The sequence below is a fragment of the Brevundimonas sp. GW456-12-10-14-LB3 genome, assembly GCF_059424365.1.
Map to the genome: position 1 here is coordinate 1 of NZ_JBWKZJ010000026.1, position 42,297 is coordinate 42,297.

32 protein-coding genes are annotated in these 42,297 nt (G+C 67.0%); 18 read left to right on the forward strand and 14 right to left on the reverse strand.

What is annotated here, in order from left to right; translation table 11 throughout:
• Window positions 1–119 precede the first annotated feature (119 nt).
• A complete protein-coding gene (locus AC07XS_RS11080; protein WP_182714457.1) occupies window positions 120–3,494 on the forward strand; it encodes a PAS-domain containing protein in 3,375 nt (1,124 codons plus the stop codon).
• Window positions 3,495–3,509: 15 nt separating this feature from the next.
• On the opposite strand, the gene AC07XS_RS11085 is transcribed toward AC07XS_RS11080, so the two are convergent.
• The 5 genes from AC07XS_RS11085 to kdsA form a co-directional block, all read right to left on the reverse strand.
• Complete coding sequence (locus AC07XS_RS11085) at window positions 3,510–3,968, reverse strand: NfeD family protein (protein ID WP_182714456.1); 459 nt, start codon at window positions 3,966–3,968, stop codon at window positions 3,510–3,512.
• Between the two features lie 14 nt (window positions 3,969–3,982).
• Window positions 3,983–4,966 carry an SPFH domain-containing protein gene (locus AC07XS_RS11090; RefSeq protein ID WP_054765777.1) on the reverse strand — a complete coding sequence of 328 codons (984 nt, stop codon included), beginning with the start codon at window positions 4,964–4,966 and terminating at the stop codon, window positions 3,983–3,985.
• Between the two features lie 77 nt (window positions 4,967–5,043).
• Window positions 5,044–6,141, reverse strand: a complete 1,098-nt coding sequence (locus tag AC07XS_RS11095; protein ID WP_182714455.1) for a DUF3089 domain-containing protein — start codon at window positions 6,139–6,141, stop codon at window positions 5,044–5,046.
• The gene (gene rfaD, locus AC07XS_RS11100) at window positions 6,138–7,139 is read right to left on the reverse strand and encodes an ADP-glyceromanno-heptose 6-epimerase (protein ID WP_287105804.1); all 1,002 of its coding nucleotides are present in this window, start codon (window positions 7,137–7,139) and stop codon (window positions 6,138–6,140) included. Before rfaD ends, AC07XS_RS11095 begins: the two co-directional genes overlap by 4 nt.
• 1 nt (window position 7,140) lies before the next feature.
• The gene (gene kdsA, locus AC07XS_RS11105; protein WP_224764268.1) at window positions 7,141–8,010 is read right to left on the reverse strand and encodes a 3-deoxy-8-phosphooctulonate synthase; all 870 of its coding nucleotides are present in this window, start codon (window positions 8,008–8,010) and stop codon (window positions 7,141–7,143) included.
• A gap of 100 nt (window positions 8,011–8,110) precedes the next feature.
• Here kdsA and AC07XS_RS11110 point away from each other — a divergent pair, with 100 nt between their 5' ends.
• The 3 genes from AC07XS_RS11110 to sseA are packed head-to-tail and all read left to right on the forward strand — an operon-like array spanning window position 8,111 to window position 11,669.
• Window positions 8,111–9,562, forward strand: a complete 1,452-nt coding sequence (locus AC07XS_RS11110; protein ID WP_182714454.1) for a cryptochrome/photolyase family protein — start codon at window positions 8,111–8,113, stop codon at window positions 9,560–9,562.
• Window positions 9,563–9,584: 22 nt separating this feature from the next.
• Window positions 9,585–10,805, forward strand: coding sequence for an SAM-dependent methyltransferase (locus tag AC07XS_RS11115; RefSeq protein WP_182714453.1), 1,221 nt, complete (start codon window positions 9,585–9,587; stop codon window positions 10,803–10,805).
• Between the two features lie 15 nt (window positions 10,806–10,820).
• Window positions 10,821–11,669 carry a 3-mercaptopyruvate sulfurtransferase gene (sseA, locus tag AC07XS_RS11120; RefSeq protein ID WP_182714452.1) on the forward strand — a complete coding sequence of 283 codons (849 nt, stop codon included), beginning with the start codon at window positions 10,821–10,823 and terminating at the stop codon, window positions 11,667–11,669.
• Window positions 11,670–11,675: 6 nt separating this feature from the next.
• Here sseA and AC07XS_RS11125 read toward each other — a convergent pair whose 3' ends face one another.
• Window positions 11,676–13,004 (reverse strand): dicarboxylate/amino acid:cation symporter, encoded by a 1,329-nt coding sequence (locus AC07XS_RS11125; RefSeq protein WP_182714451.1) that lies wholly within the window; start codon window positions 13,002–13,004, stop codon window positions 11,676–11,678.
• A 33-nt stretch (window positions 13,005–13,037) separates the two neighbouring features.
• Window positions 13,038–14,132 (reverse strand): amino acid ABC transporter substrate-binding protein, encoded by a 1,095-nt coding sequence (locus tag AC07XS_RS11130; RefSeq protein ID WP_321208081.1) that lies wholly within the window; start codon window positions 14,130–14,132, stop codon window positions 13,038–13,040.
• Window positions 14,133–14,209: 77 nt separating this feature from the next.
• Here AC07XS_RS11130 and metC point away from each other — a divergent pair, with 77 nt between their 5' ends.
• From metC to rpiA, 5 genes are all read left to right on the forward strand, one after another.
• On the forward strand, window positions 14,210–15,388 hold the full coding sequence (gene metC, locus AC07XS_RS11135) for a cystathionine beta-lyase (RefSeq protein ID WP_182714450.1): 1,179 nt from the start codon (window positions 14,210–14,212) through the stop codon (window positions 15,386–15,388).
• A 22-nt stretch (window positions 15,389–15,410) separates the two neighbouring features.
• Window positions 15,411–16,760: an O-antigen ligase family protein gene (locus AC07XS_RS11140; protein WP_321208080.1), complete on the forward strand. Its 1,350-nt coding sequence runs from the start codon at window positions 15,411–15,413 to the stop codon at window positions 16,758–16,760.
• Entirely contained in the window at window positions 16,735–18,798 is a 2,064-nt protein-coding gene (locus AC07XS_RS11145) for a DNA topoisomerase IV subunit B (RefSeq protein WP_182714449.1), read from the forward strand. Before AC07XS_RS11140 ends, AC07XS_RS11145 begins: the two co-directional genes overlap by 26 nt.
• An 81-nt stretch (window positions 18,799–18,879) precedes the next feature.
• Window positions 18,880–20,241: a bifunctional UDP-N-acetylglucosamine diphosphorylase/glucosamine-1-phosphate N-acetyltransferase GlmU gene (gene glmU, locus AC07XS_RS11150; protein WP_182714448.1), complete on the forward strand. Its 1,362-nt coding sequence runs from the start codon at window positions 18,880–18,882 to the stop codon at window positions 20,239–20,241.
• Window positions 20,238–20,921 (forward strand): ribose-5-phosphate isomerase RpiA, encoded by a 684-nt coding sequence (rpiA, locus tag AC07XS_RS11155; protein ID WP_182714447.1) that lies wholly within the window; start codon window positions 20,238–20,240, stop codon window positions 20,919–20,921. Before glmU ends, rpiA begins: the two co-directional genes overlap by 4 nt.
• Before the next feature lie 5 nt (window positions 20,922–20,926).
• On the opposite strand, the gene AC07XS_RS11160 is transcribed toward rpiA, so the two are convergent.
• A complete protein-coding gene (locus tag AC07XS_RS11160) occupies window positions 20,927–21,868 on the reverse strand; it encodes a hypothetical protein (protein WP_224764271.1) in 942 nt (313 codons plus the stop codon).
• A gap of 197 nt (window positions 21,869–22,065) precedes the next feature.
• On the opposite strand from AC07XS_RS11160, the gene gor reads away from it, so the two are divergent.
• Complete coding sequence (gene gor / locus AC07XS_RS11165; RefSeq protein ID WP_182714445.1) at window positions 22,066–23,448, forward strand: glutathione-disulfide reductase; 1,383 nt, start codon at window positions 22,066–22,068, stop codon at window positions 23,446–23,448.
• A gap of 25 nt (window positions 23,449–23,473) precedes the next feature.
• On the opposite strand, the gene AC07XS_RS11170 is transcribed toward gor, so the two are convergent.
• The gene (locus AC07XS_RS11170; protein ID WP_494732671.1) at window positions 23,474–25,063 is read right to left on the reverse strand and encodes a carboxylesterase/lipase family protein; all 1,590 of its coding nucleotides are present in this window, start codon (window positions 25,061–25,063) and stop codon (window positions 23,474–23,476) included.
• 114 nt (window positions 25,064–25,177) lie between these two features.
• On the opposite strand from AC07XS_RS11170, the gene AC07XS_RS11175 reads away from it, so the two are divergent.
• Both AC07XS_RS11175 and AC07XS_RS11180 read left to right on the forward strand, forming a co-directional pair.
• Window positions 25,178–26,683, forward strand: a complete 1,506-nt coding sequence (locus AC07XS_RS11175) for a sensor histidine kinase (RefSeq protein ID WP_321208078.1) — start codon at window positions 25,178–25,180, stop codon at window positions 26,681–26,683.
• A complete protein-coding gene (locus tag AC07XS_RS11180) occupies window positions 26,680–27,057 on the forward strand; it encodes a response regulator (protein ID WP_182714444.1) in 378 nt (125 codons plus the stop codon). The genes AC07XS_RS11175 and AC07XS_RS11180 overlap by 4 nt, the downstream gene beginning before the upstream one ends.
• 8 nt (window positions 27,058–27,065) lie before the next feature.
• Here AC07XS_RS11180 and AC07XS_RS11185 read toward each other — a convergent pair whose 3' ends face one another.
• From AC07XS_RS11185 to AC07XS_RS11200, 4 genes are read right to left on the reverse strand one after another with little or no spacing between them, the layout of a single operon-like run.
• Entirely contained in the window at window positions 27,066–30,470 is a 3,405-nt protein-coding gene (locus tag AC07XS_RS11185) for a class I SAM-dependent DNA methyltransferase (RefSeq protein ID WP_182714443.1), read from the reverse strand.
• Between the two features lie 55 nt (window positions 30,471–30,525).
• Complete coding sequence (hutI, locus tag AC07XS_RS11190) at window positions 30,526–31,737, reverse strand: imidazolonepropionase (RefSeq protein WP_182714442.1); 1,212 nt, start codon at window positions 31,735–31,737, stop codon at window positions 30,526–30,528.
• Window positions 31,734–32,468, reverse strand: a complete 735-nt coding sequence (gene hutC / locus AC07XS_RS11195; RefSeq protein ID WP_182714441.1) for a histidine utilization transcriptional repressor HutC — start codon at window positions 32,466–32,468, stop codon at window positions 31,734–31,736. The genes hutI and hutC overlap by 4 nt, the downstream gene beginning before the upstream one ends.
• Window positions 32,465–33,841 (reverse strand): formimidoylglutamate deiminase, encoded by a 1,377-nt coding sequence (locus AC07XS_RS11200; protein WP_182714440.1) that lies wholly within the window; start codon window positions 33,839–33,841, stop codon window positions 32,465–32,467. The genes hutC and AC07XS_RS11200 overlap by 4 nt, the downstream gene beginning before the upstream one ends.
• Before the next feature lie 74 nt (window positions 33,842–33,915).
• On the opposite strand from AC07XS_RS11200, the gene hutG reads away from it, so the two are divergent.
• The 3 genes from hutG to hutH are packed head-to-tail and all read left to right on the forward strand — an operon-like array spanning window position 33,916 to window position 37,927.
• Window positions 33,916–34,737 carry an N-formylglutamate deformylase gene (hutG, locus tag AC07XS_RS11205; RefSeq protein WP_182714439.1) on the forward strand — a complete coding sequence of 274 codons (822 nt, stop codon included), beginning with the start codon at window positions 33,916–33,918 and terminating at the stop codon, window positions 34,735–34,737.
• On the forward strand, window positions 34,734–36,395 hold the full coding sequence (gene hutU, locus AC07XS_RS11210; protein WP_182714438.1) for a urocanate hydratase: 1,662 nt from the start codon (window positions 34,734–34,736) through the stop codon (window positions 36,393–36,395). Before hutG ends, hutU begins: the two co-directional genes overlap by 4 nt.
• A 2-nt stretch (window positions 36,396–36,397) precedes the next feature.
• Window positions 36,398–37,927, forward strand: coding sequence for a histidine ammonia-lyase (hutH, locus tag AC07XS_RS11215; RefSeq protein WP_182714437.1), 1,530 nt, complete (start codon window positions 36,398–36,400; stop codon window positions 37,925–37,927).
• Between the two features lie 18 nt (window positions 37,928–37,945).
• Here the strand turns inward: hutH and AC07XS_RS11220 are convergent, their stop codons facing one another.
• Window positions 37,946–39,769, reverse strand: a complete 1,824-nt coding sequence (locus AC07XS_RS11220) for a PPC domain-containing protein (protein ID WP_182714436.1) — start codon at window positions 39,767–39,769, stop codon at window positions 37,946–37,948.
• A 100-nt stretch (window positions 39,770–39,869) separates the two neighbouring features.
• Here AC07XS_RS11220 and folD point away from each other — a divergent pair, with 100 nt between their 5' ends.
• The 3 genes from folD to AC07XS_RS11235 form a co-directional block, all read left to right on the forward strand.
• A complete protein-coding gene (gene folD / locus AC07XS_RS11225) occupies window positions 39,870–40,793 on the forward strand; it encodes a bifunctional methylenetetrahydrofolate dehydrogenase/methenyltetrahydrofolate cyclohydrolase FolD (RefSeq protein WP_182714435.1) in 924 nt (307 codons plus the stop codon).
• A gap of 62 nt (window positions 40,794–40,855) precedes the next feature.
• On the forward strand, window positions 40,856–41,530 hold the full coding sequence (locus AC07XS_RS11230; protein ID WP_054765800.1) for a LemA family protein: 675 nt from the start codon (window positions 40,856–40,858) through the stop codon (window positions 41,528–41,530).
• A 7-nt stretch (window positions 41,531–41,537) separates the two neighbouring features.
• Window positions 41,538–42,297 (forward strand): TPM domain-containing protein (locus AC07XS_RS11235; protein ID WP_182714434.1); only part of this gene is annotated, 760 nt, incomplete at its 3' end.

Consider the following 42,297-nt stretch of genomic DNA (forward strand, 5'->3'; position numbering starts at 1 on the left):
GGACAGCCCACCGCGAGATGGTCAAATAGCTGTCGCCGGTGACTGCACCACCTTCGCCAACTATCACGACGCCCCGCCTTTCCCTTGTGAAAGCCCCCCTGCCCGGTTCAGATGCCCCCATGTTCAGCCTGATGATCCTCGGCCTGGTCGTCGCCTATATGGCGGTGCTGTTCGGCGTGGCTTGGCACCAGGAGCGGCCGGGCGCGCGCGGGCGCGGCCTGGGGCCGTCGGTCTACGCCCTGTCTCTGGCCATCTACTGCACCTCCTGGACCTATTACGGCGCGGTGGGCACCGCGGCCCGTGAGGGGTGGGAGTATCTGCCCATCTACATCGGCCCGGTGCTGGGGCTGACGGTGCTGTTTCCTCTGTGGCGCCGGATCGCCGCCGCCGCCCGGCGCGAGAACGTCGGCTCGATGGCGGATTTTGTGGCGTCCCGCTATGGCAAGAGCCAGACCCTGGGCGCGGTCGTAACCCTGGTCGCCATACTGGGCTCCCTGCCCTATATTGCGCTGCAGCTGAAATCCCTGTCCATGGCGGGGGCCCTGTTGACGGCGGGGACGCCGGTGGCCGGTTCCGAGAGCCTGACCGTTCTGGTGCTGGCGGGGGTGCTGGCGGGGTTCGCCATATTGTTCGGGGCGCGGCGGCCGGATCTGACCGAACATAATCGAGGCCTGATCCAGGCCATCGGGTTAGAATCCCTGGTCAAGCTGGGCGCTCTGCTTCTGGTCGCGGCCTTCGCTCTGTGGTTGCTGATTCAGAACGGATCGGGCGCGACAATCCGACAGGGGCTGGGCGCCCTTGCCGCCCCGCCTGAGCCGACGCCCCGATTCCTGGCCATCGCCCTGATCGCCACCCTGGCCATCTTCTGCCTGCCGCGTCAGTTTCACGTCGCCTTCGTCGAAGGCGCCGACCCCAGCCATGTGCGTCGGGCCCGCTGGATTTTTCCGGCCTATCTGGTGCTGACCAGCCTGGCGGTGCTGCCGTTGGTGGCCGCCGGCGCCCTGTTCGCACCCTCGACCAACCCCGACCTGCTGGTTCTGGCCCTGCCGTTCGGGCGGGGCGAGACGTGGCTGACCGCCGTCGTCTTCGTCGGGGGGTTTTCCGCCGCCACGGCCATGGTCATCGTCGAGGCCGTGGCCCTGTCGGCCATGGTTTCCAACAGCCTGATCCTGCCCTTCCTGGCGCGAGACCGATGGCGGTTGCGCGGCGACGCCTCGGACATGTCGGGCATCATATTGCAGGTGCGACGGGGGGCCATTGTGGCGGTGCTGCTGCTGGCCTGGCTTTACTATCAGGCGACCGATCAGTCGCGGGGGCTGGCGGCCATGGGGCTGGTGTCCTTCGCCGCCATGGCGCAACTGGCGCCCGCCCTGTTCGGCGCCGTATTGTGGCGCGGCGGTCACGCACACGGCGCCCTGGCGGGCGTCACCGTCGGGATCACGGTCTGGATCGCCATGCTGGCCCTGCCCCAGCTGGCGCCGGCCGCGCCCTGGCATCTGCATGTCATGTTGGGGGTTAAGGACCCGCTGGCGTTGGGCGTCTTCGTCAGCCTGGGGCTGAACCTGGCCGCCTATGTCGGGGTGTCGCGGTTCGCCCAGCCGCGGCTGATCGACCGAGTCCAGGCGCGGGCCTTCGTCGATCGTCTGGGGCCCGACTGGCTCGAGGCGCGGCCGTCGCCGGCCGGCGCCTCGGTCGGCGATCTGCGCGCCCTCGTCGCCCGCTTCATCGGGGACGAACGCGCCGAGCGGGCCTTTGCGGCCTGGAGCGCCGAAACCGATGTCCGGTTGCGAGACGCCGATCCGGCCAATGCGGGATTGGCGAGGGCGGCGGAGCGGATGCTGGCCGGCGCCATCGGGGCGGCCTCGGCTCGGCGGGTGATCGCCGCCGCCCTGGCCGGCGGCGGCCGCGCGCCCGAGGATGTGGTGCGGATGCTGGACGAGGCGTCCCAGGCCGTCCAATTCAGTCGGGACCTGCTTCAGACGACCCTGGACAATATCGACCAGGGCGTGATCGTCGTGGACGAAGACCTGCGCATAACGGCCTGGAATCGCCGATATGTGTCTATGTTCGATCTCCCGGCCGGCTTCGTTCACGTCGGCTTGCCGATCGCCAGCATCTATCGACTGAACGCCGAACGCGGTGAAAGCCCCAACGACATTGACACCTGGGTGGAGCGGCGGCTGGAAGCCTTGAGCCGGCGCATTCCCCATGACCATGAACGGCTTCAGCCGGACGGGCGGGTGCTGCGTTCGTCCGGGGCGCCGATTCCCGGCGGCGGCTATGTGACCAGCTATACGGACATCACCGCCCTGCGGCGGGCGGCCAGCCAGTTGGAAGAGGCCAACGAAAGGCTGGAAGCTCGGGTCGCCGACCGGACGGCTCGGCTCGAGGAAGCGCGGCGCGCGGCGGAGGAGGCGACGGCCTCCAAGACCCGCTTCCTGGCCGCCGCCAGCCACGACCTGTTGCAGCCTTTGCATGCCGCGCGGCTGTTCATCGCCGCCCTCAAGGAAGAGCCGGCCGTCTCGGGACCGGAGGCGGGGCCGGCCGGCCGCACCCTGGCCCTGAATGCGGACCGGGCCATAGACAGCGCGCACCGGCTTCTGACCGCTCTTTTGAACCTGTCGAAGCTGGAGGCCGGCGGGGTGAAGGCGGCCGTGACACAGGTGTCGCTGGACGGACTGTTCGACGAGCTGGAGCGCGAATATCTGCCGGTGGCGGAGGCCAAGGGGCTGCGGCTGACTCTGGTGCGGAGCGGTCTGTGGGTGCAGTCGGACCGGGATCTGCTGCGGTCGATGCTTCAGAACCTGATCGCCAACGCTATTCGGTATACGGACACCGGACGGGTGCTGGTCGGGGCGCGGCGCAAGGGCGAGACCGTGCAGATCCTGGTGTGCGACACCGGTCGAGGCATCCCCGACGCCGATCGTGAGACCGTTTTCGGGGAGTTCGTCCGCCTGCCCGGAGCGCCGGTCGATGAACCGGGCGCGGGGCTGGGTCTGGCCATCGTGCGGCGATTGTCCAGCCTGCTGGATCATCCGCTGACGCTGACGTCCCGCGTCGGGGCCGGGACCGCCTTCCGCATCACGGCGCCGCGCCGTCACGCCGATCGTCCGCCTGAGCCGGCGCCGCTGAAGGAGGCGCGGCTGCCTCTGTCGGGTTTGCGGGTGCTCTGCGTCGACAATGAGCCGGTGATCCTGGACGCCTTGACGGCCCTGCTGACACGCTGGGGCGCCCGTCCGGTGACAGCGTCCAGCCTTGAGGCCGCAAAGGCCGCGACGGGGCCGTTCGACGCCGCCCTGATCGATCTGCATCTTGGCGAAGGGCCGGAAGGATTCGCAGTGATCGACTGGCTGAGGCCGTTGGGGGTGCGGCGGATCGCCCTGGTCACGGCCGATACGCGCGACGGCTTGAACGATCAGGCGACCGCCGCCGGGGCGGTGCTGCTGCCCAAACCCATCAAGCCCGCGGCGCTGAAAGCCTTTCTGTCCAGCTGAAGCGCCGGCTTGGATTCAGACGGCCGAGCGCACGGTCAGCACCGATCCGCTGACGCCCTTGACCACCACGTCCTGCCCCGGTTCGGGCGCTTCGCCCTCGATCACGGCAGCCCATTCGGCGCCGGATACGAACACCCGCCCGCGGCCGGCGACGAAGGCCTCCACGACCCGGGCGCGCTGATCAAGCAGACGACTGTCCCGATCGTTGATGTCCTGGCCGGGCGGATTGGCTTTCTGCACCAGACGCCGCGACAGAATGGTGGCGATCACAGTCAGAACGGCGAAGACGGCGACCTCGCCCGGCAGGCCCAGACGCAGACCCACCGCCGTCATCACCGCCACCAGTCCCGCCGAGACCGCAGGCCACAGCAGCCATTCGGTCGAGAACATCGCCTCCACCGCCAGAAGGAGCACGCCCACGCCCAGCCAGATCCAGAACGGCTGGGCGGCGTAGAGATCGGCCACAAGGGTCATGTCGCGCGCTCCGATCAGGCGGTCGGCGGAACCGACGAACGACGTGCGGTCGTCGTTGGCCGAGCAGGCTGCGGCGCGTCCTGCTGCTGAGCCTTGGCCAAGCCGACCATCTCGCCGATGCCGGCGATCGTGCCGACGAGGGCGCCCATTTCCGCCGGAACGATGACGGTCCGCTGCTGAGGGCTGCGGGCCAGGTCGGCGAAGGCCTCGACGTATTTCTGGGCGACGAAATAGTTGATGGCGTTGACGTCCCCTCGGGCGATGGCTTCCGACACCATGGCGGTGGCGCGGGCTTCCGCCTCGGCTTCCCGCTCGCGCGCCTCGGCGTCGCGGAAGGCGGCCTCCTTGCGGCCTTCGGCCTCCAGAATGGCTGCCTGTTTGGCGCCCTCGGCGCGGGCGATGGCGGCCTGTTTCTCGCCGTCGGCTTCGGTCACCACAGCGCGGCGTTCGCGCTCGGCCTTCATCTGACGGGCCATGGCGTTGGTGACGTCGGTCGGCGGGGTCAGGTCCTTGATCTCGATCCTGTTGACCTTGACGCCCCAGGGCTCGGTCGCCGCGTCGATGACGTGCAGCAGGCGGGTGTTGATGCTGTCGCGCTGGCTCAACACCTCGTCCAGCTCCATTGAGCCGACCACAGTTCGCAGATTGGTCATGCACAGTTGAGCGATGGCGTAGGTCAGGTCGTCGACCCGATAGGCGGCGCGGGCGGCGTCCATCACCTGGATGAAGACGATGCCATCCACCCGGACCATGGCGTTGTCCTTGGTGATGACTTCCTGAGTCGGTACGTCAAGAACCTGCTCCATCATGTTCATCCGCTTGCCGATTCGTTCCACGAACGGGGTCAGAAAGCCAATGCCGGGGCTCAAGGTCTTGGTGTATTTTCCGAACCGTTCGACTGTGAATTCGCGCCCTTGGGGCACGATCTTGATCACGCTGAACAGCAGCGAGACGGCGAGGAACAGCAGAACGCCGGCGAAGATGGTGAGCACGTCCATGGGGGTCCTCCTTGAGAACCCCAGGTTACGCCGCGGCAGGCGGCTGCGCCATAAAAACCGGACGCGAGACGACCGTTTCAGCCCGCCCGAGCGGCGTAAACCGCCAGACGCTCCGCAACATCTTCTTCAATATCACCATAGAACAAGTTGTAAGGGCGGGCTTTTCGTCGATCCGCCCAACTCCCTCTTTCCTTGAAGGACTCCAGATCAGGCCAGCTGTGGCGCAGCAATCCGTCGCGGCACTGGGTCTCGACCTCCCGCGCCATCAGGGCCGGCCTTGCGCCCCATTCCAGGCCGGTGGCGTTGGTGGCGCCGCGATGAAGCCGTGCGGGGACGCGCGCTTCGCCCGTTCCGCCCGTCACCGGATTGACGCAGACCGGGCGGCGGCCCGCAAGATCGACGAACTGTCCGCGCTCGTCCCAAACCGTCGCCCGTCGAAGCCGGCGATGCGCGGCCGCATCATCGGGAGCGCCGACTTGAGACCAGGCGACGACGCAGTGGATCTGCCGCCGGTCGGCGCAGGGCGGCGTGTCGGCCGGCAGGTTTTCGACGGCGATGATGGCGTCCATCAGATAGGCCGCGACCATCCGGCTTCTGAGCACGGGATCAGGCGCGATCCGTTCCCGGATCAAACGATCCAGAAGATCGGCCCCCTGCTCCACCCCCGCCAGGACGATGGGGCCCGTCGGATGGCGACCCAGCCAGACGTCGAAGGCGGACAGAACATCGTCATAGGCGAAGGCGCGCGCTTCGCGCGCGTCGTCGCGCAGGGTCAGCCGCGTATAGAGGCTGGCCTGCCTATAGCGGGGCGCGCTGACGGCGCCGGCGCGAGCGAAGGGTCCGGCGTAGTTCGGCAGAACCACGCGCTCCAGATAGGCGTCGGCCTTCTTGTCGCCGATCGCGCCGTTCCAGTCGCGGCCGCCGTCGAAGGTCGTCGAATGGACGAAGAAGACATTGGCCGCGCCGGACCCTTGCACCCGCGCGTCCAGAAGGGCCCAGGCCGAGGGCTGGGCGTAGTCGGGCGCCGGGGGCGGGCGATAGGTCTGAAACGGAATCTGCGGATCAAGGGCGGCGCGCAGAATGTCGCCCCGCCAGACGGCCACCGCCGCCGTCAACAGAAAGACCAGGACAAAGCCGCTGTATCCAATCCATTGACGCAATGTCAGATGTTTCATCGATAAGGATCTGGCTGAGAAAGGAATTGCTGAACATAGCGCCGCACTCCCTCTTCCAGAGGCGTCGCCTGTCCCTCGAAACCCGCAGCCCGGATGCGATCCATCCGCGCCTGGGTGAAATACTGGTATCGGTCGCGGATGACCTCCGGCATGTCGATATAGGCGATCGCCTCAGGCTTGCCGGCTGCGGCGAAGGTGGCGCGCGCCAGGTCGGCGAAGGAGCGGGCCTGGCCCGATCCGGCGTTGAAGATCCCCGAGACCTGAGGCGATTGCAGCAGGAACTCGATCACATCGACCACATCGTCCACATAGACGAAGTCCCTCAGCTGACCCCCGTCAGCATAGGCGGGGTTGTGCGAGCGGAAGAGGCTGACGGTCTCGCCCGCCGCCACCTTGGGCCAGATCTGGGCGACGACCGACTTCATCCCGCCCTTGTGGCCCTCGTTCGGTCCATAGACGTTGAAGAATTTCAGCCCGGCCCATTGCGGCGGCGCCTGGTCCCGGTCCGCCTGTCGAACCGCGTACTGGTCGAACAGAAGCTTGGAATAGCCATAGGCGTTCAGGGGCCGCAGCTGCCCCAGGGACAGGGCGTCGTCATCGTCGTTGAACCCCGTCTCGCCGTCGCCGTAGGTGGCGGCGGAGGAGGCGTAAATCAGGCGGACATTGCGGATGGCGCACCAGTCCCACAGATCGCGCGACAGGGTGAAGTTGGTCCGAAGGATCAGGTCCGCGTCGGGCTCGGTCGTCGAGGAGATCGCACCCATATGGACCACGGCCTCGATCCGTTCGGCATGGCGCTCCAGCTGGTCGAACATCTCCTCGGGAGACCAGAAATCCGCGATCGGATGTTTGGCCAGATTCCGCCACTTGCCCAGATCGGCCGTCTCCAGCCGATCACAGACGACGACGTCATAGGCCGTCTCCTCCGTCAGCCGAGCCACGATGTTGGAGCCGATGAAGCCGGCGCCGCCGGTCACCACGATCATCCGGGGCGTCATGTCAGACCTGAGGCGTCTTGGCGCCGATCTGGATGGCCAGATCGTCGAAAGCGATCAGCTGGGCCGCCAGGGCCTCGAACTGATCCAGCGGCACCATGTTCGGGCCGTCCGACGGAGCGTTGTCGGGGTCCGGGTGGGTCTCCATGAAGACCGCGTCCACGCCCACCGAAACGGCGGCGCGGGCCAGAACCGGCACGAACTCGCGCTGACCGCCCGAAGACGTGCCCTGCCCGCCCGGCTGCTGGACGCTATGGGTTGCGTCGAACACGACCGGGCAGCCGATGTCGCGCAGCACCGGAAGCGCCCGCATGTCGCTGACCAGGGTGTTGTAGCCGAAACTGGCGCCCCGCTCGCAGGCCATGACGTTCGGATTGCCGGCTCCGACCACCTTGGCCACGACGTTCTTCATGTCCCAGGGGGCCAGGAACTGGCCCTTCTTGATGTTGATCGCCTTGCCGGTCGCGGCCGCGGCCAACAGCAGGTCCGTCTGGCGGCTCAGAAAGGCCGGGATCTGCAGCACGTCGACCACCTCGCCGACGGGTCCGCACTGGGCCTCGGAGTGGACGTCGGTCAGGGTCGGCAGGCCGGTGACCTCGCGGATCTCGGCGAAGATCGGCAGGGAGTCCTTCAGACCGATGCCCCGCGCCGCCGTCGCGCTGGTCCGGTTCGCCTTGTCGAAACTGGTCTTGTAGATGATGCCGACCTTCAGCCGCTCGCCGATTTCCTTCAGCGCATGGGCCGTCTCCAGGGCGTGCTGGCGGCTCTCCATCTGGCACGGACCGGCGATGAAGACGATTCGGGCGCCGCCGCCGATGACGACAGGCGTCCGAAGACCTTCGGACAACGTAATGACGGCGTTGGGTCGGCTCACGAGGCGGCTCTTTCGAAGTTCAGGCGTTATGGGAGCGGCGTTTGCCGCAGCTATGAGGCCATCAGGTGGCGCTCATTTCCCGTGAGCGCAAGCTATCATCATGGAGTTCGCCTGCGTGGCCCCCAAGCCTGTCGTCCTTTGGTTTCGCCGCGACCTTCGCTTGCACGACAATCCCGCCCTCAACCAGGCCGCCGCGACCGGCCGTCCGGTCCTGCCGGTCTTCATCCTGGACCGCGACCCGGACCGCCCGGCGGGCGCCGCCTCGCTGTGGTGGCTGGACAAGTCTCTGCGCGCCCTGGACGCCGCGCTGCGCGAGCGAGGATCGCGGCTGATCCTGCGGCGTGGCGAGACCCTGGTGCAGCTTCAGGTGTTGGTCCACGAAACCGGAGCAGACTCCGTCTTCATGAACCGTCTATTCGAGCCCGCCGCCTTCGCCCGCGACGCCGAGATCGCCCATGAGCTGAAGTCTGCCGGCGTCGACTGCCGGGGCTTCAACGGGTCGCTGATGGCCCGGCCAGGCGACGTGTTGAACGGCTCAGACGCCCCCTACCAGGTCTTCACCCCCTTTATGAAGGCCCTGCTGGCGAACATTGAGCCGCCGCCGCACACGACCGGACCGCGTCGGATCGAGACCCCGGCCGAGGTGGCGAGCGAAGCGGTGGACGACTGGGGTCTGCACCCCACCCGACCCGACTGGTCGAAAGGCTTCGACTGGACGCCGGGCGAGGCCAGCGCCGCGGCGGCCCTGTCCGACTTCCTGGCGCGCGGCGCGAAGACCTATGCGGCCGACCGCGACCGCCCCGGCCTGTCCTCCACCAGCCGCCTGTCGCCTCACCTTCACTGGGGCGAGATCAGCCCCTGGCGTGCGGCCCATCGGGTCCGCGAGACCGCGCCGGCGGCCGAGGCGGCCAAGTTCGTCTCCGAGCTGGGCTGGCGCGACTTCTCAGCCCATCTGCTCCACCATTTCCCGACGATCGTCGACCGGGCCTTCCGCCCGGAATATGAGGCCATGCCCTGGCGAAACGATCCCGAGGCCCTGGAGGCGTGGAAGCGGGGCCGCACCGGCTATCCCCTGGTCGACGCCGGCATGCGTCAACTGTGGACGACCGGCTGGATGCATAATCGGGTGCGGATGGTCGCGGCCTCCTTCCTGGTCAAACATCTGCTGATCGACTGGCGCGAGGGGGAGGCCTGGTTCTGGGACACTCTGGTGGACGCCGACCTGGCCAGCAATGTGCAGAACTGGCAGTGGGTGGCGGGCTCGGGCGCCGACGCCGCCCCCTATTTCCGCATCTTCAATCCCATAGGTCAGGGCGAAAAGTTCGACCCCGACGGCGCCTATGTCCGCCGCTGGGTTCCCGAGCTGCGCCGCCTTCCGGATCGTTGGCTCCATTCGCCGTGGACAGCCCCGGCCGAAGTTCTGCGCGACGCGGGAGTGAGGCTTGGAACGGACTATCCGCACCCTATCTTGGATCATGCCCAGGCGCGTGCGCGCGCCCTCGACGCCCTGAAGACGGTGTCGGGTCGCGATGCGTCCGCTGATCCTGACTGACGACTGAGACAGAGGTTCTTGCATGACTGCCGCCGCTCTAGACATCGAGGCCGCCGCCGCCCGCACGCCACGCGTTTTCGGCCTGCTGCTGCGTCTGCTGGCGTCGAACTGGACCTTCGGCCGCCTCACCGTTCGTCTGCCGAACGGCGAGGTCCATGTGTTGGAGGGCGCGCGTCCCGGCCCCAGCGGCGTGCTTGAAGTCAAGGACTATCGCTTCGCCCGCCGCGTCCTGGCCGCCGGCGACATCGGCTTCGCCGAGGCCTATATGGCCGGTGAATGGGACAGCCCCCATCTGGCCGCCCTGCTGGAGACCCTGGTCGAGAACTATGACCACATCCGCCGCCTGTTCGACGGCAACTGGCTGATGAAGGCGGTCAACTGGCTGGCCCACCGGCGCAACCGCAACAGCCGGACAGGCTCGAAAAAGAACATCCACGCCCACTACGACCTGGGCAACGCCTTCTACTCGACCTGGCTGGACCGTTCGATGACCTATTCCTCGGCCCGGTTCGACGGCGCCGACCGGTCGCTGGAGGCCGCGCAGCAGGCCAAATACGCCGCCCTGGCCCGGATGATGGACCTCAAGCCCGGCATGTCGGTGCTGGAGATCGGCTGCGGCTGGGGCGGCTTCGCCGAGTTCGCCGCCCGCGAGATCGGCGCCCAGGTCACCGGCCTGACCATTTCGAAGGAACAGTACGATTTCGCCCGCCGGCGCCTGTTCAACGCCGGCCTTTCGGACCGGGCGACGATCGAACTGACCGACTATCGCGACGTCCAGGGTCGGTTCGACCGCGTCGCCTCCATCGAGATGTTCGAGGCGGTCGGCAAGGAATACTGGCCCGCCTATTTCGGCAAGATCCACGAGGTGCTGAAGCCCGGCGGCCGCGCCGGCCTCCAGATCATCACCATCCAGGAGTCCCTGTTCGACGAATACAACGCCCGCACCGACTTCATTCAGAAATACGTCTTCCCCGGCGGCATGCTGCCGTCGGAAGAGCGGCTGAAGCCGGTCGTCGCCGCCGCCGGCCTGACCTGGGGCCCCATCGAGCGGTTCGGTCTGGACTATGCCGAGACGCTGAAGCTCTGGGACGATCGCTTCCAGGCCGCCTGGTCCGACATCCGGCGCATCACCGGTTTCGACGAGCGGTTCCGCCGCCTGTGGCGCTTCTATCTGGCCTATTGCGAGGCGGGCTTCCGATCGCGGCGGACCGACGTGGTGCAACTGGTGCTGGACCGCGCCTGACATTAGGCTGGGGCCATGACCCAGACCTCGCCCCTCTTTCCCCTGATTTCCACGGGGGATCTCGCCGCCCTGACGGACGATCCGTCGCTGCGCATACTGGACGCCAGCTGGCATCTGGACGGACGGGACGGCCGGGCCGAGTTCGCGGTCGAACATATTCCCGGCGCCCGATTCTTCGATCTGGACGGCGTCTCGGACGGCTCCAGCGGCCTGCCCCACATGCTGCCCTCGCCCGCAGCCTTTGCATCCGCCCTGTCGGACCTGGGGATCGGCGAGACGGACCGGGTGGTGGTCTATGATTCCGTCGGCCTGTTTTCGGCGGCCCGCGTCCGCTGGATGCTGAAGGTCATGGGCGCCGCCCATGTCCAGGTGCTGGACGGCGGTCTGCCGAAGTGGAAGTCCGAGGGACGCCCCGTCGAAGCCGGGACCCCGGCTCCGCCTTCGCCCGCCCGTTTCACCCCGGATTTCGACGCGGACGCAGTCGCCGGCCTGAATGATGTGCGCGCCGCACTCGCAGAGGGGATTCAGGTCGCCGACGCCCGCGGTCCCGCCCGCTTCGCCGGCCAGGCGGCGGAACCCCGACCCGGCGTCCGTGCGGGCCATATGCCCGGCGCGATCAACCTGCCCTACGCCGCCCTGATCGACGGCGACGGTCGGCTGAAACAGGGGGCGTCCCTGAACGACGTCCTGGCCGACGCCGGACTGGACCCGGCCCGGCCGGTCGTGACGACCTGCGGATCCGGCGTCACGGCCGCAATCATCAGCCTGGCGCTCGAAACCCTGGGGCGGCCGTCGCGCCTGTATGACGGATCATGGGCTGAATGGGGATCTCGAACCGACACCCCCGTCGCCACCGGGGCCTGACGCCGCTCAGGCCAGGATCGGCGGCGAGGCCTGGGTTTCGGTGATCGGCTCGACCGGATCGTCCTTCTCGCCGCGCGAGACGACGGTGGCCAGCACCAGGTCGCCGGTGACGTTCAGCGTCGTGCGGCACATATCCAGGAAGCGGTCGACGCCCAGGATCAGACCGATTCCTTCCGGCGGCACCTTCACCATGACCAGGATCATGGCCACCACGGGCAGTGAGCCGGCCGGAACGCCCGCCGTGCCGATTCCCCCCAGGATGCAAACCAGCATGACGATCACCTGCTGGGTCAGGCTCAGCTCAATATTGAAAAACTGGGCCAGGAACAGCACCGTCACCCCCTCGAACAGGGCCGTGCCGTTCTGGTTGGCGGTGGCGCCGACGGTCAGAACGAAGCGGGCGATCTTGCGCGGCAGTTTCAACTCGTGCTCGGCCGCCTTCAGCGACACCGGCAGGGAGGCGTTGGATGAGGCGGTGGAGAAGGCCACCACCATGGGCTCGCGCACCGCCTTGAAGAAGCCGAACGGCGAGCGTCCGCCCAGAATCCAGATGACCAGGGGATAGACCAGGAACATATGGATCGCCATGGCCCCCACGGCGACGCCGACGAAGGCGGCCAGACGCACCAGCAGATCCCAGCCGAACAGGGCCGCCAGATTGAACATCAGGCAGGCGATGGCGATGGGCGCCAGTTTAATGAAGAGGTTGATCAGCTTCATCGTGACTTCGAGAATGCCTTCGATGACCTGCTGGAGGCGGTCGGTGGCGGGGCTCTTGGCCATGACCAGGCCGATGCCGAAGAACAGGGCGAAAACCATGAGCGGCAGGATCTGGTTCTCCGCCGCCGCCGTGACCGCGTTGGACGGAACCAGGTCTAGGAAGAAGTCTCCGAGCTGGATGGTCTCCGGCGCATTCTGGACGATCCCGGCCGCGCCGTCGCGGCCCTGCTCCAGCAACTGTTGAGCCATGGCCGGATCGACGCCGCGACCGGGCTGCAACAGATTGACCATCACCAGCCCTATGACCACGGCGATGCCGGACACCAATATGGTCAGAAGCAGGGTCCTGATCCCCGCCCGGCCAAGGGCGTTCAGATCCCCCATCTCCGCCACCCCGATGACCAGGGCTGAGAACAGCAAGGGGATCACCATCATGAACAGCAGGCGCAGGAAGATCTGACCGGCCGGGCCGGTGACGTTGTCGGTCAGCCAGACGACCCAGGGCGTGTCGGCGCCGAGGGTCAAATTGACCCAAAGGCCGGCGGCCAAGCCGACGGTGAAGCCGATCAGCATCAGCCAGTGGAGCGCCAAGCCCCCGCGTTTGGTCTCAGTCATCTGTCCCCCAGAAAACGATGCAAGTCGTCGCGCTTAACGGATCGGCAATCCATAGATCAAGCCGGGCGGCCGACCGTTCCACTGTGCGTTCAATCCGCGTGCCAGGTCGAGCGGCGATTGAGATCCCAGGTTTCGATCAAAGATTTCGCCATAGTTGCCGACTGCGGAAACAGCGTCCTTCGCCCAGGTCTTCGACAGGCCCAGCATGGCGCCGAAATCCCCCTCTGCGCCCAGCAGACGCCGGATCCGCGGGTCGCGGGCGTCTTTGGCCTGGGCCTCGACGTTTCCCTGAGTCACGCCCAGTTCTTCGGCCAGGATGACGGCGTTGAGGGTCCAGCGGACCACGTCGGCCCAGCGGTCGTCGCCCGCGCGGACAACCGGTCCCAGGGGCTCCTTGGACACCACGTCTGACGATATCGTGTGCGCCTGGGAGTCGGCCAGGACGGCGCGCGAGGCGGCGAGGGCCGAAATGTCGGCGCTCAGGGCGTCGCAGTCCTCGCGGCCATAGGCGTCGCGCGCCGCCTCCTCCGTGGGCAAGACGACAGGCCGGTACGGGATCCCCCGTGACCTGAAGAAGTCGTCGGCGTTGGCCTGTGCGGTCGAGCCGGCCTGGACGCAGACCCGCGCCCCATTCAGCTCAGTCGCGCTGTTCAGGCTGAGTGACCGTCGCACCAGAAAGCCCTGGCCGTCGTAATAGTTGACGCCGGCGAAGACGAAGCCTTCTCCGGCGTCGCGGCTCATGGTCCAGGATGAGTTGCGCCAAAGGACGTCGATCCTGCCCTCATCCAAGGCGGCGAACCGGTCTGAGGCCGACAGGGGCACGAAGCGCACCGCCTCGGCGTCGCCCAGGATCGCCGCCGCCATGGCCCGGCAGAAGTCGGCGTCGAAACCTCGCCATTGCCCGCGATTGTCGGTGTGGGCGAAGCCCACCAGACCCTGATGCACCCCGCAATTGAGCCGCCCGCGGCGCTTGACCGCCACCAGGGTCGGACTTTCGGGACGATCGGTCGTCACCGCTGGCGCCGGGACCGGGGGGGCGTCGTCTTCGGCGGCGCGTCTCGTGTCGTCGCGGCCGCAAGCCGCCGCCAACAGCAGGACCGTCATCGCTCCGATCGCCATGATCCGCATCGCGTTCGTCTCCTCCGCTTGCGCCCGGCCGACTTTAGAGGCCTTTAGACCCTGATCCGCAAGCCATCGGAGAGGCCATGTCGCCGCATTCGGACCGCACCCGCCTGATCTCGTCCGCCACACGCCGGGGGCAGGGCCGCCGTCCGGTCAATCCGCCCGTCGAGCGGGCCTCGACCATGCTCAGCGACCGTGCGGCGGTCATGCGGGATAACGCCGATGGCCCCACCTACGGCCTGGACGGCGGGGCGGCCGCGCGCCAGCTGCGCGCCGCCCTGGCCGATCTGGAAGGGGCCGAGGACGCCTTTATCGTCCCCTCCGGCCTCGCCGCCGTCACCGTGCCTCTGCTGGCCCTGACCCGGCCGGGCGACGAGGTGATCACGACCGACGCCCTCTATGGTCCGTCGCGACGCTTTCTGTCCCGCTACCAGGCCGCGCGTGGCGTCACGTCACGATTTTTGCCGGCCGATGCGGATGCTGAAACGGTGATCGCCGCGATCGGGCCGCGCACCCGCCTGGTCCTGATGGAGTCGCCCGCCTCCCTGACGTTTGAAATGATCGACGTCGAGGCGGTGGCTCGGGCCTGTCGAGAACGCGGCGTTCTCAGCATGATCGACAACACCTGGGGCGCCGGCCTGGCCTTCAAACCCCTGGCCCACGGCGTGGACGTCAGCGTCCAGGCCCTGACCAAATATGTTTCCGGCCATTCCGACGTCCTGATGGGCGGGATCGCCGTCACGGATTCAGCCTGTCGCCGGGCGATCGCAGATACGATCGAAGACCTGGGCTGGCACGTTTCGCCCGACGACGCCTGGCTGGCCCTGCGTGGCCTGCGCACCCTGCCGCTGCGCTACGCCGAACAGGGTCGGTCGGGTCTGATCATCGCCGAATGGCTGCAGGCCCGGCCCGAGGTGTCCCGCGTCCTTTATCCGCCCCTGCCCGGCTCTGTCGGCCATGAGCTGTGGACACGCGACTTCACCGGCGCCGCCTCCCTGATGGGGGTCGTTCTGAAGGGGGGGACCGAGGCCGCCGGCCAGGCCCTGCTTGACGCCCTCCGCCTGTTCGGCATGGGCTATTCTTGGGGCGGATTCGAAAGCCTGATCACCCACGAAACCCATCAGACGGCCTATCGCGTCTACCCGCCCGCCTTGGAGGGGGAGCTGATCCGACTGCATGTGGGGCTGGAAGACCCGTCGGACCTGATTGCGGACCTGGAGCGGGGACTGGCGGCCTTCCGCGCCGCGCTCACCCTTCCTTAAGCGGGCGGCGTCACCCTTGGGCGTGCGCGCCTCGCCTGACCGATTCGATCAGCCGACCGATCCGCCCGCCTGGGAGCAGTGGGCGGCGGGCTTCGTCGTCTTCATGCTGACCGGCGCCCTTTTCGCGCCCGTCTTTGCGCCGGATCAGAGCGAGACCCCCATGCTGCGGTTCCTGTGGCTGCCGGTCTATGCGGTGACGGCGGGGCTGATCGTCTTCCGGTTCGAGCGCGTCATTCGCGCCTGGCCGGCCTGGCTGGCGGTGGGCGCCCTCGTCGGCCTGGCCTATGTGTCGCAGTACTGGTCGATCGATGCGGAGGTGACGGAGCGGCGCGTCATCGCCCTGGCGATCAACAGCGCCTTCGCCGTCTATCTGGGCGCCGTCTTTAATGGCTCCGCCCTGCCCCGCCTGTTGATGCGCGCGGGCCTGGTGATGGCGATCGGCAGCCTGATCATGGTCTTCCTGTTTCCTCGGATCGGAGTGCACCAACTGGACAACGCCGGCCTGTGGCGCGGGCTCTGGTACGAAAAGAACCAGATGGGCCTGGTCATGGTGGTCGGCGCCGTCTCGGCCGCCGCCGTTCTTGTCGCCGATCATCTGGCTGACAATGGCCGCAAACCCTGGATCGCCCTCCTGACCCTGGCCCTCACCACGCTTCTGGTGGTCGCCACCCAGTCCAAGACCTCCCTGCTGTGCCTGATCCTGGGGGTCGGCATGGTCGGCGGCTGGTGGGTGCTTCGCCAAGGCGGAGCCGCCGTCACCGTGGTTGCGGTCTGGTTGGGGGTCGTCATGGCGGCCGGCGGCGCCTGGCTTTGGAACACACAGTCCGCCGTCATCCTCGAAGCCCTGGGCAAGGATCCCTCCCTGACCGGCCGGACCCTGATTTGGGAGGCGTTGATGCGCAAGGTGGCCGACCGTCCCTGGACCGGCTACGGTTTCAGCGCCTTCTGGGGCGTGGACTCCATCCCCGCGCGCGCGATCCGAGTAGAGACCCAATGGCCGGTTCCCTCGGCCCACAACGGCTGGATCGACCTTCTGGTCCAGCTGGGCTGGCCCGGCGCCGTCCTCGTGGGTTTGGTGATGGCCGTTTCGGCGGTGATGATTCTGGCCCGGCTGAACGGAATGGGCGCGCGCGAGGGTTTCTGGAGCCTGGGCTATATGACGGGCTTCTTCGTCCTGAGCCTTTCGGAGAGCGTGCTTCTGACCCACGCCAACCTGCCCTGGGTGCTGATGCTGGCGATTTTGGCCCGCGCCGTGACCTTCGATCCCGTTCCGGCACGACCGCCGCTTGCTCGACCGCCCCAGCGGGCCTACCAGAACCGGCCCCGAATCGCCTCAGACTATGTGAATGGCCGCCGATCTCTTCGCTTTTGACGACACGCCCCAGCCTCCGAAGCCGGAGGCGCCCAAGCCTGTCCCGACGCCGGGCGCTGCGGCGGCGCCCGCCCCTGCGCCCGCACCGACCCCGGCCGCTGCGGTCCCCGGCGGCTATTCCGCCTCCTCGATCGAGGTGCTGGAAGGCCTGGAGCCCGTCCGCAAACGCCCCGGCATGTATATCGGCGGCACCGACGAACGCGCCCTGCACCACCTGTTCGCCGAAGTCCTCGACAACGCCATGGACGAGGCGGTGGCCCGCCACGCACGGCTGATCACCGTCGATCTGGACGCCGAAGGCTATCTGTCCGTCCGCGACGACGGCCGCGGCATCCCCGTCGACCCGCACCCCAAACACCCCGGCAAGTCGGCGCTGGAGGTGGTCATGACCGTCCTCCACTCGGGCGGCAAATTCTCGGGAAAGGCCTATGAGACCTCGGGCGGCCTGCACGGCGTCGGCGTCTCGGTCGTCAACGCCCTCAGCGAAAGCGTCGAGGTCACGGTCTGGCGCGACGGTTTCGAGTGGAGGCAGGCCTTCTCGCGCGGCCATGTCCTGGCCCCGATCCAGCAGGTCGGCCCGTCCAAGAAGCGCGGCACCCTGATCCGCTTCAAGCCGGACGAGCAGATCTTCGGTGTCGGCGCGGCCTTCAAGCCCGCCCGCCTGTTCCGTATGGCGCGCTCCAAGGCCTATCTGTTCCGCGGCGTCGAGATCAAATGGACCTGCGCCCCCGAACGGATCACCGACGCCACCCCGGCACAGGCCCTGCTCCACTTCCCCGGCGGCCTGGCCGACGCCCTGGCCGACCGCATCGGTGAGCTGGAAACCGTCACCCCCACCTTCGCCGGCCGCGCCGAGCGTCAGGGCGAGGCGGGCGCCTTCGAATGGGCGGTCACCTGGTCGCCCGCCGGTTTCGGCGAGGCGGACGGCTTCATCCAGTCCTACTGCAACACCGTCTCCACCCCCGACGGCGGCACGCACGAAGCCGGCTTCCGCGCGGCCCTGGTCAAGGGGCTCAAGGCCTATGGCGAACTGACCAATGAGAAACGCGCCGCCATCATCACGGCCGAGGACGTCATCGCCAACGCCGGCGCCCTGATCAGCGTCTTCATCCGCAATCCCGAGTTCCAGGGCCAGACCAAGGACCGTCTGTCCTCGCCCGAGGGGGCGCGGATCGTCGAACAGCTGCTGCGCGACCCGCTGGACCACTGGCTGACCGAAAGCCCCAAACAGGCCAACGCCCTGCTCGGCTTCGTCATCGACCGGGCCGAAGACCGGCTGCGCCGCCGCAAGGACAAGGAGGTCCAGCGCGCCGCCGCCACCCGCAAGCTGCGCCTGCCCGGTAAACTCTCCGACTGCTCGCGTCAGGCCGCCGAGGGCACCGAACTCTTCATCGTCGAAGGCGATTCAGCCGGCGGCTCGGCCAAACAGGCGCGCGACCGCACCACCCAGGCCATCCTGCCCCTGCGCGGCAAAATCCTGAACGTCGCGTCGGCCACGGCGGACAAGCTGCGCCAGAACGTCGAACTGTCCGATCTGGCCCTGGCGCTCGGCGTCCAGCCCGGCAATCGCTTCAACATCGACGACCTCCGCTACGAGCGGATCATCATCATGACCGATGCCGACGTCGACGGCGCCCACATCGCGGCCCTGCTGATCACCTTCTTCTATCGCGTCATGCCCGAGACGATCCGTCAGGGCCGGGTCTTCATGGCCTTGCCGCCGCTGTACCGGATCTCCGCCGGCCCCTTGAGCGAATACGCCCGCGACGACGTCCACCGCGACGAGCTTCTGGCCACCGTCTTCAAGGGCAAGAAGACCGAGATCGGCCGGTTCAAGGGCCTGGGCGAAATGATGGCCTCCCAGCTGAAGGAGACCACCATGGACCCGAAGAAGCGCACCCTGGCCCGGATCACAGTGCCGGACGCCGAGGCGAGCATCGAGGATTTGGTCGAACGGCTGATGGGCAAGCGGGCTGAGGCCCGTTTCCAGTTTATCCAGGAAAACGCCCAGTTCGTGAAGGAAGAGCTGGACGTCTGATCCCGCCCGCCACGCCCCCGTGACGCCTGGACCCAGGCGCGCTAGAGGGCGACAGACCAAGACCGACAGCCGGATCGATCCATGACCCAGACGCCGCCCCGCGCCGCCATCATCCTCGCCGCCGGCCAGGGCACGCGGATGAAATCGCCCCTGCCCAAGGTGCTGCATCCGGTCGGCGGGCGCGCCATGCTGGATCACGCCATTGACGCCGCCGAGGCCCTAGGCTGCGAGCGGGTGGTCGTGGTGGTGGGCGAGCATTCGCCGGAGGTCCGGGCCCACGTCGTCAACCGCCTGGGCGAGGCTGCGATCGCTGTCCAGGACCCGCCCCTGGGCACCGGTCACGCCGTGCGCGCCGCCGAACAGGCTCTGGCCGGGTTCGAAGGAGACGTGGTCGTCACCTATGGCGACGTCCCCCTGCTGAAGGCCGCCGACATCGCGCCTGTCTTCGGCGCGTCGGGGGTCACCGTGATCGGTTTCGAAGCCCGCGACCCGGGCGCCTATGGCCGTCTGATCCTCGAGGGCGACATCCTGACCGCCATCACGGAGGCCAAGGAGGCCTCGCCCGAGGTGCTGGCCGTCACGGCCTGCAACTCGGGCGTCATGGCCGCGCCGGCCGCCCTGCTTTTTTCCCTGTTGGCCCAGGTCCGCAACGATAACGCCAAGGGCGAATACTATCTGACTGACGTCGTCGAACTGGCGCGCAAGGCCGGCCATCCCACCCGCGCCGTCTTCGCCGATGAGGACGCGGTCATGGGGGTCAACGCCCAGGCGGAACTGGCCCAGGCCGAGGCCCTGTTCCAAAAGGTTCAGCGCGAGACCTTCTTAGCCGCCGGCGTGACCATGAGCGCGCCGGACACCGTCCACTTCGCCTGGGACACCCAGGTCGGAGGCGGAACGGTCATCGAACCCTATGTGGTCTTCGGGCCGGGCGCCGTGATCGAGGGCGGGGCGCGCATCCGCAGCTTCAGCCATATCGAGGGCGCGCGCGTGGCGGCCGGGGCGGAGGTCGGCCCCTACGCCCGGCTGCGGCCAGGCGCGGACCTGGGCAGGGGCGCCAAGGTCGGCAACTTCGTCGAGGTCAAGAACGTCTGTATGGCCGAGGGCGCCAAGGCCAATCACCTGGCCTATCTGGGCGATGGATCGGTCGGCGCCGGCGCCAACATCGGGGCGGGAACCATCTTCTGCAACTATGACGGCTTCAACAAGGCGCAGACCGAGGTCGGGGCCGGCGCCTTCGTCGGCTCCAATTCCAGTCTCGTCGCCCCCGTGACGGTCGGCGCGGGCGCCCTGGTCGCCTCCGGCTCCGTCATCACCGAGGACGTGCCGGCCGACGCCCTCGCCTTCGGCCGGGCCCGCCAGACGAACAGGCCGCAAGCCGCCGCCGACTTCCGTGAAAAGGCCAAGGCCAAGAAGGAGGCGGCCAAGGCCGCTAAGCTGAAATGAGCGATCTGCAAAAGAAGAACGCCGGCGAAGCCGCCGCCCAGCATGTCGAGCCCGGCATGGTGGTGGGCCTGGGCACCGGCTCGACGGCCGCCTGGTTCGTCAAGGCTCTGGCTGCCCGCAATCTGTCCGGTCTGCGGTGCGTCCCCACATCCGAAAAGACCGCCGACCTGGCGCGCGATCTGGGCCTGACCCTATCGACGCTGGAAGACACGCCGCGCATCGACCTGACCGTCGACGGCGCGGACGAGGTCGGTCCCGGCCTGGCCCTGATCAAGGGGGGCGGCGCCGCCCTGTTGCGTGAAAAACTGGTGTGGGAGGCGTCCAGCCGCTGCATCGTCATCGCCGACGCCGCCAAGGTGGTTCCGGTGCTCGGCGCCTTTCCCCTGCCGATCGAGGTCGTCGCCTTCGGGCACAAGACCACGGCCAATCGCATCGCCGACGTCCTGGTCGACCATGATATCCATGCGCCGGCGCGCGTGCGCCAGGCGGATCGCGGTCTGGTTCGCACCGACGGCGGCAATCTGATCTATGACGCGGCTTGCAAGGCTATCCACGACCCGGTGCGCCTGGCCGACGACCTGAAGCTGATCACCGGCGTGGTCGAACACGGCCTGTTCCTCGACCTGGCGGACTTGGCGATCATAGGGATGGATGACGGAGTCTACACGATTCAGCCTTAAGGCGACTATTTCTCTTCCTCATTCTTGAGCAAGACGTGCTCGCGGCGGATTGCATCTACGATTTCAGAACGCGCCACTCGCGTGCTGACGTGGCCGCGCTCTGCCGCATAGAGCCCCGCCAAATAGGCCTTGTCCCAATCAGTCAGAGATTCCGCGTCTGCGGGTTGAGTGAAGATATTCAGGATGGATGCATAAGCACTGGTGTCCGAATCGGGATCGATTTGGGCGAACGTGACCATGGCGACGTAATCCGCTAACTGCTGTATTGTGACGTTGGCCACTTGGTCGACATCGATGATTACAATCGTACGAAAAATGTCATCAACGATTTGGGAGTTCAGCCGCGACGCTGCGAATACAGGAACCACCGGCGCCATCTCGAATCCCTTAATGCAGGATCCAGAACAGTCTCCGGGAATACGGACGGCGCGCATGCCCGTGTCTGAATCGACCGGCATGGATACATTCCACCAACGGACCGGACGATCTGAAGCCCGAAACCGCCGCAGGGACTCCCTGCCTCTGTCCATTCCGGAACCGCCGATTCTAAACGTTCTAGGGCTCTCTTCAACCATAGCGTTCGCTGTTGCTGCGCCGTCTGATGTCGCCACGACCAGAGCATTGGGCGTGCAACCGGGCTTTCCAGCCTTCAGGCCCAAATCGTCCGCTATCTCTGATACGCGATCTACGATATACTGTGCAGGTTCGCGTTGCAGATTGGCGACGCCCACACACACAGGATCGCGCCATCGCGCCAGGCCCCGCCCATTGTTCGGCGCCGCAACCTCCCTCACAAAGTCGCTGATCATGCTGTCTAGAGGGCGACCGACAACTTCGACATCTTCAAGTCTGACCGCAGCAGAAGATGAAGAAGGCGTCTCAACACGTAGCTGGTCATCGCCCGATTGCGGAAAAATTACAGCCGCTGTCAAAAGGAGCCCAATCATACCCGCCACCCATTAAGTCCTGACAGCACACTGTTCGACCGCACACCCGAAGTCAACCTTTTGGCCATGTCTATGCAACCTTTTCGTGCTCTATTGACCTTAGCTTGTCTCGCTAGAACAACGTACTTATGTCAGTGGTCCGCCTGGGCTGCGGCGCGTGCCGGCTCTGTCACTGCGGCTGTGTTTCGGAGCGCTCCATGGCTGATTACGACTACGACCTCTTCGTCATCGGCGCCGGCTCCGGGGGCGTGCGTGCAGCGCGGCTGACCGCCCTGGACGGAAAGCGGGTCGCGGTGGCCGAGGAATACCGGGTCGGCGGCACCTGCGTCGTCCGAGGATGCGTGCCCAAGAAATTCATGGTCATGGCCTCCGAGGTCAGCCATGCGTTGGAGATCGCTGAGGGCTACGGCTGGTCGTTCGACCAGGCCCGGTTCGACTGGCCGACCTTTCTCGAAGCCAAGGACGTCGAAATCGCGCGTCTTTCGGGCATCTACGCCGCCAATCTGGGTAAGGCCGGCGTTGAGCTGGTCCATGGTCGGGCTGTGTTGAAAGACGCCCATACGGTCGAAATCGTCGGAAAGGATCAGGTTTTCACCGCTGAAAGGATACTGATCGCCACCGGCGGCCGCCCATGGAAGCCGGACGGCCTGACCGGGATCGAGCACGCCATCACCTCGGAAGAGGCCTTCCACCTGCCCGAACTGCCCAAGCGCATCCTGATTGCGGGCGGCGGCTATATTGCGGTGGAGTTTGCGGGAATTTTCGCCGGCCTGGGCGTCGAGACGACCCTGATCTATCGCGGGCCGAATATCCTGCGCGGCTTCGACGACGATGTGCGCGCCCATCTGGCCGGCGAGATCGAAAAGCGCGGCATCAAGGTGATCTTGGGCTGCCAGCACGAGAAGATCGAGAAGACGCCCACCGGACTGATCAACCACCTCGAAAACGGCATGAAGCTGGAAACGGATGTGGTCATGTTCGCCACCGGCCGGGTTCCGCATGTGAAGGGCTTGGGGCTGGAAGCCGCAGGGGTCGAGCTCAACGAGGCCGGGGCGATCAAGGTGGACCGCTGGTCAAGGACGACGGCCGAAAACATCTGGGCCATCGGCGACGTCACCGACCGGATGAACCTGACTCCGGTGGCTATTCGCGAAGCGGTGGCCTTTCACCAGACCGTCTTCCGCGACAATCCCCAGCACTTCGACTATGAGGCCGTGGCGACGGCGGTGTTCAGCCAGCCGCCCGTCGGCGTGGTCGGCCTGTCGGAGGCCGAGGCGCGCCGGTCTTGTTCGGCCGGCGTCGATGTCTATGTCACCCGCTTCAGGCCGATGAAATACGCCTTCACCGGCTCAGAGGAGCGGGTTCTGATGAAGCTGGTCGTCGACGCTGACAGCCAGAGGGTGGTCGGCGTCCATATCGTCGGGCCGGACAGTCCGGAGATGATTCAGCTCGCCGCCATCGCCGTTAAGGCCGGCCTCACCAAGCCGCAATGGGATGCGACCTGCGCCGTCCACCCCACCATGGCGGAGGAGTTGGTGACCTTGAAGGAAAAGCAGTCCAGCAGCACCTCGGCGGGCTGAACCTTCCGCAATTCAGGCCGGGCCCTCAGTGTTGATAGGGCCTAGCCGCATCTTCATCCGGCCGAAGCGCACGAGGACGCCCGCGCGGGCGCTCACGGAACTGTTCGATCAGGTCCAGACGCCCCGCGTCCGGGGTCGGAACGGCGACGGGACCGTCGTTCCGAAGCAGCAGCAACGTCGGATTCCCCGTTCCGGCCGCCATCGGCCAGTCGGGCCGGCCCACTCCGTTCGGATCGCCGGAGCGGGCGAAGCTGGTCCAGTAGCCCATCATGGCCTGGGAGGCGACCTGATCCACCGGCCGCACCGGATAGGGCAGAAGCGACAGCGTTCCAAAGACATAGGGCCGCTCGATCGCATGGGTGGCGCCGCCGTGCGGTTCGGGATTGTCCGGCGAGGAAATGTCGAACCGATAGAGATAGGCGGGTCGTCCTGCGGCGGCGTGCAGCCGCGCCAGCAGCCGTGCGGGTTCGGAGAATACGGCGTCGGTGATGAAACCGCGGTCAAACCCGGCCTCTCCGCCATAGGCCTGGATGATCTGGGCACGTTCCAGCCAGGTCATGTCGTCGTCGATCATGCCGTAGCCGTTTCGGTCGGTGGGCTTCATCCACCAGAATTCGGCGCTGTTGGTCCCGATGATCAAGGGCGCCGGCGACTGCCGCCCGGCGCGGAAGGCCGCCTCGACGGTCGAAGGCACGATCCTGCCGTCGATCAGAGTCAGGTCGCCGTTGGCGAAGACGGGCGCAGGCGTCAGCAGCAGTTCGACCGGCGCCGACCGCAGATCAGCCGCCGTCATCAGATTGTGGCCGTGCGCCCAAACCTCGCCCCGTTCGGGGGCGGACGGCAGGTCAAAGGCGCCGCGTCGATCCAGGGGCGTCTGCAACTCACGACCCAGTCCGGACTGAACGACGGCCCGGGCGAACAGATCACGCGCCGGAGGCGAGATCATCAGGCGGGTCACCATGGCGCCGCCGGCGGATTCCCCGAATATGGTGACGTTGTCGGGGTCGCCGCCGAAGGCGGCGATATTGGCCTTTACCCACTTCAGGGCGGCGATGACGTCCATGACGCCATAGTTGCCCGCCGGCTCATCGGCCGGCCGTTCGGCCGCCAGGGCGGGGTGATCAAAGAACCCCAGCCGTCCCAGGCGATAGTTGAGCGTGACCACCACCATGCCCTGACGCGCCAGGTGCGACCCGTCATAGAGCGCGGCCGTGCCCGAGCCGTTCACCAGTCCGCCGCCATGGATCCACACCATCACCGGCGCCGGCGCGGACGTATCGAGGGGGCGCCAGACGTTCAGGTTCAGGCAGTCCTCGCTCATCGGCAGGGGGCCGACGCCGGGGTCGCCCTGCGGCGTGGCCTGAATGCAGATGGGGCCATAGGTGGAAGCGTCGCGACGGCCTTCCCATCGCGGGGCCGTCCCGGGCGGCCGCCACCGCATCTCTGCGACCGGCGGGGCGGCGTAGGGAATGTTCTTGAAGGCGGCGACTTCCCCCTCCGCCACACCTGTCAGCTCGCCCTGATCGATCCGCACCAGAGGCGGATCGTCGGCGGGCCGGTCTGTGGGTTGAGCGATCATCAGGGAGAGGGTGGCCAAGGCGCCGGCGATTGTCATGTCCCGTCCTTAGCAAATTCCCTCGACGGGCCAATGACGATCCGAAAATGATTTGTGTTGGCGTGAACCTTTTCGTCAGGTGGGCGTTTAGGCCCGGTTCGACTGGGGCGTGGCTTGACTGAACTTCTGACACAGGGCGCGTCGATCGCCGATTTGGCGACCGCGTTTGCGGCTTCGCCCAATCCCTATCTGTTGCTCACCCCGGATTTGCGGATCTTCGACGTCAATCAGGCCTATCTGGACGTCACCCGTTCGCATAGGCCCGATCTCCTGGGTCGGCCGCTGTTTCAGGCTTTCGATTCCGGACCGGGGCAGGAGGCGCCCGAAAACGTCCGGCAGGTCAGGGCCTCACTTGAAAAGGCGCGCGACACCCGACAGCGCGACCATCTGGCCCTCGTCCGCTATTCGCTCCCACGACGCCTGGATGATCGCCGGGAGGTGTTCGAGGAGCGGATCTGGAGCGCCACCCATACGCCGCTGCTCAACGCCGAGGGCGAGGTCGTACTTCTGCTTCAGCACACGATGGATATCACGGACCTGTTCCCGGCCGCCCCGCGCGACGAACCGACCACGGCCCTCGATGCCATCGTCGGCGGTTCCGTTCTGCGGCGCGCCCAGTCGGTGCAGGAGGACAACCGTCGCCTGGAGAAGGAACGCAACCGCCTGGTCGAGATGTTCATGCAGGCGCCGGGCTTCGTCGCCATTCTGTCGGGCCCGGACCACTGTTTTCAGATGTACAACGCCGCCTACGGGCAGTTGATCGGCCACCGCGACATCGCCGGCAAGCCGATCCGAGAGGCGCTGCCTGAGCTGGCCGGCCAAGGCTATTACGAGTTTCTCGATTCCGTCTTCGCTACAGGCGAAGCCTATGAGGGGCGCGAAAGCCTGGCGCAACTTCAGCGGCGGCCGGGAGCGCCGCTGGAAAACCACTATCTCGACTTCATCTATCAGCCCATTCGCGACGAGGCCGGCCAGGTGGTCGGCATCTTCGTACAGGGTCACGACGTGACCGAGAACGTCCTGGCCGCCCGCCGTCAGAAGTCGATGATCGACGAACTGAACCACAGGGTGAAGAACACCCTGGCGACGGTCCAGTCCATCGCGATCCAGACGGCGCGGTCCCACCGCGACCCCTCCACCTTCGCCCAGGCCTTCCAGGCGCGAATCCTGGCACTCTCCCACACCCATGATCTTCTGACGCGGACCCATTGGGAGGGCGCCGATCTGCGCGCCATTCTGGAACACGAGACCGAAGCGTTCGGTCCGACGCGCTTCCACCTGAACGGTCCCGCCGTCGCCCTGGCGCCGGCTACAGCCCTGTCTCTGGGCATGATCTTCCATGAGCTGGCGACGAACGCCGGCAAATACGGCGCCCTGTCCACGCCCGACGGACGGGTTCTGGTCGATTGGGGCTTGGCGGATCATACCGCGCCGAAACTAAAGCTGACCTGGCGAGAGTTGGACGGGCCAAAAGTTGCGCCACCGGACACAAGGGGCTTTGGTAGCCGATTGATTGAACGAAACATTCGCCACGATCTGGCGGGTGAGATCGATCTGGTTTACGGCAAAGACGGATTGATTGCGGAACTCATGGTTCCCCTCGACAGGACACCCCTATGAACCAGCCGCTGAGTGGACGCCGTGTCTTGGTTGTGGAGGACGAGTCCCTCGTCGCCATGTTGCTCGAGACCATTCTGGAGGACATGGAGTGCGTGCCCATCGGTCCCGCGTCCAATATCGACGAGGGCGAGACCCTGGCCCGCGACACGGTCGAGCTGGACGCAGCCCTGTTGGACGTCAATGTCGCCGGCCGGCAGGTCTTTCCCGTAGCGGAGGCCCTGAAAGCCCGCGGCGTGCCCTTCGTCTTCTCGACCGGCTATGGCGAAGGCGGTCTGCCGGACGAATGGCGCGGGTCGCCGACCATCCAGAAGCCCTTCACAGAGGCGGCGGTGCGCGACGCCTTGCTGAAGGCTATGGGCGTGGCCGAGGTCTGATTCGGGTTTCAAGCTCGATGGGGGGCGAACCAGCCTGTCTCCGAATGTTGAACCGCCCCTGAAACGGCCAAGACCGCCAGCGTATGTTCGATCGTGCGGGTCTTACGCCGTCCGCCGCCTTCAAACGCCGCCGCCAGATGCTCAGGCTGCATGGGGACGCCGGCGCGTCTCAGACGGAACAGCAGGGCTGAGGCCAAGGGGCCCGGCTCCTCCGGAAGCTGCGGCCGGCTGGGCGGCGATACCAGGACCGCCTCGGTCTGGACGGGCTGGGGCGCGATGATCCGTACCTTGCCGCTCTGATAGGCGGGACGGACGAAGCGCACCCTTCCCTGGGTCTCCTCCTCCGCCCTCCTTGGATTCAGCTGCGTCAGTCCCGAGACGATCGTCGCCTCATCCGCATCGGCCGGCCAGCCGTAGGCCTTGGTCACCCGCTCATCCAGCCGGCGATGAAGATGATCGAGGATGCCGATGCGGCCGCGCTCATGTCTGTCCCGTTCGGACGCGTCGAGTGGCCGGGGATCGGCCGCGCGGGTCATCGCATTATAAAGCGCCGTCATGGTTAGGTCGGGATTCTCAGCCAGGACGCGCGCCCGTGTCTGGTCCAACTCCTCCCCCAGGGCCGCCAGTTCAGCCGCCTGGGCCGGGTCCAGTTCGGGAAAGGGAAAGCGGTCGAAACAGACGCCTTTCACATAGACGGCCTCGCGCTGATACTCGCCGATCCTTCCACCGTTCGCGGCGAACCAGGCCCGATGGACGCGGGACGACAGCACCGCCAGCACGGCCGGATCGTCACTGGCGATGACGACGAGCTTGTTGTCGGGCAGGACGTCCTTGTCCAGAAAGCGGAACCAGCGGTGTTTGGCGGTCTCGACCGTGACGATGTAGCGATCAAGACCCGTCAGGGCCGCGCGAAGCTCGCGGCGCGGCTCGCCGAAGAGCCACCAGCTGTCCCTGTAGGCGGCGCGGTTGTTGCGCTCCCGCTCGGGCTTCACCGTCTCAAGCAGATGCTGATAGATCAGAGGATGGCGACGCCGCACGTCGGCCTCGTCCCACCCGAACAGGTCGATCACCTCAAGATTGCGGCTGCGATCCGCCAGGTCGCGACCATTCCGATAGGCGCGGATCGGCGACGGCGCTCCGACCTCTGAACCGGCCAGCAGGGCGCGTCCCTGCTCCGGCGTCACCAGGAATCCGGCGCCCATCAGCTGGACGCCGCGATAGGCCAGGTGCGCATTGGACCTCAGATCGACCGCCCGGCCCAGCCCCTGGTCGATCATCAGGTCCGCGCCGATGACCCCTCGCCTTTCCTGAAAGGTCAGACGGGGAAGATCGGTGTCGAGGTCGGCCTCGTCGGTCACGCCCAGCCACCGGCCCTGGCCGTCCGCCTCCCCCCTTTCCGCCACCGACATGGCGATGCGGACGTCGGCGCGGCCGACGCCGACGACCCACGGATGGTCAGGGATGGCGAATACCAATCGAACCGCCGGGCGGCGGTTGAGATGATGCGCGATGACACGGCGCGAAAAGGTCTGGGTGACGGAATTGGTGGTGATGAAGCCGAAGCGGCGCAGGATTGAGCCCGGCCGGGTCAGAATCTCGGCCGCGCGATCCCACCAGACGGTGACCAGATCGGCGGAGCGAAACCGACCGCCGCGCACCTGGTCCAGGGCGGCCACATAGCCGTCGCCGAAGGCCGCACGCAGATCCTTGCCGCCCATGAACGGCGGATTGCCGATGATGAAATGCGCCTCCGGCCAGGGCGTCGGCCGTGGATCGACATAGTGTTCGACCGCACGATCCCCGCCCGTTTCGCCCAGCCCCCCAGCGATCCGCGAACAACTGACCAGGGCGTCGACATGCACGACCCGGCGGAAATCCTTCAAAATCGGTTCAGAAGGGGCGGCGTCGCCGAACAGGCGGAAATGCCATTGCAGATGGCCGATCCACATCACCATCTCGGCGATCCAGGCGGCGTAGGCGTTCTTTTCCAGCCCATGGAATTGTTCGGGACTGACGACATGGCCGTCCAGACCCAGGCGGCCCTGCTTCTCCCCCATTTCCGCCAGAACGCCCAGAACCTCTCCCTCAAGCGCCTTCATCATATGCATGGCGACATAGAGAAAGTTCCCCGTCCCGCAGGCCGGGTCCAGAACCCGCACCCGGCAAAGCTGATCATGAAAGGCGCGGATCATCCGCCTTGCGCCCTGGACGTCGCCTTCGAGATAGAGCCCCAGGGCCTGGGCCTCGACCGCCTCCCAGTCCGCTCTCAGGGGCTCCATGATGGTCGGCTCGATCAGGCGTTCGACATAGGCCCTTGGGGTGTAGTGCGCCCCCAGTTCCGCGCGCTCTTGCGGATCCAGGGCCTGTTCCAAAAGGGCGCCGAAGATGGCCGGCTCGACCAGGGCCCAGTCGCACCGGGCCGCCGCGATCAGGGCCTCAAGCTCCTCTTCCGTGATCGGCAAGGGGACGGCGGAGCGGAACAGGCCGCCGTTGAAGCGGCGAAGACGCTGCTGAATCGCCAGACAATGCCCGCCCTGGTCCATAAGGCCGAAGAAGACCCGCGCCCCTTCGTGGAACCGATCCGCCTTGCCCCGATAGGCTTCGAGAAACCGCAGAAAACCCCGCTCCTCGATCAGGCCGACGCTGTCGGCGAACATGGCGAAGATGCACTGCATCACGAAGAGGGCGGTCTGGTTGGCGCGCGCCGCCCGCTGAACCCGGTCTTCGCCCGCCGTCGATCGCCTCTGGCCAATCGAGCGCACAAGCCAGGCCAGACGTCGGGCGATGTCCGTCGTCGCCTCTGCGACCGCAGCGGCGGGATCCAAGGACAGGGGGTCGAGCCAGATCCGGCGCAGCCTGTCGCGGACCTCGGGCGCGCGAAGATGCTCCAGCTCGATGCGGTAGGTGGCGCGATCCGGGTAAGGAATATAGGCCTTCCCCTGACGATCGAAATCCGACCAGACCTCGATGCACCGGCCCACGTCGACGATGATCAGAAAGGGCGGCCATTCATCCAGCGCCTTGGCGTAGTTCTCAGCCTGGCGCTTCGCCGCGCGCATCAGGCGATCCACCGCCTCAGGCGAAGGCGCGCGGGGTCTGGCGCTGTGTTTGAGGAAAAGCGACAGTTGGACCGCCGGATCAAGGGGGCCGCCGTCGCGCCGCTTCGACGACTGTTTGGCCTCCAGCACGAAACAGCCGCGCTTGGCGCAGTCGATCCAGCCCTGGGTCGCGCGGCCGTCGTCATGCCGGAAGCGGACCGGCCGCTCGAAACAATAGTCCAGGTCGCCGGTTCGCTCGTCGTCGGGCGCCGGGACCCCGATCAGACGGCACAGCTGAATGATGAAGGTCTGATAATGCGACCGTTCCCCGATCGGGGCATGGGCCCAATGCGCGATAAAGGCGTCGACATCCACAGATTGCTCCCCGGCTACGGAAGCAACCTATAGTTAAATTTCGCGCTCCCGCAACCTAAGAGCGCACGCCGTCCAGCCAGCGGGCGTGCAGCACAGGCTTGCCCAGCCAATAGGCCAGTTCTGCGGGATTTTGGATGTCCCAGGCAGCCAGATCGGCCCTGAGACCGACCTCCAACCGCCCCAGGTCGGCGCCGAGACCCAGGGCGTGGGCCGCCTCTCGCGTCGCCGCAGCCAAAGATTCCTGGGGAGTCAGTCGAAACTGAACGCAGGCCAGATTCATCGCCGCCGTCATGGAGGCGAGCGGAGAGGTTCCCGGATTGCAATCTGTAGCCACCGCCATTCGGACGCCGTGACGGCGCAAGGCGTCGATCGGCGGAATCCGGGTCTCGCGCAGCATCAGAAAGGCGCCCGGCAGCAGCACCGCGACGACCCCCGCCTGGGCCATGGCCGCCACCCCGGCCTGGGTCGCATATTCGATATGATCGGCGGACAGGGCGCCGTAACGCGCCGCCAAGGCCGCCCCGCCGCTGTCGGACAACTGGTCCGCATGCAGTTTGACCGGCAGACCCAGCCCTCTCGCCTTGTCGAACAGGCGCGACACCTGATCGGGGGAAAAGGCGATCGGCTCGCAATAGGCGTCCACCGCATCGACCAGTCCCTCGGCGTGGGCGGCAGGCAGTATGTTTTCGACGGCCTCATCGACATAGGCTTCGGGGTTCGCGCGATGCTCCGGCGGCGTGGCGTGCAGACCCAGATAGGTCGTGCGAACCCGCACCCCGCCCTCTCGACCGATGCGGCGGGCGACGCGCAGCATCTTCAACTCGCTGTCTCGGTCCAGACCATAGCCGGACTTGATCTCTACGGTGGTGACCCCCGTCGCCTTCAGCCCCTCCAGCCGTTCCATGGCCGAGGCGAACAGTTCGGCTTCCGACGCCGCGCGGGTGGCCCGGACCGAAGACAGAATCCCTCCGCCGGCCCGTGCGATCGCCTCATAGGTCGCGCCGCCCAGCCTCTGTTCGAACTCGGCCGCTCGATCGCCGCCGAAGATCAGATGGGTATGGCAGTCGATCAGGCCGGGCGTGATCCAGCGCCCGTCGAGCCGCTCCGTCCTGCGGGCCGAGACAGTCGGCAGGTCCGCCCGATGTCCGATCCAGACGATGCGTCCGTCCGCCGCCGCCACAGCGGCGTCCTCGATCACCCCATAGCCCCCCTCGCCTTCGGACAGGGTTGCGGCGTGGCAGTCGGTCAGAAGCAGGTCGATCTTCATCGTCTGGGCTCCCCGCCGCGGCCGCCGGAACGGGCGGAGGAAAAAAGCGCGACCAGATCATAGCGGTCGCCCGGAAAGATCTGGCGCACCTGGGTCACGCCCAAACCGTCGCGCCAGGTCCGTCGTTCCACGCAAAGGCAGGCGGCGCCCCTCTTGATCTGCAGGAGGCGCGCCGATTGGGCGTCCGCCCCCATCGCGCCGATGCGATTTTCAGCCTCGGTCCAGGGTTCTGATTCCAGGAGCCAGCTTCCGGGCGAAACCCGTTTAAAATCGACGGCGATCGCCTGGGGCGCAGCCTTCAGCCCGATCAGTCGCCGCTCGAGGGCCAGGGGAATTGAATCGGCGCTGTGAAGACAGGTCAGGTCCAAAAGGCGCGCGCCGGCTGCAAGTTCCGCTTCGGCAGCGTCCGTCGGCCCGCGCTCGATCTGCGTCAGAAGCCGATAGCCGTAGACCTGTCCCCGCTCCGTCACCTCGGCCCTGAGATCGGGGATGGCCAGGAAGGCGGCGTGGGCCTTGGGCTGGGCCACAAAGGTGCCGGCGCGGCGTCGGCGCACCACCAAGCCTCGGGCCGCCAGTTCCGACAGGGCTTTGGACACGGTCGCCCGCGAACAGCCGTAGTCCTGCATGAGCTCATGTTCGAACGGCAGCCGCCGCCCCGGCGCGAGGGCGCCCGAAAGGATGCGATCCTCCAGATCGGAATAGATGCGGCGATGCAGCGGCCCCGCGCTCACGCCAGCACCGCCTTCAAGGCCTGGCGATAGCGCGCCTCAATGGCGTCGCGCGCGACATGGCGCCCCTGCCGGACCACCAGCCGTCCCGCGCGCCAGACCGAGGCGACGCCCCCTCTGGGCGCCCCGAAAATCCAGCTGTCCAGCACCGCGTCTCCGAACCGGCCCTCCAAACTGATGTGGCCACCGTCAAGGGCGACGATGTCCGCTGCGGCGTCCAGGCTCAACCCGCTGGACACGCCGGTCGCCTGAGCGCCCCCGGCCAGGGCCTGATCAAACAGAAACCGTCCGGTCGAACGATCGGGGTCAGCCATGACGGCCCGGCCTCTGAGGGCCAGCCGCTGGCTGTATTCCAGCATCCGCAGTTCGTCAGCCAGGCCGATCTGCACATTGGAATCCGTGCCCACCCCGAAACGGCCGTCGGCGCGGTGATAGGCCGCCGCCGGGAAGATTCCGTCGCCCAGATTGGCCTCTGTGATCGGACACAGGCCGACCACGCTCCCGCGCGCGGCGACTCCCCGCCATTCGGTCTCCGCCACATGGGTGGCGTGGATCAGGCACCAGCGTGGATCGACCGGAGCGTTAGCCAACAGCCATTCCACGGGGCGCGCCCCGGACCAGGCCAGACAGTCCTCAACCTCCTTGGTCTGTTCCGCCACATGTATATGGATCGGCCCCTGTCCGGCCATGGCAAGCAGCGCCTGCAACTGTTCCGGCGTGACGGCGCGCAGGCTGTGAGGCGCCACCCCCACCCTGGCGTCCGCCAGTCCGGCGGTCAGGGCGCGGCAATCGGCGACAAGGGCCGCATAGCCGTCGAGGTCGGTGATGAACCGTCTCTGACCTTCGGTCGGCGCCAGGCCGCCGAAGCCGGAATGGGCGTAAAAGACCGGCAGCAGGGTCAGGCCGATGCCCGTCGCCTCGGCCGCCGCCGCGATCCGGGTCGCAATCTCCGCCCGGTCGTCGTAAGGCGCGCCGGTCGGGTCGTTGTGGAGGTAGTGGAACTCCGCCACCCGGGTGAAGCCGCCCTCCAGCATTTCGGCGAAGGCCAGGGCCGTGATGGCCTCGATCTCGTCAGGGCCGCCCCGATCCAGAAACCGGTACATCAGACGCCGCCACGTCCAGAAGTCGTCATCGGTCGGCCCCCGCGCCTCGGTCAAACCGGCCATGGCGCGCTGAAAGGCGTGGCTGTGCAGATTGGCGACGCCCGGCAGGGCCACGCCGCCGCCCTGGTCTTGCGGCGACCGTAAGACATCCGCTTCCAGCGTAGAGATGCGTCCCGCCCGGATCCCGACCCTCACGCCGCGCGCCCAGCCTTGGGGCAGCAGGGCCGCCTCGAACCAGAGCGACAGATCGACGGGCGCGGGCTCGGGCGTCACTGGACAGGTCCATCGGGTTGCGATCAATATGTCTAGACATACCACGACGATCCGATTTGGCGAGGGAGGTCGAGATGACGTTCGACTGGCTGACCGTGCACGAGGGCGCCGCCCCCCTGATCATCGGCCTGCCCCACACGGGAACGACCATTCCTGAAGCGATCGAGGCGCGGATGAACTCGCCCTGGCTGGCGCGCAAGGACGCCGACTGGTGGGTGGATCGGCTTTACGACTTCGCCCGGGACATGGGCGCGACCACGGTTTGCACCGCCCTGTCGCGCAGTGTGATCGACGTGAACCGCGACCCGTCCGGCGCATCCCTCTATCCGGGCCAGATCACGACCGGCCTTTGTCCGCTCGAAACCTTCGACGGCGAGCCCCTTTACCGGCCCGGCCAGGCGCCCGACGCTGCCGAGATCGAGGAAAGGCGGGCGGCCTGGTTCGATCCCTATCATGCGGCGCTTCAGGCCCAGATCGACCGGTTGCAGGCGAAGGGCCCCCTGGTCGTCTATGACGCCCACTCGATCCGATCGGTGGCGCCCCGGCTGTTCGCCGGCGAACTGCCCCAGTTCAACATCGGCGACAATGACGGCGCCACCTGTGCGCCGCGGCTGACCCAGGCGGTCGAGGCCGCCTGCGCCGTCAGCGGGGACAGTCTGGTCGTCAATGGGCGGTTCAAGGGCGGTTGGACCACGCGCCGCTACGGCCGCCCCCAAGCCGGCGTGCACGCCATCCAGATGGAGCTGGCGGACCGAGGCTATATGCGCGAACCGGCCGAGGCTCTGACGCCCGAAAACTGGCCTACTCCCTATGAGCCGGAGCGGGCCGAGACGATGCGCCGTCATCTGCGCCGCGTCCTGAACGCCTGCATCACCTTCGCCGAGAGCCGGACATGAAGACCAATATGCGCGTGATCCGCAGCCCGCGCGGTCCCGAAAGGACCGCCAAGACCTGGGCCGCCGAGGCCGCAATCCGGATGTTGATGAACAATCTCGACCCGGAAGTCGCTGAACGACCGCAGGATTTGGTGGTTTATGGCGGGATCGGCAAGGCGGCGCGGGATTGGCCGGCCTTCGACCGGATCGTCCAAACTCTGACCGATCTGGCCCCCGATGAGACGCTTCTGGTCCAGTCGGGCAAGCCGGTGGGCGTGTTCCGCACCCATGCGGATGCGCCACGCGTGCTGATCGCCAACTCCAACCTCGTGCCGAAGTGGGCGACATGGGATCATTTCTCAGAACTCGACCGTAAAGGGCTTATGATGTATGGACAAATGACCGCAGGGTCATGGATCTACATCGGCACCCAGGGCATTGTTCAGGGCACCTATGAGACCTTCATGGAGGCCGGTCGCCAGCATTACGGCGGCGACTGGTCCGGGCGATGGATCCTGACGTCGGGCCTGGGCGGAATGGGCGGGGCGCAGCCGCTGGCGGCCACAATGGCGGGAGCCTCCTGTCTGGCCGTCGAATGCCAGCGCAGCCGGATCGAGATGCGGCTGAAGACCCGCTATCTCGACGTCATGTCGGAAAGCCTGGACGAGGCGCTCGACCTGATCGAGCAGGCCAAGATCAGCAAAAAACCTATCTCGGTTGGCCTGTTGGGCAATGCGGCGGACCTTCTGCCTGAACTTGTCAAGCGCGGGGTGAAGCCCGATCTGGTGACGGATCAGACCAGCGCCCACGATCTGGTGAACGGCTATCTGCCCTCCGGCTGGTCCGTGGCGGAATGGGAGGACCGTCGCCAGTCCGATCCCGGCGCCGTCTCTTCAGCCGCCGCCGCCTCCATCGCCCGCCATGTCCAGGCCATGCTTGATTTCCAGGCGTCCGGCGCGCCCGTGGTCGATTACGGCAACAACATCCGTCAGCTCGCCCTGGATCAGGGCGTGGCGCGCGCGTTCGACTTTCCCGGCTTCGTGCCCGCCTATATCCGCCCCCTGTTCTGTCGGGGGGTGGGGCCGTTCCGCTGGGCGGCCCTGACCGGCGATCCGGAGGACATCCGCAAGACCGATGCGGCGATGAAACGGCTGTTTCCCGACAATGCGGGCCTGCATCGCTGGCTGGACATGGCGCAGGAAAGGATCGCCTTTCAGGGCCTTCCGGCCCGAATTTGCTGGATCGGACTAGGCGATCGTCATCGCGCGGGGCTGATGTTCAACGACATGGTCGCCTCGGGCGAGTTGTCGGGGCCGATCGTGATTGGGCGGGATCATCTGGATTCCGGCTCCGTCGCCAGTCCCAACCGCGAGACTGAGGCCATGGCGGACGGGTCCGACGCCGTATCGGACTGGCCCCTGCTGAACGCCCTTCTGAACACGGCCTCCGGCGCCAGCTGGGTGTCGCTGCATCACGGCGGCGGGGTCGGCATGGGCTATTCGCAGCATTCCGGCGTGGTCATCGTCGCCGACGGCACGCCGGAGGCGGCCCGCCGGCTTGAGCGGGTCCTGTGGAACGACCCCGCGACAGGCGTCATGCGCCATGCGGACGCCGGTTACGAGGTCGCCCGTGCGGCGGCGCGGGCGCACGGTCTGAATCTTCCCAGTCTCGAGGCTTGATCATGACAGAACTGATCATCGGCGCTGCGCGCCTGACCTTGCCCCAGTTGCGCGCCGTCCTGGAGGGGCCGGTGACGGTCGCCCTGACGCCCCAGGCTTGGTCCGACGTGGAGCGCGGCGCCGAGACGGTGGCCGCCATCGTCGCTGAAGGGCGAACGGTCTATGGGATCAACACCGGCTTCGGTCTCCTGGCCAACACCTCCATCGCGCCTCAGGATCTTGAGACCCTGCAACGCAATCTGGTGCTGAGCCATGCCTGCGGCGTCGGCCCTCTCCTGCCCGACCCAGTGACGCGGCTGATGATGGTGCTGAAGATCGCCAGCCTGGCCCGCGGCGCCTCGGGCGTTCGCCGCCAGACGCTGGAGGCCCTTATCGCCCTGGTCGAGGCGGACATCCTGCCCTGTGTCCCATCCAAGGGATCGGTGGGCGCCTCGGGCGACCTTGCGCCCCTCGCCCATATGAGCAGCGTCCTGATCGGCGTCGGCGAGGCTCGTCAGGGCGGCGCGGTTCTGGACGCCCAGGCGGCCCTGGCCAAGATCGGGCTGGAGCCGCTGGTTCTGGGGCCGAAGGAAGGCCTAGCGCTTCTGAACGGCACCCAATGCTCGACCGCCCTGGCCTTGGCGGGTCTGTTCGCCGCAGAGGCGGTGTTCGCCGCAGGGATCGCGGCCGGCGCCCTGTCCGTCGACGCCCTGAAGGGGTCAGACGCCCCGTTCGATCCACGAATCCACGCCCTGCGCGGCCAGCCGGGCCAGATCGCCGTCGCGGGCCGACTGAGAGCGCTGATGCAGGGCTCGGCCATACGCGACAGCCATAGAGACGACTGCGCCAAGGTTCAGGATCCCTACTCCCTGCGTTGCCAGCCCCAGATCATGGGCGCCGTGCTTGACGTCCTGACGACCGCGGCCGACGCGCTGGAACGCGAGGCCAATGCAGTGACCGACAACCCTCTGGTCTTCATCGATGACGGGGATGTGATTTCAGGCGGCAACTTCCACGCTGAACCCGTGGCTTTTGCAGCGGACCAGATCGCAATGGCCCTGTGCGAGATCGGCAATGTCTCCGAGCGGCGGACGGCCATTCTGGTCGATCCGAAGATGAGCGAACTGCCGGCCTTCCTGGTTCGTGAAAGCGGGCTGAACTCCGGCTTCATGATCGCCCAGGTGACGGCTGCGGCCCTGGTGGCCGAGAACCGGATGATGGCCCACCCGTGCAGCATCGACACCGTGCCGACCAGCGCCAACCAGGAAGACCACGTCAGCATGGCGACCCATGGCGCGCGACGCCTGTTGGACATGGCGGAGAACGCCGCCACTGTGGTCGCGATCGAACTGCTGGCGGCGGCCCAGGGGTTGGAGTTCCACCGTCCCCTCACCAGTTCCAAGGACTTGGAACGAGTCTACGCCCTCGTCCGCGAAGCCGCCGCCCCCTACGCCAGCGACCACTATTTCGCGCCCGACATCGCCCGCGCGACCGACGGGGTTCGGGCGGGGCGGTACCGCCCCTTCGCCCTCGACCTGCTGCCCTCCGCCTGAGACGGAGCCAGCCCCTGATCAGGGCTGGCGTTCCACCGCCAGCGCATAGGCGCCGGTCTCATTGGGGGCCAGGGCCCGGGCGCGCACGACGTACCAGCCGTCTTCCGGCGCGGTCCATTCCAGCTTGGCGTGGGTGTCCGACAGCCCGTCATCGTCCGTCGCCAGACTGGTGAAGGCTTCGCCGCCTTCGCCCAGATCCAGGAAGGCGTCAAAGGCGTTCGAGACCAGGGTGATGCGCAGCTTCTCGTCCTTCTTGGCCTGGAAGCGATAGGCGTCGTAATAGGCGCCCTCTTCGGTCATGGCGTCGGTGGAACTCAGGGTTCCGCGCGCCGTGGCGCCGACCAGGATGCTGCCGGGTTCCGGCTCCGGGCCGCGCTCGGTCAGTTCGAGGGCGTAGAGCCCGTCCTCTTCCGCCGACAGGGGCATGACCCGGATGACGTAGTCGCCGGTCTTCGGCAGGGTGAAGTTCAGCCGCGAATCCGTACCCTGGGCCAGGCCGTCGTCGTCGCTGGCCAAGGCGGTGAAATCGCCTTCGGCGGCCCCAACCTCCAGATAGGCGTCGAAGTCGCCGGATCGAAGGATCGCCTGGATACGCTGTCCCTCCGCGCCGGAGAAGGCGTAGGCGTGATAGTGTTTGCCGCCATCTGACTGGGGATCTTCGGTCTTGATCTCGCCTTCGACCGTGTCGCCGAACTGTATCGGCGTCGGCGGCGGCGGGGGCGCGACTTCGCTGACGGTCAAGGTGAATCGTCCCTCTCCGTCGCCGCTGAAGGCCCGCGCCTCGACCACATAGTCTCCCGCCGTATCGAGGGTCGCCGTCAGGCGCGAATTCGTACCCACGCCTGCGCCGTCGTCGTCCTGGGCGATCACACTGCCATCAACACCGTTTCGCAGGACCAGATAGGTGTCGAAATCCTTTGACGACAGTTCAATGGCGACCCGCTGCCCCGCCTCAGCGCTGAAGCGATAGAGCTGGGCGCGTTGACCGTCGTCATTGGCCCCCGTGTCGGCATTCAGTTCGCCCTCGACCTTATCGCCGATCGCGAGGGGTTTCGCAGGCGGGGCGTCAGGGGCGGGCGCCAGTCCGATCGTATAGGCGCCGGTTCCGTCCTGCACGGCCGTGGCGCGGATCACATAGTCGCCCGCCGTCGACGCCGTGAAGACGAGGCGGGAGTTCAGCCCCTGATCGGGGCCGTCGTCATTGTGAGCCAGTTCGACGAAGTCGCCGCCCGCCATTCGCCCGACCCGCACCAAGGGATCGAAGTCGTCGGAGTCCAGGGTGATGATGACTCTCTGGCCCTGTTCCGCCCGGAAGCTGTAGGCGTCATAGGAGCCGCCGTCCTCCTGTTGGGGGTCGCGATCGGTCAGTTCTCCGGCCTCCTCGGCGCCCAGTCGGATCCGCGCGGGCCGGGGCGCTCGGGCCGGGGCGGGCCGTTCGCGGAGCGACAGGCTGTAGCCCCCGCCGTCCGTTCCCGACAGGGTCCGCGCCCGCAGCACATAGGTTCCGTCCTCTTCGGGCGTAAAGCGCAGCCGCGCGTCCGTGCCCTCACCCAGACCGTCGTCGTCTTCCGCCAAGGACTCGTCCGATCCTTCGGCGTAAAGGGCCAAATAGGCGTCAAAGGAGTCGGATCTCAGCACCGCCTCCAGCCGCTGGCCCGCGCGCGCGGCGAATCGATAGTCGTCATAGACATAGTCGCCGTCGGTGTCCCGGGCGTCGCCGTCCCCCAGGGCGCCGTCAACGGTCGCGCCGATCCTCAGGCTGGCAGCCTCCTGCGCCAGGGCGGGCGAGACGCTCCAGATCAGGGCCAGGGCGCCGGCGGCGGCGAGAAGCGAGGGCTTCATGAAGAACACTCCAAGAGTTTGCGCCCGATCATAGACGCAGAACGGGGACGGCTGTAAATCGCGCCATCCCCTTTCCGTCCCTTCTCGCCCAGGAGCTCTCATGTCGGCCGAGCCCGCGCACGCCATACTGATCGACGGCAAGGCCTATGCGGCCGCCCTGGTGGACCGGGCCGCCGCCGCCGCCGCCCGCCTGGAGGCCAATGAGGGGGTGAAGCCGGGCCTGGCCGTCGTCATCGTCGGCGAAGATCCGGCCAGCCAGATCTACGTCCGCAACAAGGGCGAGACCACGCTGCGCGCCGGCATGCGGTCCGACACCCACCGCCTGCCCGACACGATCAGCCAGGAAGATCTGCTCGCCCTTATCGCGACCTTGAACGCCGATGCCGACATTCACGGCATTCTGGTGCAGTTGCCGCTGCCGAAACACATCGACTCCTCGGTCGTGCTGGACGCCATTGATCCCGACAAGGACGTCGACGGCTTTCATGTAGTCAATGCGGGACGGCTGGCGGTCGGACTGCCCGGCATGGTCCCCTGCACCCCGCTGGGCAGTCTGATGCTGTTGAAGGATCAGCTGGGCGACCTGACGGGTCTGAACGCCGTCATCGTGGGCCGGTCGAACATCGTGGGCAAGCCGATGGCGCAGCTGCTGCTGGCTGAAAACTGCACCGTCACCGTGGCCCATTCCAAGACCCGCGATCTGGCCGCCCTTTGCCGCACGGCCGACATACTGGTGGCCGCCGTCGGCCGGCCTGAGATGATCAAGGGCGACTGGATCAAGCCGGGCGCGACCGTGATCGACGTCGGCATCAATCGCGTACCGTCCGCCGATCCGGTCAAGGCGGCCGAGGGCAAGACCCGCGTGGTCGGCGATGTCGCCTTCAAGGAAGCGGTGGAGATCGCGGGTCGCATCACCCCGGTTCCCGGCGGCGTCGGCCCCATGACTATCGCCTGCCTGCTGGCCAACACCTATTCGGCCGCCTGTCGCTCCATCGGCGTCGAACCGGAGCCATTGGACGCTTGAAGCGTTGCGGCCGTAGGGCGATAGTCGCCGCCACGGCGCTGATCGCCGAGAGGGGAGAAACCATGGCTCGTTCCAATGCTCGCGCTCTGGCCTTGGCCGCAACGCTCGTCGCTGTTCCGGCGGTGTCCGCCTGCGGCTACAATACGATTCCGACCAAACAGGAACGGGCTGAAGCCGCCTGGGCCGACGTCCAGGCCCAGTATCAGCGCCGGGCGGATCTGGTGCCCAATCTGGTCGCCACCGTTCAGGGCGCGGCGATCCAGGAACGCACCACCTTGACGGAGGTGATCAACGCCCGCGCCCGCGCGACTTCGGTCAATGTCTCGGCCGCTGACCTCAGCAATCCCCAGGCCTTTCAGCAGTACCAGCAGGCCCAGGGGCAGCTTTCCGGCGCTCTGTCGCGCCTTCTGGTCTCTGTCGAAGCCTATCCCCAGCTCCAGGCCAACCAGAACTTCCTGACCCTGCAGTCTCAGCTGGAGGGGACGGAAAACCGGATCACCATCGCCCGCCGCGACTACAATGAGGCCGTGCGGGACTACAACACCACCCTGCGGACCTTCCCCAATGTGATCTGGGCCAAGACGGTCCATTCCGGCTCGCAGCCGATGCAGCTGTTCACCGCGACGGCCGAAGCCCAGTCGGCGCCCAAGGTGGAGTTCAACCTCGGAGCGCCGGCCGCTGCACCGGGCGGCGGGGCGGCGCCGGTGACGCCGGGATCCGCCCCGCCCGCGCAGTGACGTCCTCGTGAGCGGTTTTCTCGCCCGAGTGAAACATCGTGCGGTCGCGGCCGGTCTGGCGGGCCTTCTCACGACCTTGATCATCGCCCTGGCAGTTGCGTCGGCGGCCTTGGCGGAGCCGGCTTTTCCGCCCCTTTCCGGCCGTGTCGTCGATCAGGCGGATCTTCTGGACGCGGCGACGGAGCAGGCCCTTACGGAAAAGCTGGCGGCGCTGGAGGCTCAGTCCAGCGACCAGCTGGTCGTGGTTACGGTGCCGAGTCTGGATGGGCTGGAGATCGAGGACTACGGCTATCAACTGGGGCGCGCCTGGGGGATCGGGCAAAAGGATCAGGACAACGGCGCCCTGCTGATCGTGGCCCCAACGGAACGCAAGGTCCGGATCGAGGTCGGCTATGGGTTGGAGCCGATCTTGACCGACGCCTTCTCGTCCCAGCTCATTCGCAACCGAATCCTGCCGGCGTTCCGCGAGGGCGACTATTCGGGCGGGATCGTCAACGGCGTGGATGGGCTGATCGAACAGCTTCGGCTTGATCCGGCCGAGGCGGAGGCCCGGGCGGCGGCGGCCCAGACGGAAGAGGCCGAGGCTGGAGCCGCCGTGCCCTTGATTGTCATCGCCCTGATGGGTTTCGGCCTTTTCATCGTAGGCGTCAGCCTGGCGAGCGGCGGTCGTCGCCATCGACGCGACGGCGTGTCGCCCATTCTGATCTGGGCCGCGTCCGAGGCCTTGAAGAACGCCGGACGCGGCGGCGGGGGCTTCGGTGGAGGGG

Bases quoted from the DNA above. Each gene is read 5' to 3' on its own strand.
- AC07XS_RS11080 (WP_182714457.1), top strand. From the start codon at position 120: ATGTTCAGCCTGATGATCCTCGGCCTGGTCGTCGCCTATATGGCGGTG.
- AC07XS_RS11085 (WP_182714456.1), bottom strand. From the start codon at position 3,968: ATGACCCTTGTGGCCGATCTCTACGCCGCCCAGCCGTTCTGGATCTGG.
- AC07XS_RS11090 (WP_054765777.1), bottom strand. From the start codon at position 4,966: ATGGACGTGCTCACCATCTTCGCCGGCGTTCTGCTGTTCCTCGCCGTC.
- AC07XS_RS11095 (WP_182714455.1), bottom strand. From the start codon at position 6,141: ATGAAACATCTGACATTGCGTCAATGGATTGGATACAGCGGCTTTGTC.
- rfaD (WP_287105804.1), bottom strand. From the start codon at position 7,139: ATGACGCCCCGGATGATCGTGGTGACCGGCGGCGCCGGCTTCATCGGC.
- AC07XS_RS11110 (WP_182714454.1), top strand. From the start codon at position 8,111: ATGGAGTTCGCCTGCGTGGCCCCCAAGCCTGTCGTCCTTTGGTTTCGC.
- AC07XS_RS11115 (WP_182714453.1), top strand. From the start codon at position 9,585: ATGACTGCCGCCGCTCTAGACATCGAGGCCGCCGCCGCCCGCACGCCA.
- sseA (WP_182714452.1), top strand. From the start codon at position 10,821: ATGACCCAGACCTCGCCCCTCTTTCCCCTGATTTCCACGGGGGATCTC.
- AC07XS_RS11125 (WP_182714451.1), bottom strand. From the start codon at position 13,004: ATGACTGAGACCAAACGCGGGGGCTTGGCGCTCCACTGGCTGATGCTG.
- AC07XS_RS11130 (WP_321208081.1), bottom strand. From the start codon at position 14,132: ATGCGGATCATGGCGATCGGAGCGATGACGGTCCTGCTGTTGGCGGCG.
- metC (WP_182714450.1), top strand. From the start codon at position 14,210: ATGTCGCCGCATTCGGACCGCACCCGCCTGATCTCGTCCGCCACACGC.
- AC07XS_RS11145 (WP_182714449.1), top strand. From the start codon at position 16,735: ATGGCCGCCGATCTCTTCGCTTTTGACGACACGCCCCAGCCTCCGAAG.
- glmU (WP_182714448.1), top strand. From the start codon at position 18,880: ATGACCCAGACGCCGCCCCGCGCCGCCATCATCCTCGCCGCCGGCCAG.
- rpiA (WP_182714447.1), top strand. From the start codon at position 20,238: ATGAGCGATCTGCAAAAGAAGAACGCCGGCGAAGCCGCCGCCCAGCAT.
- AC07XS_RS11160 (WP_224764271.1), bottom strand. From the start codon at position 21,868: ATGATTGGGCTCCTTTTGACAGCGGCTGTAATTTTTCCGCAATCGGGC.
- gor (WP_182714445.1), top strand. From the start codon at position 22,066: ATGGCTGATTACGACTACGACCTCTTCGTCATCGGCGCCGGCTCCGGG.
- AC07XS_RS11170 (WP_494732671.1), bottom strand. From the start codon at position 25,063: ATGACAATCGCCGGCGCCTTGGCCACCCTCTCCCTGATGATCGCTCAA.
- AC07XS_RS11180 (WP_182714444.1), top strand. From the start codon at position 26,680: ATGAACCAGCCGCTGAGTGGACGCCGTGTCTTGGTTGTGGAGGACGAG.
- hutI (WP_182714442.1), bottom strand. From the start codon at position 31,737: ATGAAGATCGACCTGCTTCTGACCGACTGCCACGCCGCAACCCTGTCC.
- hutG (WP_182714439.1), top strand. From the start codon at position 33,916: ATGACGTTCGACTGGCTGACCGTGCACGAGGGCGCCGCCCCCCTGATC.
- hutU (WP_182714438.1), top strand. From the start codon at position 34,734: ATGAAGACCAATATGCGCGTGATCCGCAGCCCGCGCGGTCCCGAAAGG.
- hutH (WP_182714437.1), top strand. From the start codon at position 36,398: ATGACAGAACTGATCATCGGCGCTGCGCGCCTGACCTTGCCCCAGTTG.
- AC07XS_RS11220 (WP_182714436.1), bottom strand. From the start codon at position 39,769: ATGAAGCCCTCGCTTCTCGCCGCCGCCGGCGCCCTGGCCCTGATCTGG.
- folD (WP_182714435.1), top strand. From the start codon at position 39,870: ATGTCGGCCGAGCCCGCGCACGCCATACTGATCGACGGCAAGGCCTAT.
- AC07XS_RS11230 (WP_054765800.1), top strand. From the start codon at position 40,856: ATGGCTCGTTCCAATGCTCGCGCTCTGGCCTTGGCCGCAACGCTCGTC.